Origin of the sequence: Rubrobacter calidifluminis (genome assembly GCF_028617075.1) — a bacterium.
In the GTDB taxonomy this organism is placed as follows: Bacteria; Actinomycetota; Rubrobacteria; order Rubrobacterales; family Rubrobacteraceae; genus Rubrobacter_E; species Rubrobacter_E calidifluminis.
This window is the reverse complement of record NZ_JAQKGV010000020.1, coordinates 1-42,096: the sequence shown is the minus strand read 5'-3', so window position 1 is coordinate 42,096 and position 42,096 is coordinate 1. Positions and strand designations below refer to the sequence as shown.

General features: G+C 65.1%; 44 protein-coding genes and 2 pseudogenes. 30 read left to right on the top strand and 16 right to left on the bottom strand.

Annotation, left to right across the window (positions count from 1 at the left end):
* The 5 genes from PJB24_RS14005 to PJB24_RS13985 all read left to right on the top strand — a co-directional run.
* A partial coding sequence (locus tag PJB24_RS14005; protein WP_273846918.1) for a sulfurtransferase occupies window positions 1-287 on the top strand: 287 nt, incomplete at its 5' end.
* 18 nt (window positions 288-305) lie between these two features.
* Complete coding sequence (locus tag PJB24_RS14000; RefSeq protein ID WP_273846915.1) at window positions 306-1,670, top strand: selenium-binding family protein; 1,365 nt, start codon at window positions 306-308, stop codon at window positions 1,668-1,670.
* Between the two features lie 88 nt (window positions 1,671-1,758).
* Window positions 1,759-2,271, top strand: coding sequence for an OsmC family protein (locus PJB24_RS13995; RefSeq protein ID WP_273846913.1), 513 nt, complete (start codon window positions 1,759-1,761; stop codon window positions 2,269-2,271).
* Between the two features lie 86 nt (window positions 2,272-2,357).
* Complete coding sequence (locus PJB24_RS13990; RefSeq protein ID WP_273846910.1) at window positions 2,358-2,849, top strand: beta-class carbonic anhydrase; 492 nt, start codon at window positions 2,358-2,360, stop codon at window positions 2,847-2,849.
* Between the two features lies 1 nt (window position 2,850).
* Window positions 2,851-3,591 (top strand): ZIP family metal transporter, encoded by a 741-nt coding sequence (locus PJB24_RS13985; RefSeq protein ID WP_273846907.1) that lies wholly within the window; start codon window positions 2,851-2,853, stop codon window positions 3,589-3,591.
* Here the strand turns inward: PJB24_RS13985 and PJB24_RS13980 are convergent.
* A complete protein-coding gene (locus PJB24_RS13980; protein ID WP_273846904.1) occupies window positions 3,572-4,462 on the bottom strand; it encodes a 2-hydroxy-3-oxopropionate reductase in 891 nt (296 codons plus the stop codon). The two genes, PJB24_RS13985 and PJB24_RS13980, sit on opposite strands and share 20 nt — an antisense overlap.
* On the bottom strand, window positions 4,459-4,899 hold the full coding sequence (locus tag PJB24_RS13975) for a PaaI family thioesterase (RefSeq protein ID WP_273846902.1): 441 nt from the start codon (window positions 4,897-4,899) through the stop codon (window positions 4,459-4,461). Before PJB24_RS13975 ends, PJB24_RS13980 begins: the two co-directional genes overlap by 4 nt.
* Window positions 4,900-5,022: 123 nt before the next feature.
* On the opposite strand from PJB24_RS13975, the gene PJB24_RS13970 reads away from it, so the two are divergent.
* The 20 genes from PJB24_RS13970 to PJB24_RS13880 all read left to right on the top strand — a co-directional run bounded on the left by PJB24_RS13970 (window position 5,023) and on the right by PJB24_RS13880 (window position 22,946).
* A complete protein-coding gene (locus PJB24_RS13970) occupies window positions 5,023-6,456 on the top strand; it encodes an aldehyde dehydrogenase family protein (RefSeq protein ID WP_273846899.1) in 1,434 nt (477 codons plus the stop codon).
* Window positions 6,457-6,475: 19 nt separating this feature from the next.
* Window positions 6,476-8,053 (top strand): benzoate-CoA ligase family protein, encoded by a 1,578-nt coding sequence (locus tag PJB24_RS13965; protein WP_273846896.1) that lies wholly within the window; start codon window positions 6,476-6,478, stop codon window positions 8,051-8,053.
* Between the two features lie 54 nt (window positions 8,054-8,107).
* Window positions 8,108-9,202 (top strand): NAD(P)-dependent alcohol dehydrogenase, encoded by a 1,095-nt coding sequence (locus PJB24_RS13960; RefSeq protein ID WP_273846893.1) that lies wholly within the window; start codon window positions 8,108-8,110, stop codon window positions 9,200-9,202.
* Window positions 9,203-9,219: 17 nt separating this feature from the next.
* Window positions 9,220-10,077 carry an amidohydrolase family protein gene (locus tag PJB24_RS13955; protein WP_273846891.1) on the top strand — a complete coding sequence of 286 codons (858 nt, stop codon included), beginning with the start codon at window positions 9,220-9,222 and terminating at the stop codon, window positions 10,075-10,077.
* A gap of 62 nt (window positions 10,078-10,139) precedes the next feature.
* On the top strand, window positions 10,140-11,087 hold the full coding sequence (locus PJB24_RS13950; protein ID WP_273846888.1) for a Phenylacetic acid catabolic protein: 948 nt from the start codon (window positions 10,140-10,142) through the stop codon (window positions 11,085-11,087).
* A gap of 3 nt (window positions 11,088-11,090) precedes the next feature.
* Complete coding sequence (locus tag PJB24_RS13945; protein WP_273846885.1) at window positions 11,091-11,396, top strand: metal-sulfur cluster assembly factor; 306 nt, start codon at window positions 11,091-11,093, stop codon at window positions 11,394-11,396.
* A complete protein-coding gene (locus PJB24_RS13940; protein ID WP_273846883.1) occupies window positions 11,396-11,587 on the top strand; it encodes a hypothetical protein in 192 nt (63 codons plus the stop codon). Before PJB24_RS13945 ends, PJB24_RS13940 begins: the two co-directional genes overlap by 1 nt.
* A gap of 10 nt (window positions 11,588-11,597) precedes the next feature.
* Window positions 11,598-11,795 carry a hypothetical protein gene (locus tag PJB24_RS13935; RefSeq protein WP_273846882.1) on the top strand — a complete coding sequence of 66 codons (198 nt, stop codon included), beginning with the start codon at window positions 11,598-11,600 and terminating at the stop codon, window positions 11,793-11,795.
* Window positions 11,792-12,619 carry a Phenylacetic acid catabolic protein gene (locus PJB24_RS13930; RefSeq protein WP_273846879.1) on the top strand — a complete coding sequence of 276 codons (828 nt, stop codon included), beginning with the start codon at window positions 11,792-11,794 and terminating at the stop codon, window positions 12,617-12,619. Before PJB24_RS13935 ends, PJB24_RS13930 begins: the two co-directional genes overlap by 4 nt.
* A complete protein-coding gene (locus tag PJB24_RS15970) occupies window positions 12,541-12,738 on the top strand; it encodes a PaaD-like zinc ribbon domain-containing protein (protein ID WP_420541957.1) in 198 nt (65 codons plus the stop codon). The genes PJB24_RS13930 and PJB24_RS15970 overlap by 79 nt, the downstream gene beginning before the upstream one ends.
* The gene (locus PJB24_RS13925; protein WP_273846874.1) at window positions 12,735-13,511 is read left to right on the top strand and encodes an enoyl-CoA hydratase/isomerase family protein; all 777 of its coding nucleotides are present in this window, start codon (window positions 12,735-12,737) and stop codon (window positions 13,509-13,511) included. Before PJB24_RS15970 ends, PJB24_RS13925 begins: the two co-directional genes overlap by 4 nt.
* Before the next feature lie 6 nt (window positions 13,512-13,517).
* Complete coding sequence (locus PJB24_RS13920; protein ID WP_273846871.1) at window positions 13,518-14,027, top strand: gamma carbonic anhydrase family protein; 510 nt, start codon at window positions 13,518-13,520, stop codon at window positions 14,025-14,027.
* A gap of 11 nt (window positions 14,028-14,038) precedes the next feature.
* A complete protein-coding gene (locus PJB24_RS13915; protein WP_273846868.1) occupies window positions 14,039-15,481 on the top strand; it encodes an aldehyde dehydrogenase family protein in 1,443 nt (480 codons plus the stop codon).
* A 17-nt stretch (window positions 15,482-15,498) separates the two neighbouring features.
* Window positions 15,499-16,269, top strand: coding sequence for an enoyl-CoA hydratase/isomerase family protein (locus PJB24_RS13910; RefSeq protein ID WP_273846865.1), 771 nt, complete (start codon window positions 15,499-15,501; stop codon window positions 16,267-16,269).
* Window positions 16,270-16,360: 91 nt separating this feature from the next.
* Entirely contained in the window at window positions 16,361-16,993 is a 633-nt protein-coding gene (locus PJB24_RS13905) for a TetR/AcrR family transcriptional regulator (RefSeq protein WP_273846863.1), read from the top strand.
* A 1-nt stretch (window position 16,994) separates the two neighbouring features.
* On the top strand, window positions 16,995-17,993 hold the full coding sequence (locus PJB24_RS13900) for an MBL fold metallo-hydrolase (protein ID WP_273846861.1): 999 nt from the start codon (window positions 16,995-16,997) through the stop codon (window positions 17,991-17,993).
* Window positions 17,980-18,384 (top strand): PaaI family thioesterase, encoded by a 405-nt coding sequence (locus PJB24_RS13895; RefSeq protein ID WP_273846859.1) that lies wholly within the window; start codon window positions 17,980-17,982, stop codon window positions 18,382-18,384. Before PJB24_RS13900 ends, PJB24_RS13895 begins: the two co-directional genes overlap by 14 nt.
* Before the next feature lie 81 nt (window positions 18,385-18,465).
* Window positions 18,466-20,076, top strand: coding sequence for an HAL/PAL/TAL family ammonia-lyase (locus PJB24_RS13890; RefSeq protein ID WP_273846857.1), 1,611 nt, complete (start codon window positions 18,466-18,468; stop codon window positions 20,074-20,076).
* Between the two features lie 51 nt (window positions 20,077-20,127).
* The gene (locus PJB24_RS13885; protein ID WP_273846854.1) at window positions 20,128-21,756 is read left to right on the top strand and encodes a long-chain-fatty-acid--CoA ligase; all 1,629 of its coding nucleotides are present in this window, start codon (window positions 20,128-20,130) and stop codon (window positions 21,754-21,756) included.
* Complete coding sequence (locus PJB24_RS13880) at window positions 21,753-22,946, top strand: thiolase family protein (RefSeq protein WP_273846851.1); 1,194 nt, start codon at window positions 21,753-21,755, stop codon at window positions 22,944-22,946. The genes PJB24_RS13885 and PJB24_RS13880 overlap by 4 nt, the downstream gene beginning before the upstream one ends.
* Here PJB24_RS13880 and PJB24_RS13875 read toward each other — a convergent pair.
* The 7 genes and pseudogenes from PJB24_RS13875 to PJB24_RS13845 form a co-directional block, all read right to left on the bottom strand.
* Entirely contained in the window at window positions 22,943-23,218 is a 276-nt protein-coding gene (locus tag PJB24_RS13875) for a hypothetical protein (RefSeq protein ID WP_273846849.1), read from the bottom strand. The two genes, PJB24_RS13880 and PJB24_RS13875, sit on opposite strands and share 4 nt — an antisense overlap.
* A gap of 12 nt (window positions 23,219-23,230) precedes the next feature.
* Window positions 23,231-24,649 (bottom strand): nitrogenase component 1, encoded by a 1,419-nt coding sequence (locus PJB24_RS13870; RefSeq protein WP_273846846.1) that lies wholly within the window; start codon window positions 24,647-24,649, stop codon window positions 23,231-23,233.
* A complete protein-coding gene (locus PJB24_RS13865) occupies window positions 24,646-25,965 on the bottom strand; it encodes a nitrogenase component 1 (protein ID WP_273846844.1) in 1,320 nt (439 codons plus the stop codon). The genes PJB24_RS13870 and PJB24_RS13865 overlap by 4 nt, the downstream gene beginning before the upstream one ends.
* A gap of 26 nt (window positions 25,966-25,991) precedes the next feature.
* A complete protein-coding gene (locus PJB24_RS13860) occupies window positions 25,992-26,723 on the bottom strand; it encodes a DeoD-type purine-nucleoside phosphorylase (RefSeq protein ID WP_273846841.1) in 732 nt (243 codons plus the stop codon).
* A 29-nt stretch (window positions 26,724-26,752) separates the two neighbouring features.
* The gene (locus PJB24_RS13855; RefSeq protein ID WP_273846839.1) at window positions 26,753-28,036 is read right to left on the bottom strand and encodes a thymidine phosphorylase; all 1,284 of its coding nucleotides are present in this window, start codon (window positions 28,034-28,036) and stop codon (window positions 26,753-26,755) included.
* Between the two features lie 350 nt (window positions 28,037-28,386).
* Window positions 28,387-29,837: pseudogene (locus PJB24_RS13850) on the bottom strand (aldehyde dehydrogenase).
* Between the two features lie 140 nt (window positions 29,838-29,977).
* The gene (locus PJB24_RS13845; protein ID WP_273846837.1) at window positions 29,978-31,465 is read right to left on the bottom strand and encodes an aldehyde dehydrogenase family protein; all 1,488 of its coding nucleotides are present in this window, start codon (window positions 31,463-31,465) and stop codon (window positions 29,978-29,980) included.
* 360 nt (window positions 31,466-31,825) lie between these two features.
* Between PJB24_RS13845 and PJB24_RS13840 the strand changes: the two genes are divergently transcribed.
* From PJB24_RS13840 to PJB24_RS13825, 4 genes are all read left to right on the top strand, one after another.
* Window positions 31,826-32,101, top strand: a complete 276-nt coding sequence (locus PJB24_RS13840) for a GlsB/YeaQ/YmgE family stress response membrane protein (protein WP_273846835.1) — start codon at window positions 31,826-31,828, stop codon at window positions 32,099-32,101.
* A 235-nt stretch (window positions 32,102-32,336) separates the two neighbouring features.
* Window positions 32,337-32,981 (top strand): hypothetical protein, encoded by a 645-nt coding sequence (locus PJB24_RS13835; protein ID WP_273846833.1) that lies wholly within the window; start codon window positions 32,337-32,339, stop codon window positions 32,979-32,981.
* 105 nt (window positions 32,982-33,086) lie between these two features.
* Entirely contained in the window at window positions 33,087-33,269 is a 183-nt protein-coding gene (locus tag PJB24_RS13830) for a CsbD family protein (protein WP_273844077.1), read from the top strand.
* A gap of 412 nt (window positions 33,270-33,681) precedes the next feature.
* A complete protein-coding gene (locus tag PJB24_RS13825) occupies window positions 33,682-34,125 on the top strand; it encodes an Asp23/Gls24 family envelope stress response protein (RefSeq protein ID WP_273846830.1) in 444 nt (147 codons plus the stop codon).
* Between the two features lie 80 nt (window positions 34,126-34,205).
* Here the strand turns inward: PJB24_RS13825 and hpaD are convergent, their stop codons facing one another.
* The 4 genes from hpaD to PJB24_RS13805 are packed head-to-tail and all read right to left on the bottom strand — an operon-like array spanning window position 34,206 to window position 37,658.
* The gene (gene hpaD / locus PJB24_RS13820; RefSeq protein ID WP_273846828.1) at window positions 34,206-35,204 is read right to left on the bottom strand and encodes a 3,4-dihydroxyphenylacetate 2,3-dioxygenase; all 999 of its coding nucleotides are present in this window, start codon (window positions 35,202-35,204) and stop codon (window positions 34,206-34,208) included.
* 52 nt (window positions 35,205-35,256) lie between these two features.
* Window positions 35,257-36,210 carry a 4-hydroxy-tetrahydrodipicolinate synthase gene (dapA, locus tag PJB24_RS13815; protein ID WP_273846827.1) on the bottom strand — a complete coding sequence of 318 codons (954 nt, stop codon included), beginning with the start codon at window positions 36,208-36,210 and terminating at the stop codon, window positions 35,257-35,259.
* Window positions 36,207-36,932, bottom strand: a complete 726-nt coding sequence (locus tag PJB24_RS13810) for an RraA family protein (protein ID WP_273846825.1) — start codon at window positions 36,930-36,932, stop codon at window positions 36,207-36,209. Before PJB24_RS13810 ends, dapA begins: the two co-directional genes overlap by 4 nt.
* Window positions 36,933-37,658 carry a dienelactone hydrolase family protein gene (locus PJB24_RS13805; protein WP_273846823.1) on the bottom strand — a complete coding sequence of 242 codons (726 nt, stop codon included), beginning with the start codon at window positions 37,656-37,658 and terminating at the stop codon, window positions 36,933-36,935.
* A gap of 252 nt (window positions 37,659-37,910) precedes the next feature.
* Between PJB24_RS13805 and PJB24_RS13800 the strand changes: the two are divergent.
* Window positions 37,911-38,756: pseudogene (locus PJB24_RS13800) on the top strand (IS110 family RNA-guided transposase); the annotation flags it as partial.
* A gap of 48 nt (window positions 38,757-38,804) precedes the next feature.
* Here PJB24_RS13800 and PJB24_RS13795 read toward each other — a convergent pair.
* From PJB24_RS13795 to PJB24_RS13785, 3 genes are all read right to left on the bottom strand, one after another.
* On the bottom strand, window positions 38,805-40,415 hold the full coding sequence (locus PJB24_RS13795) for a sugar ABC transporter ATP-binding protein (protein ID WP_273846822.1): 1,611 nt from the start codon (window positions 40,413-40,415) through the stop codon (window positions 38,805-38,807).
* Entirely contained in the window at window positions 40,412-41,437 is a 1,026-nt protein-coding gene (locus tag PJB24_RS13790) for a sugar ABC transporter substrate-binding protein (RefSeq protein ID WP_273846820.1), read from the bottom strand. Before PJB24_RS13790 ends, PJB24_RS13795 begins: the two co-directional genes overlap by 4 nt.
* 234 nt (window positions 41,438-41,671) lie before the next feature.
* On the bottom strand, window positions 41,672-42,096 hold a 425-nt coding region (locus tag PJB24_RS13785), incomplete at its 5' end, for an ABC transporter permease (protein WP_420541938.1).

Here is a 42,096-nt window from a genome sequence, read left to right as displayed (position 1 = left end):
AGGGAGCGTTGAGGGGAGGACACATCCCCGGAGCGGCGAACGTACCGTGGGCGAGGGCCGTGCGGGACGATGGCACCTTCAAGAGTGCTGAGGAGCTCAGGGAGATCTACGAGGGAGAGGCTCACCTTGGTGCAGGAGAGGAGGTGATAGCGTACTGCAGGATAGGGGAGCGCTCTTCTCACACGTGGTTTGTGCTCAGGTATCTGCTTGGCTATGAGCGGGTGAGGAACTACGATGGGTCGTGGACAGAGTGGGGCAACTCCGTCCGGGCTCCCATCGAGCGTTAGGGGAAAGGAGAGGCGAAGATGACGGAAGAGCACGAGCACCACGCCTGCTGCGGGCCGGGATACGCGAGCCCCGAGGAGGCGATGAAGGCCGAGCCGGAGAAGATCCTCTACACGGTCGCGCTGCACGTCGGCACCGGGGTCGAGGCGCCGGACTACCTGGCGACGATAGACGTCGACCCCGAATCCCCGACCTACTCGCAGGTCATCCACCGCACGCCGATGCCCAACATCGGGGACGAGCTGCACCACTTCGGGTGGAACGCGTGCAGCTCCTGCCACGGTGACGAGAGCAAGGAGCGACGCTACCTCATCGTCGGCGGGCAGCGCTCGAGCCGCATCCACATCATAGACACCGCGGACGAGCGGGCGCCCAAGATCCACAAGGTCATAGAGCCCGAAGAGATCGTCGCGAAGACCAACCTCACCGCGCCGCACACCGTACACTGCCTGCCGGATCGGGTGATGATCAGCATGCTCGGCGACGCCGAGGGCAACGGGCCTGGGGGATTCTTGCTGCTGGACGAGAACTTCGAGATCGCCGGGCGCTGGGAGCGCGGTACCGACGGGATGGACTTCAACTACGACTTCTGGTACCAGCCGCGCCACAACGTCATGATCTCCACCGAGTGGGCCGCACCCAGGACCTACTACCCGGGCTTCGAGCTCTCCGACGTCGAGGCCGGGAAGTACGGGCGCAAGCTCCACTTCTGGGACTGGGAGAAGCGCGAGCTGGCGCAGACGATAGACCTCGGCGAAGAGGGGCTCATCCCGCTCGAGACCCGCTTCCACCACAACCCCGACAGCGCCCACGGCTTCGTCGGGGCGGCGCTCTCGTCCAACATGTTCCACTTCTACAAGGACAACGGCTCCTGGAAGGCGGAGAAGGTCATAGACGTACCGACCGAGGACGTGGAGAACTTCCCGATCCCGCTGCCGGGGCTCATAACCGACCTGCTGATCTCGATGGACGACCGCTACCTGTACTTCTCGAACTGGCTGCACGGAGACCTCAGGCAGTACGACATCTCCGACCCCTCGCACCCCCGGCTTACCGGGCAGGTGTGGCTCGGAGGACTTCTGGGCAAGGGGCAGGAGGTCGCCGGGCGCAGGCTCGAGGGCGGGCCGCAGATGCTCCAGCTCAGCCTGGACGGCAGGAGACTCTACGTCACCAACTCGCTCTACAGCTCGTGGGACAACCAGTTCTACCCGAGGCTCGCCGAGACCGGATCTTACCTGCTCAAGGTCAACTGCGATCCCGAGAACGGCGGCATGGAGGTGGACGAGAACTTCTACGTGGACTTCGGCGCCGAGCCCGCAGGGCCCGCCCGGGCGCACGAGATGCGCTACCCCGGCGGGGACTGCACCTCGGACATCTGGCTCTGATCCGGAGCGGGCCGCCCCGTGTCGGGTTGCCCGAAGGGGTGGCCAGGACGGTCACAGGTTTTGGGTTAGCGAAAGGAGGATGGAAACCTTGACCGACCTGTTGCAGAAAGTAGAGGAGCTGCGGAGCCAGCTCGCATCTCTGGAGAGCGCTTCGCAGACGTTCTCCGTACAGAGCAGGCTGGCGGAGGGCGTCAGAACAGAGACGAAGATACGAGGTTTCGACCTCACGGTCGACGAGCCGAAGGATCTCGGCGGCACCGACGCCGGTCCGAACCCCGTAGAGCTCGTGCTCGCCGCGCTCGCCACCTGCCAGGAGATCGTCTACTCCGTCTACGCGGCGCGCGCCGGTGTGGAGCTCGAGAGGGTCGAGGTGGATGCAGAGGGGGATCTCGACCCGCGGGGTTTCCTCGGGGTCTCGGAGGAGGTCCGTCCCGGGTTCGAGAACGTGCGCTACCGCGTCCGGATCGAGAGCCCCTCCGAACCGGAGAAGGTGAGGGAGCTCTCGCGTCTCGTCGACGAGCATTGCCCCGTCTTCGACATCCTGACACGCCCGGTCGAGGTCTCGGGTGCGGTGGAGCTCAACGGGTCTCCGCTCGCCTGAGCGGGGGCCCCGAGAAGAGCAGGCTCTGGGAGGGGTGGGACTGGCTCCCGCCCCTCTCCCGTTCAGAATGGAGGTTGCCAGGCAGGATGAGCGTGATAGACGAGCTCTTGCAGAACAACGAGCGCTACGCCAGCGAGTTCGATAAAGGGGATCTGCCCTCACCCCCATCACGCAGGGTGGCCATCGTCGCCTGCATGGACGCCCGGATCGACGTGCACAGGATCCTCGGGCTCGAGGAGGGGGAGGCGCACGTGATCCGCAACGCCGGCGGTGTGATCACGGAGGATGTGATCCGCTCATTGCTCATCTCCCAGCGGATGCTCGGCACCGAAGAGGTCATGCTGATCCACCACACGGGATGCGGGATGACCACCTTCGGAGACGACGAGGTGAGGGCAGAGATCGAGAGGGAGACCGGCATAAGGCCGCCCTTCGTGCTGGAAGCCTTCAGTGACCCGGAGGATGATGTCCGGCAGTCGATCCGGCGCCTTGAGGCGAGCCCGTTCATCCCGCGCAAAGACTCCATCCGGGGATTCGTCTACCAGGTGGAGACCGGGAGACTGCGCGAGGTATCCTGAGGTGGATGCCGTACTTGCTGCGTCTCTTGCCGGGGCTGGCTTCTGTGCATCGAGCTTGCTCGGGCTCTTCGGCACCCGCCTTACCCCCACCCTGCAGTCCTGGCTCCTCGCCGGAGCCGCAGGGATCATCCTCGCCCTCTCTTTCGCCGACCTCCTGCCCGAGAGCATCGAGGCAGCGGGCCCAAAAGCCATAGCCTGCTTCGCCACAGCGTTCGCGCTCATGGCGCTCCTCGAAGGACTGCCCAGAGCTCACCATCACCACGATGAGGACGATGCCACCCGGCCGATAGGCTCAGAAGGAGCCACCTTGCTCCTCCCCTTCGTGATCGGCTTTGCACTTCACAACCTGGCCGAAGGGTTCGTCGTGGCGGCAGGAGCGGGGGCCTCGGCCGTTGCGGTGGGAGGGATAGGGATAGGGGTGATGGTACACAAGATCCCCGAGGGAGGCTCTCTTGGTGCGGTCCTTGCAGGATCCAAGACAGCGAAAGCGAAAGTTGTCGGGACGGCGGTGCTGCTGGGGCTGGTCCTGCCGGTAGCGACGGGGCTGACGCTGGTTTTCTCCTCTCCCGGAGAGCAGACAGTGGGGCTGATGAGTGGGGCAGCGGGAGGGGTGCTCTGCTACCTGGGATCGGTACATCTGCTGCCGGAAGCGAAGGAGCGTGATGGAAAGGGCGCGGTCGCCGTGTTCGCGGTTGCCTTGCTCGGGACCGTAACGCTCCTTCTTACCATTCTCGCCGGCTGATCCCGCTCATCTCCTCGACGAGAGCGAGGAGCGCCGAGTGGTCGAGGTCGCCCCTGCCCTGCGCCTCGAGCGCGGCGAAGAGCTGGTCCGCCAGCGCGGCCGCCGGGAGCACGACCCCGAGCTCACGGGCGGTATCGAGCGCTATACCGAGGTCTTTGTGATGGTAGCGGGCCTTGCCACCGGGCTCGAAGGCGTGAGAGAGAAACTTCTCCCGCTTGACCTCCATCACCCTGTTGCCAGCAAGACCCCCCGATAGAACATCCAGGATCTTCTCCGCAGAGACCCCACCTCTGGAGCCGAGCACCAGCGCCTCAGAGACCGCCTCTATGGTGAGCGCTACCACGATCTGGTTCGCAGCCTTCACGACCTGCCCGGCTCCCGAGGGACCAACATGGGTTATGGTCCTGCCCATCACCTCGAAGAGAGACTTTGCCCGCTCGAAGTCCTCCTGTTCTCCTCCGACCATGATCGAGAGGGTCCCCTCCTTCGCTCCCACGTCCCCTCCCGAGACCGGGGCGTCGAGCGCGGAGGCTCCCTGCCCGCGCGCGACTTCGGCTATCTTCCGGGCGAGAAGGGGCGAGGAGGTGGACATGTCCACCAGCAGGGCCCCCGTGCCCGCGCCTTCGATCAGGCCGTCCTCACCCAGAAAGACTTCCTCCACCTCGGGCGGGCCCGGGAGCATGGTGATGACGACGTCGCTGCTTTCAGCGACCTCCTTTGGGCTCTCTGCGAGCTGTGCACCGGTCTTCTCGGCGAACTCTTCGGCCTTCTTCTTGGTGCGGTTGTGGACGGTGAGGTCGCAGCCGGCCTGCACCAGGTTTTCGGCCATGAGCCAACCCATGATCCCGAGCCCTACGAAGCCGACCCTCATCTCTTATCCCCGTCGAGCGGGACGTTGTGCAGCCTGAGCTGCCCTCGGGCCACCTCCTTGCCGTCCTCCGAGCGCGTGATCACGACCTGCCAGAGCTGCTGCGTCCTGCCCTGCAGGATCGGCTCCGCCACCACCTCGACCCGCCCCTCCCGCATCGGACGCAGAAAATCCGTGGCGTTGTGCACCCCGACGGCGAACATCCCGTCCTCCTCGACCGCCGCCGAGGCCCCCACGCTCGCCGCGCTCTCGACCGCCGTCGTGTACACCCCGCCGTGTACCACCCCCCAAGGCGTGTGGTGCCGCTCGTCGAGCTCTATGTGACCGCGCACCCTCCTCCCGCTCACCTCATCGAGCTCCAGCCCCGCCGCCCCCAGAAACTCCGAGGCCCGATACTTGTCGGCTTCCAACTTCAGAACCTCCTCACGCTCGCGTGCCACGCAAGAGGATAACCTCCCACCCGGCTCGATTTTTGACTGATCGTTCAGTTGACAGCAGTTTGACCGATTGGTTAAACTGAAGAGCGGGTGATTTTGATCACAGCAGCATGGAGGATTCGTCGCATGGCCGAACCTTTCGTTGGTGGGGAGTACGTCGAGGTCACGGGGATGGGGAGGATGTCCGTCGTGGACCCGGCGAGTGGGGAGGAGGTGGACACGGTACCCCTCTGCGGGGACGAAGAGGTGGACCGGGCGGTGGAGAGCGCGCGGGAGGCGCTTGCCGGGTGGCAGGGTATGCCGGCTTCGCGGCGCGGTGAGATCCTGGCGGAAGCGGCGCGGGCGGTGATGGAGAGGCGGGGCGAGCTGGCGCCGCTTCTCACCGCCGAGCAGGGCAAGCCGCTGCGGGAGGCGAGGATCGAGATCCGGCGCTTCGTGCTCACGCTCGAGCACTACGCCGGGCTGGCCAAGAACATCCGGGGTGGGTACGTGCCGGACCTGGACGAGGGGGCCTACGGCATGATTCTAAGACGTCCGCTCGGGGTGGTCGGGGCGATCGTGCCGTGGAACTTCCCGACGACGCTCCTGGGGAACAAGCTCGGGCCGGCGCTCATCACCGGGAACGCCGTGGTCGCCAAGCCTGCGGAGACGACGCCGCTGACCACGCTCCGGATCGCCGGGATCATGCACGAGGCCGGGCTGCCGGCTGGGGTTTTCAACGTCGTCACCGGTGACGGGCCGACCACCGGGCAGGCGCTCGCGGAGCACCCGCTGGTACGCAAGGTCGCCTTCACCGGCTCGACCCCGGTCGGCAGGAAGCTCGCCGCGCTCGCGGCCGGGGAGCTGAAGCGCGCCACCCTCGAGCTCGGCGGCTCGGACCCCATGATCGTCTGCGACGACGCCGACCTCGACCGGGCGGCGAGTGCCGCGAGCGTCGGGCGTTTCTTCAACTGCGGGCAGGCTTGCCTGGCGGTGAAGCGCCTCTACGTCTTCGAGAGCGTCGCGGAAGAGCTGGTCGAGAAGCTCGTGGGGAAGGTGAAGAAGCTCAGGGTCGGTCCCGGAACCGAAGAGGGCGTGATGATAGGCCCCCTCCACACCCCGCGCCAGCGCGAGCTTGTCGAGGGGCAGGTCGAGGACGCCGTCTCCTCCGGAGCGAAGGTCCTCGCCGGGGGGAAGCGCCCCGACGGCCGCGAGAAGGGCAACTTCTACGAGCCGACCCTGCTCCTGGAGCCCTCCCACGACTCCCGGGTCGCGACGGAGGAGGTCTTCGGCCCCGCGCTTCCCATCTGGAAGGTTTCGGACCTCGACGAGGCCATCGAACGGGCCAACTCCTCCGTCTACGGCCTCGGCTCCTCCGTCTGGACCCGCGACCTCGACCGCGCCACCGAGGCCGCAGAGCGGATAGAGGCCGGGTACACCTGGATCAACTCACCTCAGATCGTCTACGACGAGCTCCCCTTCGGGGGATGGAAGCAGTCGGGTTACGGCAAGGAGCACGGCATAGAGGCGCTCGAGTACTACACAGAGACCAAGTCCGTCGTCGTCCGGCGCTCGTCCTGAGAGAGCGAGGTGGGATCGAATGATAGATATACCACGATGGTACAACGCGAGCGAGCTGGTGGACCGCAACCTGGAGGCCGGGCGGGAGCAGAAGGTCGCCATCAGCTGCGGCGAGGAGGAAGTGACCTACGGGGAGCTCGCCCGCCGCATAAACAGGTTCGGGCATGCCCTGAGGGAGCTCGGGGTGAGGCAGGAAGACCGGGTTTTGATGGTCCTCAACGACACGCCGGCCTTCCCGGTGGTCTTCTTCGGGGCGATGCGGATCGGCGCGGTCCCGATACCGGTTAACACACTGCTCGGGCCGGACGACTACCGTTTCTTCGTCGAGGACAGCCGCGCTCGCGCGGTGGTTGTGGACGAGGTGCTCTGCGAAAAGGTCAGGGAGGGCCTCGAAGGATACGGGGAACCGGTCGAGGTCATCGTGGCCAACGGCGATGCCGGGGGCAGAAAGACGCTCGATGAGCTGCTCGAGGGTGGTGAGGACGAGCTCTCTCCGGCGAGGACGCACAGGGACGATCCTGCGTTCTGGCTCTACAGCTCCGGTTCGACGGGAAGGCCCAAGGGGGCCGTCCACCTGCACCACGACATCCTCTACACCTGCGAGACCTACGCGAAAGAGGTTTTGAAGGTCACCGAGGAGGACGTGACCTTCTCCGCCTCCAAGCTCTTCCACGCCTACGGGCTGGGGAACAACATCTCCTTTCCCTACTGGGCCGGGGCTTCGACGGTGCTCTTCCCGGGGAAGACGACTCCTGAGGCTGTACTCTCGACGATCGAGCGCTACATGCCGACGCTCTTTTTCAGCGTGCCCACGTTGTATAACGCCATGTTGAACCATCCCGGAGCGGAGCGGTACGACCTCTCCTCGATAAGGCTGTGTGCCTCCGCGGCCGAGGCGCTCCCGGCCTCCGTGTGGCGTAGGTGGAAGGAGACGTTCGGTTCGGTGATACTCGATGGTATCGGTTCGACGGAGATGCTGCACATCTTCCTCTCCAACACGCCCGAGAAGCTCAAGCCGGGCTCGAGCGGGGTCCCGGTGCCGGGCTACGAGGTGAAGATACTCGACGAGGAGGAGCGTCCGGTGGAGCCCGGCGGGGCCGGGTACCTTTACGTAAAGGGAGATTCGGCAGCGGCATACTACTGGCGCAACCACGAGAAGACCAAGAAGACGATGAAGGGGGAGTGGCTGTTCGCCGGGGACTGGTACCGGCAGGACGAGGACGGATTCTTCTGGTACGAGGGGCGGGCGGACGACATGATCAAGGTAGGGGGTTTGTGGGTCTCGCCGGTCGAGATCGAGAGTGCCCTCGGTGAGCACCCGGCGGTGGTCGAGGCGGCGGCGGTCGGTGTGCCGGTCGGCGGGCTGATGCGGGTTAAGGCGTATGTGATCCTGCGAGAGGGGTATGAGCCCTCGGAGGTGCTCGTCGCAGAGCTGCAGGAGTGGTGCAAGGGGCGCCTCAAGCGCTACCAGTACCCGCACATGATCGAGTTCGTCGAAGACCTGCCGAAGACGGTCACGGGGAAGATACAGCGCTTCAAGCTGCGCGAACCCGAGCCGGAGGTCGAGTTTCCGCAACAGGAGGACGAGCTCGTGTAGCGGGGGGCGAGGGGAGGGGTAAGATGGCGTAGAACACGGGAAAGGAGGAGGCTCATGGAGATCACCGCCGCCGTGGTCCGGGAGAAGGAGAGGCCGTTCGGGGTGGAGGAGCTCGAACTGGAGGAGCCGCGGGAGGGAGAGGTGCTGGTGCGGGTCGTCGCGGCCGGGATGTGCCACACCGACCTCATCTGCCGCGACCAGTGGTACCCGGTGCCGCTGCCCTCGGTGCTCGGCCACGAGGGGGCCGGGGTCGTCGAGAGGGTGGGGGAGGGGGTGACGAAGGTCTCTCCCGGGGACCGGGTGGTCCTCACCTACGCCTCCTGCGGGCGTTGTACGAGCTGCCAGCGGGGCAAACCCTCCTACTGCAAAAACTTCTTCGATCTCAACTTCGGCGGAGCCCGGCTCGACAAGACGAACGCCATCGGGGGCGGGGTGCACGGGCACTTCTTCGGGCAATCTTCCTTCGCGACCTACGCGCTCGCGACCGAGCGTAACGTGGTGAAGGTGGATGCGGACGTGCCGCTCGAGATACTGGGGCCGCTCGGGTGCGGGATCCAGACGGGGGCCGGCGGGGTCCTGAACTCGCTGCACCCGGAGGCCGGTACGAGCATCGCGGTCTTCGGGACCGGTGCGGTGGGCCTGAGCGCGGTGATGGCCGCGCGGGTCGCCGGGTGCGCGACGATCGTCGGGGTGGACGTACGCCCGGAGAGGCTCGAGCTCGCCCGGGAGCTCGGCGCGACGCACATCGTGGACGCGAACGAGGCGAACCCGGTCGAGGAGATCAGACGCATCACCGGGGGTGGCGCGGACTACGCGATCGAGACGACGGCCGTGCCGGCGGTCTTCCGCCAGGCGGTCGACGCCCTCGGGACGCTCGGGGTCTGCGGTCTCATCGGGGCGGCACGTCTCGGGACGGAGGTGAGCCTGGACATGAACGACCTCCTGCTGCCGGGGAAGACGGTGCGGGGGATCGTCGAGGGGGACTCGGTCCCGGACGTCTTCATCCCGCGCCTGATAGAGCTCTACGCCCAGGAGCGTTTCCCGTTCGACCGCCTGATCGAATTCTACGAGCTCGACGAGATAAACCGGGCCGCCGAAGACGCCGAGGGCGGCAGCGTGATAAAGCCCGTGATCCGCATGCCGAACTAGAGAGGAGGGGGGAGGTTTTGCTCGAGGGTATCCCGCTCATAGACGCACACGTCCACGCGGCGCGTCTTCCGACGCTCAAGCTTTCCTGGAAGGAGTGGGCGCAGAAGTTTGGGAAGGACGTGCCCTTCTCCAAGATCTACGACGAGGAGGGCACTCTGATCCCGGAGCAGTTCGACGCCTACATGGCCTCCGAGGGGGTGGACCTGGCCGTGCTCTTCTGCGAGTACAGCCCGCGTTCGACCGGTATCCAGCCGGTCGAGGACCTGCTGCCGATCGTGGAGTACAACCCCTCCCGCTTCAAGATCATGGCCAACATAAACCCCCACCTGCACTACCCGCCGGTCGCCGAGGTGCGCAGGCAGCTCGACCTGGGCGCGGTCGGACTCAAGCTCCACCCGGTCCACGGCTCCTTCGCACCCAACGACCGGATGCTCTACCCGGTCTACGCCTTCTGCGAGAGCGAGGGCGTCTCGGTCGTCTTCCACTGCGGGACGAGCGTCTTCCCCGGAGCCACCAACCGCTACGCCAACCCCGAGCTCATCGAGGACGTCGCCCGCGACTTCCCCGACCTCACGATCATCCTCGCCCACGGCGGTCGCGGCTGGTGGTACGACGCCGCCGCCTTCATGACCCTCATGCGCGAGAACGTCTGGATCGAGATCTCCGGGCTGCCCCCCAGAAAACTCCCCGAATACTACAAGAACTACGACCTCGAACGCCTGGCGAAAAAAATGATCTTCGGTACCGACTGGCCCGGCGTCCCCGGCCCCAGGGCAAACGCCACCGCCCTCCTCGACCTCAAGCTCTCCAGAGAGACCATCGAACTAATCTTCCACCGGAACGCCCGCAGGGTCTACCGCCTGGAGGGAAAGTAGCACTTGTATTTGACTGTCCGGTCAGTTATATTCGGGTGGAACGGAAGAGACGAGGAGGAGAGATGGCTGCTGTAACGGAGGAGACGCTTCTGGAGAGGATCCGGGCGGGGCGTCTGATCGAGGATCCGGAGCAGGCGACCGAGCGGTACATCGAGGGGCTCAAGCGCACCCTGATCGTCTCGGCGGATACCGAGCTCATCAGTGCGCCGGCTTACATGAACGCGGCGAAGAACTTCGCGAGCCTGCCCAGCGTGAACAACTACATCACGATCATGGGGATCGTGCAGGACGAGCTCGGGCACGCGCACATCGCTTACCGGATGCTTAGAGACCTGGGGGTCGACACCGAGGAGCTCGTCTACCGCCGCGAGCCGAGGCAGTTCAAGTACCCCTACGCCTTCGACGTGCCGCTCGAGAGCTTCACCGAGCTCGTCGTCGCCAACGCCTTCTACGATCGGGCAGGGTTCGTGCTCCTCTCCGACATCCACCGCAACTGCTCTTACGGCCCCTGGAAGCGGGCCCTGGTCAAGGTGGACCGCGAGGAGAACTTCCACCTGCGCCACGGCGAGAAGTGGATGCGCACCCTCTGCCGGGAGCCCGGGAAGAAGGAGGAGGTCCAGCGCGCCGTCGACTGGATGTTCGTCCTCACCCTCGAGTGGTTCGGCCTGCCGGACAGCCAGAAGCGCCACAACGAGCAGATCGAATACGGTTACAAGGGCTCGACCAACGACCAGCTCCGCCAGACCTGGATGTCCTCGACCGTGCCCCTCTGTGAGAGCCTGGGCATCAATGTTCCTGCACATTACGACGAAGCGCGCGAGGAGTACGTCATAGACTGCCCGTTCCCGGCGGACTTCGTCGCGGAGGAGAAGCGCTGGGACTTCGAGAAGGGTGAGATCTCCTGGGAGGAGGTACTCAGGCGCTGGAAGAGACGCGGGCCGAAGAACGAGGAGTACGTGGCGCACCTGCAGCGCGGCTACAGGGAGCTCTACAACGGAGACAGGGGGTAAAAGATGGTTGCCACCGAAGAGGTGAGGGGGGCGCTCGAGGAGGTTCTGGACCCGGAGTACCCGATCAGCGTGGTCGACCTCGGGCTCATCCGGGGGATAGAGGTCGAGGGTAGGGTGGCGAAGGTGAAGCTCACCTACACCTGCATGGGGTGTCCGGCGATGGACATGATCCAGGACGACGTCAGGGAGCGACTGCTCGAGGTCGAGGGGATAGACGAGGTCGAGATCGAGGTCGTCTGGGACCTCTGGTCCCGGCGGGACATAACCGAGAAGGGGCGGAGGAAGCTCAGGGAGGTGGGGGTGGTCTGATGCGTCCGGTCGAGAACTACGAGGTGTTCACCGCGCGCCCGGGTGGCCCCTTGAGGCACAACGGCAACGTCCGGGCCGCCGAGCCCAGAGACGCCGCCGTCTACGCGCACCTGATGTACGACGAGTGGCGCTGGCGGGAGATGTTCGTCGTGCCGAGCCGGTCCCTCATACGGGTCATAAAGCCGCGGTAGGGGGTTGAGCATGGAGAGCTACATGGTCTTCGCCAGGACCGGCTACGACGAGCCGGTGGAGTACAAAGGGCGCCTGGAGGCCGCCGGGGACGAGGCGGCGAGCAAAGAGGCGGTCGAGCGTTTCGGGGAGGAGTGGCTCGAGCTCGTCCTGGTACCCGAGCGCGAGGTCTACTGGGTGCAGAGACAGGAAGAGGAGGTCGAGGTATGAGCTTCGGGCGCGAGGGTACCGACGAGGTCGCTCCCGGGCGTGGCAGCTTCGAGGAGTTCATCGTCGAGGACGACGAGGCGCTCGCGGCGCTCGTCAACCTGATCGCGGTCCTCGCCGACAACGAGTACTTCATGGGGCGCCGGATTTCGGAGTGGGCCGACGCCGGACCGCTGCTCGAGTCCACCGCGGCCTGCGCCGCTATAACCCAGGACAAGCTCGGGGAGTCGCGCATCCTCTATCCGCTCTTGGAGGAGCTGCCCTGGCCCAACCCGCCCGCCACCCTGCAGGACGAGGCCGACCGCGCGCGTCGTTACTCGGTGAGCTTCCTGGACGAGCCGTTCGAGAGCTGGTCCGACGTGGTCGCCGCGCTCGCCCTCATCAACCCGGCGCTCAACGTCGTGCTTGAGGCCGTCTCGAACTCGAAGTACGAGAACCTGGCCAAACGCGCCACCCGCATCCTGGACGAGGAACGCCTCACCTCCGCCTACGCGGAGAGCCTGGTGCGTCAGCTCGCCTACGAGGAGCGCGGCAGGAAGCTCCTGCAGGAGCGGGTCGAGCGGCTCCTGCCCGAGATGCTCTGCTGGTTCGGCCCCGAGGGCGAGGAAGGGCTCGAACGCCTCGAGCGTGAGGGGCTCGCGAGCATGACCAACGAGCAGATGCGCCAGCGCTACCTGGACAGGGTCGTGCCGCTGCTCGAGGAGGTTGGCATCGACGTGCCGGTAGAGCGAAACGAAAGCGAGAAGAGATGGGAATACGGAGAACTCCCGTGGAGCGAGTGGAACCAGCTTCAGCGCAGGCTCGAGAGGAAGAAGAGCGTGGTCTAGAGTGTCCCTGGTGCGGCTCGGATGACGTCGAGCGCGTCTCGGAGTACGGCCAGCACCTGATGGTCGCGCAGTACATCTGTCGTGCGTGCCACAGCCCGTTCGAGCGCATAAAGCGGTGAGCGGGCTGCGCATCGAACGCGAGGGCGGCGTCCTCCTGCTGACGCTCGACCGTCCCGGGCGGCGCAACGCGCTCGACGAGGGGATGCAGGACGCCCTGCTCGGCGCCCTCGCCGAGGCGGAGACCGACCGCAGCGTGCGCGGGGTGGTGATAACCGGCAGCGGGGAGGCGTTCTCCGCCGGAGGCGACCTCTCGCGCTTCGAGCGGGAGTGGAACCCGGCCGGGTTTCGGGCGCACAGCCACGAGCTCACCCGCCTCGTCTCGACGATAGAGCGGATTGAGAAGCCGGTCGTAGCCGCGATAAACGGGCTCGCCACCGGGGCCGGGACCCAGCTCGCGCTCTCCTGCGACCTCAGGGTTGCCTCCGAGCGGGCGCGGTTTCTGTTCCGGGAGGGGATGATCGGCCTGATCCCCAGTCACGGCGGGTGCGTCAGGCTCGTCAAGCTCGTCGGGCTCGCCCGCGCGCGGGACATCCTGCTCGGCGGGGAGGATCTCGACGCCGAAGCGGCCTTCCGCCACGGGCTCGTCACCTGCGTCGTGCCGCCCGAGAGGCTGCTGGAGGAGGCAAGAGAACGGCTCGGGCGCATCTTCCGGCGCGCCCCGCAGTCCTACGGGCTCGCCAAGCGGCTGCTGTACCTCTCGGCGAGCGTGGACATGGAGAGCGGGCTCTTCGCCGAGAGCCTCGCGCAGAGCCTCCTGGTGCAGACGGAGGATCACAGGGAAGGCGTCCGGGCGGCGCGCGAGAGGCGTGCCCCCGAGTTCGAGGGGAGGTAGGAGTACTTGGCGCATCTGCTGGCCTTCGGGGGCAGGGAACCACGGGTGGCGGAGGACGCCTTCGTGGCGCCGAACGCGACCCTCGTCGGGGACGTGGTCGTCGAGTCGGGGGCGAGCGTGTGGTTTGGTGCCATTCTGCGGGGGGACTTCAACCGCATCGTGATCGGTGAGGGGACCAGCGTGCAGGACAACTGCGTCATCCACACCAACGAGAGCCTTCCGACGCTCGTCGGCGCGAACGTCACCGTCGGGCACCTCTCGCTGCTCGAGGGCTGTACGATAGAGGACGGGGCTCTCGTCGGGATGGGGAGCATAGTCCTCAACCGCGCCCGCGTGGGGAGGCGGGCGATGCTCGCCGCGGGCACCGTGGTGCGCGAGGGGCAGGAGATACCGCCGGGGGTACTCGCCGCGGGCGTCCCGGCCGAGGTCAAGAAGGAGCTCGGTGGGAGCTCCTCGGAGTGGGTCGAGAGCGCGGCGCGCGAGTACCAGGCGCTGCGCCTCAGGTACATGACCTGAAGGGAGGAGAGATGGAGAAGATGCTAATAGGCGGCGAGAGGGTCGCCGCGCGCGGCGGAGAAGAGATGCCGGTCGTGAACCCGGCGACCGAGGAGGAGTTCGACTCGGTCCCAAACGGCGGGAAAGAAGACGTCGATGCCGCGGTCGAGGCCGCCTCACGGGCGTTCGATGAGTGGTCGAAGAAAGACCCGGACGAGCGGGCGGCGGTGCTCAGGGCCGGCATCGCCGCGGTCGAAGAGAACGGTCGGGAGATAGCGCAGCTGCTGGTCCGCGAGCAGGGCAAGCCCCTCTCCGAGGCGATGGGGGAGCTGCATCACCTGCTGCACGGGCTGAACTTCTACGCGGATCTGGCGAGCAAGATCCGGGGCTCCCACGCCCCGCTGCCGTCCAACCTGGGCAGGAGCTACGGGATGGTAATAAGGCGCCCGGTCGGCGTGTGCGGCGCGATAGTCCCCTTCAACTTCCCGCTCACCCTGATGGGGACCAAGGTCGGACCGGCGCTCGCGGCGGGGAACACCGTCGTCGTGAAGCCCTCCGAGAGCACCCCGCTCGCCACGCTCAGGGTCGCGCAGCTCCTGCAGGACGCGGGGCTCCCCGCCGGGGCGATAAACGTCGTGACCGGCGGGGCCGAGGCCGGTGAGGCGCTCGCCGCGCATCCCCGGGTGAGGCGACTGGCGTTCACCGGGAGCACGAAGACGGGCAGCAGGATCATGCAGATCGCGGGTTCCGCCTTCAAGCGGGTCACCTGCGAGCTCGGGGGGTCCGACCCGACGATAGTCTGCCCCGACGCCGACGTGGAGGCGGCGGTCAAGGGTGTCGTCATCGGTCGCTACTTCAACGCCGGGCAGCAGTGCCTGGCCACCAAACGGGTCTACGTCTTCGACGAGGTATACGACGAGTTCATGCAGAGCCTGATCAGGCGCGTCTCACGCTACGAGCTCGGGGACGGGATGGAGAAGGCCGAGCGGCCGAAGGTCAGGATGGGGCCGATGAACGCCGCCCGCTACCGCGACGCGATAGCCGACCAGCTCCAGCGGGCCGTCGACGGCGGTGCGAAGGTCGTCCACGAGGGCGAGGGCAGGGACGGCAAAGGCTACTTCTTCGCCCCGGTCGTCGTCGAGGGCGGCCCGCACGAGGGACCGCTGGTGCGCGAGGAGGTTTTCGGTCCGGTCCTCCCGGTCTGGAGGGTGCACGACATGGACGAGGCGATAAGGCTCGCCAACGACACCCCCTACGGGCTCGGTTCTTCGATCTGGACGTACGACGCCCGCCTCATCAACCGGGCCGCGGAGGAGATAGAGGCCGGGATGACGTGGGTCAACCAGCTCCACTACGGTTACGACGAGCTGCCCTTCGGCGGCTGGAAGAACTCCGGCATAGGGCACGAGCACGGCCTGGAGGCGATGGATTACTACCTGGAGACCAAGTCGGTCGTAATCGGCGGGCTCGACTAGGAGGGGAGGAGAAAGAGATGGCGGTGAGCTACACCAGAGAGGGAAATATCGGGTACATCACGCTCGACAACCCTCCGGCGAACAGCTACGAGTACACCTTCATGGAGGAGCTCGGGCGGGCGATACAGTCCTCCGCCAACGACGAGGATGCCCGGGTGGTCATCCTGCGCAGCGCGAGCGAGAGGTTCTTCTCCGCCGGGGCGGACATCAAGGCGTTCAACGAGAACTCCGCCAGGGACAACATGCGCATGATCGAGCTTGCGCACGAGAACCTGGCCTACATCGCGGAGATCCCCAAGGTCTTCATCGCCCAGGTCAACGCGACCGCCCTGGGGGGCGGGCTGGAGATGGCGCTCGCCTGCGATCTGCGCTTCGGGGCCGAGGGAGACTACCCGGTCGGCCTGCCGGAGGCGACGCTCGGACTTTTGCCCGGAAACGGCGGCACCCAGCGGCTGCCCCGGCTCATCGGGGCGAGCCGGGCGCTGGAGCTGATGGTCACCGGGCGCAGGATCTCCCCGCGGGAGGCGTACGAGATCGGCATCTTCAACCGCCTCTTCCCGGCCGAAAAGCTCGCCGGGAAGACCCGCGAGTACGCCGAGACGCTCGCCGCCGGAGCCACCCGGGCGATAGGCGCCATCAAGCTCGCCGTGCACCGGGGTATGGAACGCCCGCTCCAGCAGGGGCTCGAGATAGAACGCGAGCTCGTCGAGCCCCTCTTCGAGGGCGAGGAGGCCAGGGAGGGGATCTCGGCGTTCATGCAGAAGCGCAAGCCGCAGTTTAGTAGGTAAGCTGCTACCATTAGATACACTCATGTAGAATAAAGCAATGGTTCTCGGGGCCGGCGGGTCCCGGCGGGTCCATGGCTAGAGTGGAGGGAGCGTGGCACGGTCTGACACCCTTATAGACGCCTCCGGCGACGAGGCTCTTGCCCCCAAGCAAGCTCACCTGATAAGGAGCGCTTACAAGGTGATGGGCGAGAAGGGGCTGACGCGTCTCTCGCTACAGGACGTCGCCGACGAGGCGGGGGTGAGCAAGGCCATCCTCCCCTACTACTTCGACTCCAAGGAGAACCTGACGCTGCTGACGATGCGCTGGGTCCTCGCGCGGGTGGCCCGGCGCATCCACGAGGCGATAGACGAGGTCGAGGATGCCGAGGAGAAGGTCTCGGCGATGGTCGACGCGATCTTCGTCGGGCCCGAATCGAACCGCAACTTCTACCTGACCTTCTTCGACTTCCTCGGCTACGCGGCGCGCAACGACCGCTTCGCCGACGTGGGGACGACCTTTCACGAGATCTGCAACGGCCTCTACGCCGAGGTGGTGAAAAGCGGGCAGGAGCAGGGCATCTTCGCGCCGCGCGACCCCCGCGAGGCGGCGACCGTGGTGCGGGCGCTGGTGGACGGGCTCTTCACCCAGTGGGTGCAGGAGAGGGACTGGGAGAAGACGCACGCCGCCTACCGCGACCTGTGCAAGCGTTCGATCCTCACCTACCTGAAGAGCGCCGACGATTAGCGTGAGCGTTCCTCCCTCCACCCTGGGTACCCAGCCGATAGGGGCGGCCTCGCGCGTCGCCGGGGGTGTCTTCCAGCTCAAGCTGCCGGTGCCCTTCCCGCTGCGCTTCATCTCTTCCTACCTGATCCGGGAGGAGGACGGCTGGACGGTCATAGACCCCGGTTTCGACTACCCACCGGCGCGTAGGGTGTGGGAGGAGGCGGCGGGGGATCTCGGGATCGACCTCGACCGTGACCTCTCCCGCATCATCGTCACCCACCTCCACCCGGACCACCTCGGGCTCGCCGGCTGGCTCGAGGCGCTCTCCGGAGCGCCGGTCTGGATGCTCGAGGGTGAGATCGAGAACGCCGGCCGGGTCTGGACCTCGGGGGATGCGGCTGGCCTGGAGGGGTTTCTGCGGCGCAACGGTATGGACCACGATACCGCCCGGGGTGTCGCCTCGTTGACCGGGCGTGAGGTGAGGATGCCGCAGGAGATCTTCGCTCTCCGTCCCGGGGACGAGGTGTCCCTGGGAGAGGGATCTGCCCGCGTGATCCACACGCCGGGACACTCCGACTACCACTTCATGCTCTTCGACGAGGGAAGTGGGCTTCTTCTCGCCGGGGATCATCTCCTGCTCAGGATAACGCCGAACATCGGGCTCTGGCCCTACACGGCCGCGAAGCCGCTCGGGCGCTACCTCGCCTCCCTGCGCTCGTTGCGCGGGCTCGGGGCGAAGACCGTCCTGCCGGGACACGGCCCGCTCTTCCACGACCTCGACGGCAGGATAGACGAGCTGCTCGCCCACCACGCCGAACGGCTGGACGTGATATACGCGGCCTTCGAAGGCCGGCCGGCGACCCCGTTCGAGATCTCACGCCGCGTCTTCCGTAAGGACCTCACCGCCCACGAGATGCGCTTCGCGCTCGCCGAGACCCTCGCCCACCTGGAGTACCTGGAGGACGAGGGGCGGGCCGTGCGCCTGGCGGAGGACGATGTTGTGAGGTATGCCCCCCTCTGATCTCCCGGACCCCGGCGGCGCCGCCCGCGCGCTCGGCATAGAGCTGCAGGAGGCCTCGCGGGAGCGGGCCATAGCCTCGATGGACATCGGGGAGCGTCACCTCGGACCCGACGGCGCACTCGACTGGGGTGCCCTGGTCTCGCTCTCCTGGGCCGCCGCCCGCGCCGGTGCCTGCTTCAACCGCTCCCCGAGCCGCGCCACACGTCCATCCGGACTCGACGCCCGCCACCCCCGTCCGGCCCGCGCCGGGCAGACCCTCACCGCCACCGCCACCCCGCGCTACGTCGGGCTCGATCGCCAGCTCTGGGAGGTCGAGGTGAGAGACGAGGGAGGCTCCCTGGTCTGTGCCTGCCGCTGCGACTTCGGCCCCGAGCCCGGGCAGACGCGTTAGAATGTAATCGTTGACCTTCCGGTCAGACAGGAATGCTGACCGGGACGCCTGAGGGGAAACGTTTGGGGAAGGGGTGATCCCATGAGAGACGTCGTGCACGGCAGCGGTCTCAGGCTGGAGCTGGACGGCCGTTCGCTCACGATAGACGATGTGGTGGCCTTCGCCCGCCGCGAGGGTGAGGCGGTATGCACCCTATCCGACGATGCGTGGGAGAGGGTAGAGGCTTCGTGTGCGCTGAAGCGGGAGTTGATCGGGCGCGAGGTGCCCATCTACGGCGTGACGACCGGCTTCGGAGACAGCGCGCACCGGCAGATCTCGCCGCAGAAAGCCGCCCGGCTGCAGCAGAACATGCTCCGGTTCCTCGGCTGCGGGACGGGGCCCATCGCGCCCACCGAGGTGACGCGGGCGATGATGCTCCTCCGGGCCAACTGTCTGGCCCGGGGCAACTCCGGGGTCAGGCCGGAGGTCGTCGAGCGGCTGCTCCTCTACCTCAACGAAGACATCCTGCCGCTCGTGCCCGAGAGGGGTTCCTGCGGGGCGAGCGGGGATCTCATCCCGCTCTCCTACCTCGGGGCCGCGCTCGTCGGGGAGGAAGACGTCCTCTACGAGGGAGAGGTCAGGCCCTCGCGCGAGGTGCTCGCGGATCTCGGCCTCGAGCCGCTCGAGCTCGAGGCCAAGGAGGGGCTCGCGCTCACCAACGGAACCTCCTTCATAACCGCCATCGCGGCGCTCGCCGTCCGGGACGCCGAAGAGCTCGCCCTCGTCTCCGACCTGTGCACCGCGATGGCCTCCGAGGCCCTGCTCGGCAACAGGGGACACTTCAACGCCTTCATCCACGAGAACAAGCCTCACCCCGGGCAGAAGGAGAGCGCCCACATCATAAGCTCCCTGCTCGCCGACTCCCACCTCGCGCTCGACTCCGAGGAGATCTTCGCCACGGACGGGCTCGGGGGAAGGGAGTTCCTCGAGCTCGAGCGCCAGGTGCAGGACCGCTACTCGATCCGCTGCGCACCCTACGTCTCGGGCGCGCTGCGCGACACCCTCGATTGGGTCAGGCGCTGGGTCGAGATCGAGATGAACTCCTCGGACGACAACCCGCTCTTCGACGCCGAAGGTGGCCGGGTGCAGAGCGGCGGCAACTTCTACGCCGGGCACATGGCTCAGGCGATGGACTCGCTCAAGGTCGCCCTCGCCAACCTCTGCGACCTGATGGACCGCCAGCTCGAACTGCTCGTCGACGAGAAGTTCAACGCGGGCCTCACCCCCAACCTCATCCCTTACTTCGACGAGGACAGCCCCGAGGCCGGACTCCACCACGGCTTCAAGGGCATGCAGCTGTGCTCCTCGGCGATGACCGCCGAAGCGATGAAGCTCTCCGCCCCCGCCAGTGTCCACTCCCGATCCACCGAGTGCCACAACCAGGACAAGGTGAGCATGGGCGCGATCGCCGCCCGCGACGCCCGCTCCATCGTGGAGTTGACGCAGAACATTGCGTCGATACACCTGATCGCCGCCTGCCAGGCCCTCGAGCTGCGCGGGGAGGAGAAGGCGAGCCCGAAGACCCGCCGCGCGCTCGAGCTGGTGCGCTCGCGGGTGCCTTTCCTGGAGGCCGACCGCAGGATGGACCAAGATATAGAGGAGGCCGCAGAGATCATCCGCTCCGGCGCGCTCTCTGAGGTGGTCTCCGGGTAAGGCGCGGGGTTCGGGGGGTGCTTAGAATGGGGAGAGGGGAAGGAGGAAACCATGCTGCAACGGGAGAGACCCTGGCTATCCGTCTACGGGGGTAAGCTCTCCGGGGAACCCCTGCAAGGTTCGCTCGTCGGGTTCCTCGAGGAGGCCGTCCGGAAGTACCCGCAGCACGTCGCGCTCACCGGCGGAGGGCGCAGGGTGAGCTACTCCGAGTTACTGGAGATGAGTCGTGCCCTCTCGCGGGCGCTGTGTGATCTCGGGGTGAAGAAGGGCGACCGGGTGGGTCTGATGCTCCCCAACTGCCCCGAGTACGCGATCGGGTTCTTCGGGTTGCTCGGGGCCGGGGCGGCCGCCACGCAGCTCAACCCGCTCTACGTCGGGCGCGAGCTCGAGCACATCCTCGGCGATTCCGGCACGGAGACGGCGATCGTACACCCGTCGGTGTACCGGAGGATCAAAGAGGTCCAGCCCAGGACCCCGCTGCGGCGGGTGATCTGCTCCGACGAACCAGAGGGTGGGCTCGAAGAGGGAGACCTCCTGCTGGAGGACATGCTCTCCTCGGCCTCGGGACCGCCACCCGAGGTGCGGATAGACCCCGGGGAGGATCTCGCCTCGCTGCAGTACACCAGCGGCACGACGGGCGTTTCCAAGGGCGCGATGCTCACCCACGCCAACCTGCTCGGCGGGATCAAGCAGACGATGGACCTCCTGATCGAAGACCCCGGTGTCTTCCCGGAGAACGGCAAGGTCGTCGCCGTGGCGCCCTTCTTCCACATCTTCGGGATGACGATGGTCCTGCTGTTCGGGATCAGGATGGGCTGGAACCTCCTCACGGTCGAGCGCTTCAAACCGGACGTGGTGATGGAGATGATCCGGGACGAGAAACCCGTCATGGTCCCCGGGGTGGCGACGGTCTTCATCGCGCTGCACAACTACCCCGGGATGGAGCACTACGGCCTCGATGAAGTCCTCCTCTACACCTCCGGAGGCGCCAGCGTCCCGACCGAGCTGCTCCGTTCCTTCGAGAGGAGAACGGGGCGTCCGATCTGGGAGGGCTACGGCCTCTCCGAGGGCGCTCCTGCCACCTTCAACACCTATCTGCGCGGTCCCGTCCCGGGGAGCATCGGCGTCCCCATCCCCGGCACCGACGCCAGGATCGTGGACGTGGAAAGCGGGGAGAGGGAGCTTTCCCCGGGAGAGCCTGGAGAGCTGCTCATAAAAGGCCCCCAGGTCATGAAGGGCTACTGGAAGATGCCCGGGGAGACCCGGAAGGTCCTCTCCGAAGATGGCTGGCTGCACACCGGGGACATCGTGCGCATGGACGAGGACGGCTACCTCTACGTGGTGGACCGCAAGAAGGAGCTGATAAACGCCTCGGGCTACAAGGTCTACCCGAGGGAGGTGGAGGAGGTGCTCTACGAGCACCCCGACGTGGTCGAGGCCGTCGTGATAGGCGTCCCCGACCCCTACAGGGGGGAGACGGTCAAAGCCTTCGTGGTCAGGAAGGAGGGTAGCACCCTTACGGAGGAAGCTTTGATCTCGCACAGCAGAAAGAGGCTTGCGGCGTACAAGGTCCCAAAGGAAGTGGAGTTTCGGGAGGAGCTGCCGAAGAGCGCGGTGGGCAAGCTCCTGAAGAGGGTTCTCGTGGAAGAGGAACGCCGGAAGGCGGAGGGTAGAGGGTGAGGTTCGAGAAGGCGTTCATCCCGGCGGGTTTCTGCTGGTCTTGCCCCTTCGCCCGCTGGCAGGGACCGCTCGCCGAGGTGAACAGTTTGGATCTCGCCGTTCGGGTCACGGAGAAGGCGCTCGCACAGAGAGATCTCGCGCCGCAGGAAATCGGCTCCATCGTTTTGGGCTGGACCATCCCCCAGAAGGAGATCTTCTACGGCGCGCCCACGCTCGCCGCCCGCATCGGAGCACCGGGCGTGACGGGCCCGATGATCTCGCAGGCCTGCGCGACCTCGGTCGCCTGCATCCACGCCGCCGCGTCCGAACTCGAAGCGGGGGTGGAGGATCTCACGCTCGTCGTCACGACCGATCGCACCTCCAACGGCCCGACCCTCTTCTACCCCCGACCCTCCGCCCCCGGCGGCTCCCCCGAGGTGGAGAACTGGGTGCTCGACTCCTTCGCCAGAGACCCCTGGGGTGGGGAGGCGATGTACCGGACGGCAGAGAACGTCGCCAGGGAGGAGGGTATCTCGCGCGAGGAGCTCGACGAGATAGCCGCCCTGCGTTACGAGCAGTACCGGCGCGCGCTCGAGAACGACCGCGCGTTCCAGCGGCGCTACATGGTGCCGGTCGCCGTCCCCGAAAAGCGCGGTGATCCCACCCTCGTGGAAGAAGACTTCGGAGTCCATCCGACCACGCGGGAGGGGCTGGCCAGACTCAAGCCCGTGGCCGAAGGCGGCGTCGTCACCTACGGTACCCAGACCCACCCCGCCGACGGGGCGGCCGGGGCCGTACTGACGACGGAGCGGAGGGCGCGGGAGCTGGGAAGAGGGGAGGGGCTCATAAGGCTCCTCTCCACCGGCTTCTGCCGGGTGGAGAAGGCGAGGATGCCCAAGGCCCCGGTTCCAGCGGCGAGAGCGGCGCTGAAAGATGCCGGGATCTCCCTCGCAGGAGTGGACGCGATAAAGACCCACAACCCCTTCGCGGTCAACGACGCGTACTTCGCCAGAGGGATGGGGGTCGGGGTGGAGGAGATGAACCGCTTCGGCTCCAGCCTCGTCTACGGGCATCCGCAGGGACCGACGGGGATGCGGCTCGTGGCCGAGCTGATCGAAGAGCTCAGGATGAGGGGAGGAGGCGTGGGGCTGTTCACGGGGTGCGCCGCCGGTGACACGGGGGCGGCGGTGGTCCTGCGGGTCGAGGATTAGCTCCCTTCTGAGAGCCTCTCCTTGACCCTCTCCTCCCTGTCCTTCAGGTACAGGAAGACGTCCTGGGCGAAGCGGAGCGCGTGCTCCTCGTTCAGGTTGACCCGGCGGTTCACCAGGACCGACTCCAGGTACTTCACTGCCTGGTCGGCCATCCCGACCATCAGCTCCGCCTGGTGCAGCGTCTCCCGTCGCTCCTCTGGCGAGAGCTCCGCGGCCCTCTGTGCCCTCTCCTCGTGCTCCTCCAGGTAACGGATGAAGTCCCGTATTCCCAAGACAGACCTCCTCTAGAACCTCGAATCCTCCAGGATCTCGCGGGTGATTCTGCGCTCGCCCAGCTCCCTAGCCCGCTTCTCGGCGAGCCTGCGCGCCCGTCCCCGCAGGAACGCCGGGATCTCCTCGAGGGCGGCGAGCGCCTCGCCGGTCCACACGGGCTCTTCCGGTGGTCCCGTTTCCGGGGAGGATCTGCGTGCGCGGCGCAGCGCCCCGTCCACCGCGTCGGCCAGCAGGGCCGCCCCCCGGTATCCCATGAGCGGCAGGCGGACGAAAGGATATACCGCGGCCGGAGGACAGAGCGGGAGGAAGGATGCGCCGGCGTGCCCGGCGGCCTCGCGTTCGAAGTGTGTCGCTATGAGCAGGTCCGGGCGGGTGCGCTCCACCCTCAGAGCTACCTCCCCCGGGTCTTCGGCGACGAAGGTCTTTTCGGTGAACGTGCCGGCATGGAACGCGAAGTCGTGCTCGAGGTGGGATAGGTAGGTCCCGCTCCAGGCGATCTCTGCCCCGACCTCGCGCGAGAGGGCGTAACCTAGCCCCACCGCGTAGGTGAAATCTCCGAAGATCGCGACTTTCTTCCCGCGCAGGACCCGGGGGCTGAGCAGCCGCGTATACCACGGGAGCTTCGCCGTCCGCGCCAGCTCACGGAAGACGAGCTTCCTGACGCGCTCCCCGTCTATCGAGCACATCTCCCCTACCGCCCGCAGCGCGGCCCCGGTGCCTGCGGAGCCGATCATGGGGGTGGTTATCCTCGGCATCCCGAAGCGCTCCTTGAGGAAGCGGGTGGCCGACTCGCTGACCTCCCTGTAGAGGACTACGTTCGCCCACGCCCGGGGCATGTTGCGTAGATCCTCCAGGCTCGCTCCGAGCGGCACCCGTGCGTTCACCTCTACGCCGAGGTCCTCGAGGAGCCGCTGCAGTTCGTCCATCTCGGCCTCCGCCCTCGGGTCCAGCACCGGGGCGCCGAAGAGGTTGACCGAAGGCTCGGGCGTCTTCTCCTGCGGAACCGCGTACTCCCGGACGAGTTCGGCGAGCATGAGATCAGCGGCCTCGTTCTCGCCGATCCCCGGCCCCTGCCAGGGGCACCTGAAGAGGCGGCGGGGACGATCTTCTCTTGCCGGCAGCCTCACCTCGGGCACTCCTTCTCCCGAGAGCAGCGCGGAATCCGAGCGGGCCACGATGACGGCGCCGACCTCGGGATGCCGCCGCACGGCCTCGAGTATGTCCTTCTCCAGATCTTCCGTCCCCCCGCCCGCCGGGCTGAGCGAGACGGGTGCGCGATCCTCGAAGCGCGCCCAGGGGCCCCAGAGGACCTGGAAGTACTCCTCGTGGGCGGAAGCCCGGAAGATTACCCACACGTCCTTCAGGCTCGCGGCCACCCTCAGGATGCCGTGAGCCGAAGGGCCCTCGTAGACGCCCGAGACCACTCTCACAGCTTTATCGAGTCCAGATCACCGGCCCGATCCAGGATGTCGCAGAAAAACCCGAGCACCCTTCGGGCTCCTGCGTAGCCGTAGACCCCGAGCTGCACGAGTTCGGTGCTCAGGCAGCACAGCCATCCCCGGGCGGTGAGGGGAACGTACAGACCGGCACTCGCGACGACGATGTCAGGATGACTCCTTTCGATACGCTCCATCTGTCCCTCAGGATCCGGGGCCTCCACCACGTCCACCTCGCCTCCGAGCGCCTGTATCTCCGCAGAGAGCACCCGGCGGTCGAGGCGCGGTACGCCCACCTCCACGATGACCGCCCCGGCGTCCGCCAGGAAGCGCGCCAGCGGCAGCTCGAGCCCGGTGTCACCGGCGAAGAAGATCCTCTTGCCCCGGATACGGCTCCTGAGAGACTCGAGCTCCTCGTGGGCCGAGTTCGGCCTGGATGTCCGCTCCGCCTCAAGGCCTGCGGCCAGGGCCACGTCCTGCAGAAACCGCGAGGTGCCCCCGATCCCGATCGGGACCAAACTGCGCACCACCAGCACGCCGCGTTCGGCCGCAGCCCGGGCCGCAGTCGGCAGGTAGGGTGAGCAGACGGCCGCTACCACCCCTTCGCCCAGGGCGGGCAGGCTTGCCGCTCCGAGCCCCGGCAGCCCGCCTGCTACCTCGATCCCGAGCCGGTCGAACTCCGAGGCGAGCTCCTGCCAGGCACGGGGGGGAACGCCGGCCCCGAGGAGGACCACCCGACGGGGGCGTTCCCTGGCCTGCCTCTGCACCCTTCCGGTCACGAATAGGTTTCCGAACAGCCGCCCGGTGCTGCCCTTCGGTGGCGGGGGGGCGGGATTCTCGGCCGTGGCCGCCGGGCACAGGCTGACGAGCGCCGCCAGCACCCGGTCCTCCAGATCGGTCGACAGGACGCGTGGGCCTTCGGGCTCGAGTCCGACCGACCGGACCGGAACCCCCAGTCTTCTCTCCGCGAGCCGGGCTTCGAAGGCGGGGTCGACTCCCAGGTACCTGGCGGTACGCCCGCAGACCACGAACACCGCGGCGATCCCTCTCAGGCCGTCGGCCGCCTCGGCTACGCCGGAGGCCACGCTCCCCTGTCTCACCTTCGTCTCCGGGTCGAGCAGGATGAACCGAACCCGCTCTCCCGGTGAGTAGTCCGAGGTCAGGGCTCCCGGCAGCAGGCGGGACAGGTGTACTTCAGAGCGGGTTCCGACGAGGACGATGAGCACGTCGGGCAGTTGACCGGAGAGGCTCCTCAGACCGCAAAGCGGTGAGAGCACATCGGGTATGCCTGCTTCGTCGAGGATGGTCAACGTCTTGCCGGGTCCTCTCCAGGATGCTATCCCCCAGAGCGCCAGTCTAGCGCGCAGAGGGTCTCGAGTGCCAGTTCCACCATGCCATCCACCGCATCCCTCAGGGCCGCGTCCGAGATCCGCACGGCCTCCTGCTCGGTGAAGGTGTCGGATACGGTGAGGAGACAACCCGCCCTTGCCCCGTGCATCGCGGCCAGGGTGAAGATGGCCGCGGCCTCCATCTCGACGGCGAGAACACCGAACTTGCCCCACGTCTCTTTCGGATGCGGCATGGGATCATAGAAAAGATCGGAGCTGACGACCGGCCCGGTGAAGACCTTCCTGCCCGATCCCTGCGCGGCGTGGTGGGCGGCGTGGACGATGTCGAAGCTGGCCGCCGGGGCGTAGGGCAGCCCGCGGGTGAGCTTGGAGACGGTGCCGTCGAGCGGGGTCGCAGCGGTGGCGATGACGAGGTCCCCGAGTTGCATGTCCGGGTGGTACCCGCCGCAGGTCCCGACCCTGAGGAGGTTCCTGGCTCCGAGCTGCAGCAGCTCTTCCGTCACGATGGAGGCGCTCGGGCACCCCATCCCGGTCGTCTGCACCGAGACGGGACGGCCTTTGTAGGTGCCGGTGTAACCTAGCATCCCGCGCTCCTCGTTGACGAGCCGGGCCTCCTTGAAGAAGTTCTCTGCTACGTAGCGCGCCCGCCGGGGATCGCCCGGCAAGAGCACGTTCTCGGCGTAGTCTCCCGGCTCGGCGCGCAGGTGGACCGGGCTCAAGTCTCGCTACCTCCCTCCTCCATTCTCTTCTACAAAACCTCAAGGATAGCAGGGGGAGGGGAGGATGGCTCATCGGTCAGTTCGAGCGAGCGCGTGAGCAACCTCCTGGCCCCTTCGAGGCCCCTGCCCGACCTGTGGTAGAGGAGTGCTACCTCCTGCCCGCGCCCGACCCTGTCCCCAACCCGGACGAGTACCTCGACGCCAACGCCGGGGTCTACAGCCTCCCCTTTCTTCTGCCTCCCGGCGCCGAGCAGCAGCGCCGCCTCTCCGACGAGGCGGGCGTCGAACCGGGCGACGTAACCGTCGCGGGGGGCTCTCACGCTCTCGACCTCACCGGAGACGGGGAGGGCGTCGAGCGCCGAGGGGTCGCCCCCCTGGGCGGCGACGAGGCGGAGGAAGGTCTCGTAGGCCGCTCCCGAGGAGATGGCCCGCTCGACCTCCCGTCCGGGTTCCTCCCGCCCCGCGAGCGAGAGCAGGCGCGAGGCGACGGCTTTCGCGGTCTCGGAGAGGTCCTCCCGTACGGGCGCTTCCTGCAGGAACCGCACGGCCTCCCGCACCTCGAGCGCGTTGCCGACGGCGCTGCCCAGCGGCTCGTCCATCCCGGTGATGATCGCCGAGGCGGAGATGCCGAACTGACCGCTCAGCCGAACGAGCGTCCCGGCTAGCTCGCGGGCGTCCTCCACGCTCCTCATGAACGCTCCCGAGCCGCACTTCACGTCGTAGAGCAAAAACTCCGCGCCGGTGGCCACCTTCTTGGAGACGATCGAGGATGCGATGAGCGGCAGCGAGTCCACCGTCGCGGTCGCGTCCCTCAAGGCGTAGATCGCCCGATCCGCCGGAGCGACCTCCCCGGCCTCTCCGATCGCGATCCCCACCTCCTCGACCTGCCTCCGGAAGCGATCCTCCGTGAGCGCGCACGAAAAGCCGGGGATGGACTCGAGCTTGTCCACCGTCCCACCCGTCGTCCCCAGCCCCCGGCCGGAGAGCTTGGCGACCGGGAGCCCGCAGGCGGCGGCGACGGGGAGAGCGGTGAGCGAGACCTTGTCTCCGACCCCGCCCGTGGAGTGCTTGTCGGCGCATCCCGGAAACGAATAGTGCTTCCCGGAGTACGCCATCGCCCGGGTCATCGCGAGCGTCTCCCCGTAGTTCATGCCCTTCAGCAGGATCGCCATGAGTAGGGCGGACATCTGGTAGTCGGGGATTTCACCCGCCGTGTACCCGTCGACGACTTCCTCTATCGTCGCCTGCGAGAGCTCACCTCCCCGCTTCTTGACTTCTATGGCCTCGAGTATTCCCCGGCTACCGGCCACCATTCCTCCCTCTCCTCTTGCCCGGTGACGTGTTGCAACCGGCATGTCATCAAGCTCTTCACCGGAACCACATCATACCCGAGGTCTGCACCCTGCATGTGTAGCCGGCGGGGCTGCTCATCGTCGGGGGCGAACCGTGGTCGAGGGCGACACCCCGGGAAGGGGGATTTCCTTCCAGGATGCCGTGAGAGCGTGGTGGAGCGAATCTTGAACGTATTGGTGTGGATGATTTTCCCCGACATCATGAAACAGATCTGAGAGAGGAGGCCGTTATACGGCGGAGAACTTTTCTCCCGCCGGATGATTGCATCCTGGACCGTATGTTTTGGTATGTGCTCTGTATTTTGCCGGGCTCAAAAGGGATATTCACGCTCGCCAGACTGCACTGTTATCCAGCGCAGCTCGGTGAACTCGTCGATCGCAGCCTTGCCGCCGAAGCGGCCCCAGCCCGAGGCCTTGACACCACCAAAAGGCATTTGGGCTTCGTCGTGCACCGTAGGGCCGTTAACGTGGCAGATGCCCGATTCTATGCGACTAGCCACCGCCAGCGCGCGGTTCACGTCACGCCCGAACACGGCGGCCGAGAGGCCGTATTCTGTGTCGTTGGCCACCCGCACGGCTTCGTCCACCCCACGCACCCGCACCACACCGACCACGGGTCCGAAGGACTCTTCCCGGTAGATGTGCATGCCCGTTGTGACGTGGTCCAGCACGTGCGCACCCATCAAGGTATCCTGGCTCTTGCCGCCGGCAACAAGACGTGCACCTTTGGCGAGCGCGTCGTCGATGAGTGCCTGCACACGTTCGGCGACGCTGAGGTCCACCACGGATCCCAGCGCTGCATGGCCCTGGCGAGGATCGCCCACCGTGAGGCTGTCCGCCTTGGCAGTCAGGCGCTGCACGAAGTCGTCGGCGATGGCTTCGTCCACGATGATACGCTCGGTGGACATGCAGATCTGACCCTGGTTCATGAAGGCGCCGAAGGAGCACGCGGCAACGGCGGCGTCAAGATCTGCATCGTCCAACACAACTACCGGGGCTTTGCCACCCAGTTCCAGCAGCACGCGTTTGAAGTGCTCGGCCGCCTTGATCGCGACGACACGCCCGACCTTCGAGCTGCCGGTGAAGTTGATGCGACGCACGGCCGGGTGTGCGATGAGCCCCTCGACGATGGCCGGGGCATCTTCGGGCGCGTGGGTGACGACGTTTACGACGCCCGGCGGCAGGCCCGCCTCTCGCAGGGCCTCGCCGATCAGGCGGTGCGTGCCCGGGCACAGCTCGCTGGCTTTGAGCACCACGGTGTTGCCACACGCCAGCGGCATGGCCAGCGCCCGGGTGCCGAGGATCACGGGGGCGTTCCACGGTGCTACGCCCAGCACGACACCGACAGGCTGGCGATGGGACATGGCGAGCAGACCAGGCACATCGGAGGGAATGATCTCGCCGGTGATCTGCGTCGTCATCGAGGCGGCCTCGCGCAGCATGTTGGCGGCGAGCTTGCAATTGAAACCGATCCAGCCGGCGGTGGCGCCGGTTTCGGCCACGGCGCGGGCGATGAACTCGGTGTGCGCGCCTCGAGATCGTCGCCCGCCTTGAGCAGCATCGCACGGCGGGCGCCCGGACCGAGCTGAGACCAGTCCGGGAAGGCATGCGCCGCGGCATCGGCCGCCGCAAGTGAGTCCTCCACGGTCGCTGCAGCCGCGCGGGTGGCGATCTCACCGGTGATCGGGTTGCGCCGCACGAAGGTGGCGCCGCCGCTGGCAGGGCGGTCGTCATGGTCGATCAACAGGTCGATCTGAAACATTGAGTCCTCCATACTGGTGTTGGGGATTTTGCTTGCGGGCTTGTTGCTCGCCCAGGTAATAATGGGCCCGACCGGCGGTTGGCCGCCGTGGCAAAAATAATGCGGGAGGGTCAGGATGACACCCTCCCGCAGATGTTGATTTATATGGCCGTGACAACGGACTTGGTCTCGAGGTAGTTCTCGAGCACGTCGTGGCCCATCTCCCTCCCCCAGCCGCTCTCCTTGTAGCCGCCGAAGGGCAGCGCAGCGTCGAAGACGTGGTAGCAGTTTATCCACACTGTGCCGGCCCGCAGGCGCTTGGCGGTCCTGTAGGCCTTGGAGATGTCGCGGGTGAAGACCCCGGCGGCGAGCCCGTAACGGGTGTCGTTGGCCTCCGCGACGAGCTCCTCGGGGTCCGAGAACGGTATCGCCACGACCACCGGACCGAAGATCTCCTCCCTGACCACGGACATCTCCGGCGAGGTGTTCGTGAGGATCGTCGGCTCGACGAAGTAGCCGCGGCTCCCGGCCCGTCCCCCGCCGACGTACGTCTCGGCTCCGGCCTCGCGGCCCTGCTCGATGTAGCCGAGAACCTTCTCGAACTGCTCGTCGGAGATCAGGGGCCCCATCTCGGTTTCGGGGTCGAGGCCGCTGCCGAGCCTGATGTTTTTGGCTCTCTCCGCCACGCCCTCGACGACCTCGTCGTAGACCTCCCGCTCGACGAAGAGCCTGGAGCCCGCGTTGCAGCACTGGCCGTGGTTGAAGAAGATGCCGTTCGCCGCACCGGAGATGGCCACCTCCAGGTCGGCGTCCTTGAACACCACGTTGGGCGACTTGCCGCCGAGCTCCAGGGTGACCTTCTTGAGGTTCCCCGCGGCTGCCTTGACGATGAGCTTCCCGACCTCCGTCGAGCCGGTGAAGGCCACCTTGTCGACGTCGTCGTGAGCGGCGAGGGCCGCTCCCGCATCGCCGAAGCCGGTGACGATGTTGACCACCCCGTCGGGTAGCCCGGCTTCCAGAAGGAGCTCTCCCAGGCGCAGCGCCGAGAGCGGGGTCTGCTCGGCGGGCTTGAGAACGACGGTGCAGCCAGCGGCCAGCACCGGGCCGAGCTTCCAGGCCGCCATGAGGAGCGGGAAGTTCCACGGTATGATCTGGCCCACCACCCCGACGGGCTCCTTGAGGGTCATCCCGAGAAACTCCCCGCCGGTCGCAACGGCCGAGACGGGGATGGTGTTGCCCTCGATCTTCGTCGGCCAGCCGGCCATGTAGCGGAAGAGGTCGGCTGCGAGAGCGACGTCCGCCGCCTTCGCCACCGCGAACGGCTTGCCGTTGTCGAGCGTCTCGAGCATGGCGAACTCGTCGGCGTGCTCCTCGATGAGCTCGCTGATCCTGTAGATGAGGCGCCCGCGGTCGGAGAGGCTCATCCTCCGCCACGGCGAGTCGTCGGCGAAGGCCCTCCTCGCGGCCCTCACGGCCCGATCGACGTCCTCGGCCTCACCCCAGGCAACATTCGCCAGATGCTCCTCAGTAGCCGGGTTTATTGTCTCGAAAGTCCTGCCCGAGGCGGCCTCGACCCACTCGCCGTCTATGAGCAGCCTGTGCTCCTTCCTGATGAACTCTTCTACTCCGGGTTCTACCTGCAGCTCCATACTTCTCCTCTTGATCCTCGGCCGGACCTTGCGCGGCGTCATGACCGTTCCCCAGTGCACACCCGCTCGTCTTCTTCCTCCGTACCCACCCCCCTCTGCATCCGGCGGTTCTGGTTCCCCCTGTGAGGATGGTTGCATCCGCGTATTTGCCCTATCAACGTCGATTTGCACAAAGAGTGTTTCTCCCGGAACCGGAGATGGTCGCATCGGGCACTCGTTCTCGGTGGTGGTTGGAATGAGAGAGCGCGGTGTGTACACACCGGAGAGGCTGCGCGAGAGTGTTTCGGTCGGTGTAACGGATCGGATGGGGGCGCTGTCTACATGGGTGTAGTTCGAAAAAACCTGAGGAGGTTGCTTTAGTTGGGCATCATATCCTGGATAGTGCTGGGGTTCATAGCCGGCGCCATAGCGAAGTGGATCATGCCCGGCAGGGATCCCGGCGGGCTGGTGGTCACTGTCGTGATCGGCATCGTCGGGGCGATCGTAGGAGGGGCGATAGTCGGTGCTCTGGGCGGTCCCGGGGTGAGCGGGGTGAACGTGGCCTCGGTGATCGTCTCGGTGATAGGAGCGGTGGTACTGCTCGTGATCTACCGGCTGGTGGCCGGCAACAGGGGCTATTCCAGCCGCAGGCGCTAGTACCTGGAAAGGAGTGTCATCAGTGGGAACCCTGTTGAGGAGGGTCCTCGTCACCCTCTTACCTTTTCTCTGGCGCAGATATCGGGAGAGAAGATCGCGCCGGGGAAGGTGAGTCGTATCGTGCAGATGATAGTGAAAGGAGTCTCGGGAAATGCCTGATAGAGAACACGACAGATCTTTCCGAGAGGGGTCGGGTGAGTCTTACACGCCTCCCGGCACCGCCAGGGAAAGACGTATGACAACCGGTAGAGGCGGCGAATCCGCCCGGATCACCAACGGACCAGGAGAGGCGGAGCGTCTGGCGGAGACCGAAAGGCAGCGCGAGGACCACCTGCGCTCGGAGATGGAACGGGGGACGAGCTGGATAAGTATTGTGCTCGGCTGGCTGTCCGCACTGGGCGCCGCACTCGTACTCTCAGGAGTAGTGAGCGCCATCGTGGGTGCCGTCGTCAAAGGTGGCGGAAACGACGTTTCGTCCGGCGGACTCTCCGGCCTGATAGGGCTCCTCGTAACCCTTTTCATCGCCTACTTGGTAGGTGGGTACGCGGCAGGTCGCATGGCGAGCCGGGGCGGAGCGAAACACGGCCTGCTGGTTGCCCTGCTTGGCCTGATCGTAACGGTAGTGGCCCTGGCGGCAGCAACCGTCGTCGGAGCCGGGTTCGCAGATCAGCTCAACAACATCACCCTCCCGTCTTCCCCTTCCACAGGAGCATCCGGGCATGATATCTCCTCGATAGCAACCGCTTCGGGCATACTCGCCCTGCTCCTCCCATTCGCCGGAGGCGTGATAGGGGGACTCTGGGGAGCGCGTACCGGGCGTAGAAGGGGCGTGCCACCCTGGGAGAGCCGCTCTTTGAGAACCGAAGGAGGTGAAGACTAGAGGCGAGAGATTAAACCTTCGTTAAAACGCTAATAATAGATCGACAAAATGGGGTATAACCACGCTGTTGGTGAGATCGATCCCGATCAACGAAAGGAGAGACTGATGGCCAGCGACAGTCAGCGCGACAAGGTGGAGGGTCTTGTGGACAAGGCCAAGGGCAAGCTCAAGGAGGCGGCCGGGGCCGTGACGGGCGACGAGGCCAAGAAGAGCGAGGGCAAGGCCGAGCAGAAGGAAGGTGAGCTCAAGGAGAAGAAGGGCGACGTAAAGGAGAAGTTCGGGAAGTAGCAGGCGAAGGGATAAATGGTTACGGGGCCGCCGCTGATGTGGTGGCCCCGGCATGTTTTACGGGGTCTTTATCTTCGGTGAGGACGGGTGCTTTGGAGCAGGGTCTGAGATACACATGGGTTTTGGATGATTGGGCTCGGATGTTGGTGTAGGAGGGGGGGAGAGGGTGTTGGAATATTGCGCGAGGCATCTTCGCGCTTCGCCTTCCCGGTCCTGTCTGGAGGAGGCAGTCTGTGTTGCGCTCGCTTTCGTGGCTGGACTCGGAACTGGCCTGCTGACGGGTTTGTTTGGATACGGTGGGGCTGGCCGGATCCGGGAGGCTGGTGGCGGGGCGGGGAGTGATCGGAAGGTTGCGCGGAGGCTGAAGGAGTCGGAACAGCTGGAGCGCGAGATTCATGTAGAAGGAGGGAAAATGACCGAGCAGCGAGAGAGGAACAGGCAGAGCCAGCAGCAGTCGGGTGGGCTGCAGAGCGGCCGGGGCTCGACCAGGATAGAGGACAACGTGGTAGCCAGGATAGCCGGCATCGCTGCCCAGGAGATAGACGGCGTGAGGATGGGCAGTGGTGGTGCTGCAGGAGCCGTTGGCAACCTCATCGGCAACGTCCCTGGAGTCAGCGGTCAGACGCGGGGGGTTTCCGTTGAGGTGGGCCAGGAGGAGACGGCGGTGGATCTGAAGATGACCACCGAGTATGGCAAGCCGATACCGCAGCTTGCCGAGGCTGTGAGAAGGAACGTCATAAGCCGCATAGAGAGCCTTGTTGGGCTTAAGGTCAAGGAGGTCAACATAGAGGTTGACGACATCTACTTCCCGGGTGAGGACGAAGGCGAGGAGGATCGCCGTCAGGTAGAAAGATGACGGAGGTGGGGTCCCTCGGGCCGATCGTTGTGGTTCCGAGGGATCTTGCCATATAGGTCGCGGTTCCTTTGGGGGGCTGCTCAGTGGATGGAAAGAGAGTCTTCCAGTGTTTCCGGCTTAGCCTGCAGCAGTGGCTTCCTGACGGGCTCTCCCGGGAACTTGCTGGCCTCGAAGAACCACCTCCTGGACGCAGGCATGCCCCACAACTGGGCGCGGCGAGGATTGCTGAGGTCCCAGCGCATTGGCCGGTCTTCGAGATCGATGAACTGGTAGTGGCTGGTGAACAGCTCGATCCGGTGCTGGTCTGGGTCTCTCAGGTACAGAAACAGGGCGTTGCTGATGCCGTGACGTCCAGGTCCGCGGTCGATCTCATCACCGAAACCGAGGCTCCCGGCCACGTCGGCCGCATGGATCAGTGAGGTTGTGTCCGGGACGGTGTAGGCGAAGTGATGCAGGCGGGGGCCGTGTCCGTTGGTGAATACCAGATCGTGGGTGTTGCCCTTGACCTCCAGCCACGTGCCCCATAATTCGTCGGTACCGTCGCGTGCGGTGTATTCGGACATACGCATGCCGAGGGTGGACCAGAATTCGGTGGCTGTCTGCACGTCGTGGCTGACGACCTGGAAGTGGTCCAGGCGCTGTGGAGATCCAGCCCGAAACTCGTTGTAAGACTGCATCCGCCGGTCGACCACGTCCATCGAGGCTGTCAGCTCTATATGCGTGCCGACCGGATCTCTAAAGCGCAGCGTCGGCCCCTGGTGGGGGATCTCCACGCGCTCACACCGGATACCCGTGCTGGCAAGGTAACGCTCGGCGGCGTCGATATCCTCCGCCATCCGGACGCGGAAACCGACATACAGGGCCAGAGGTTCTGATTCGACGTTGCGCAGCACCAGGCTGTGGTGGGCGGCCTCCTCCAGGCCGCGCAGGTATACGGTATCGTCGGTCTCGGCGGTGACGATCAGCCCTATAACATCGCGATAGAAGTCACGGCTGCGCGCGAGATCGGTGACCGCCAGGCAGACGTGGCTTGCCCGGGTAATGTTAAAAGGCGGGTTCAAGTTCGCGGTCGGCAGCATCTTCTGACCTCCAGTTGCTTTATGGCACAGGGTTTTGAGAATTATGATTGCTTCATGATCGTGTATGCAGCGGTGCCATTTCCAATCCCTCGTATGCGATTATGTCACTTGCCTTTGCCAGGAGCGCGCCTGCCCTATCCTGACCACCTTCGGTGAGTTCTATGAGCGGCGGTCGGACCTTTGCTGAGGAGAGCTTGCCGGCCCGGTGGAGCACCCATTTGGCGGGCGCCGGGTTGGTTTCGACGAACAGCAGATCGGCCAATGGGTGCAGGGCATAGTGAATTCGCTGGGCCTCCACAACGTCGCCCCGCTGCCAGGCTAGGTACATATCGGCGAGAGAGCGAGGGGTGATGTTCGCCAGGGCGCTGATATATCCGACCCCACCCAGGGCCAACAGCGGCAGGCACAGCAGCTCAATCCCGGACCATACCAGAAAATCCCGGCCGCAGAGTGCGATGACCCGGGAGAAGTGTTCGAAATCCCGAGTCGTTTCCTTAATTCCGACGACGTTTTCGCAGCTGCGGCGGATCTCCAGCACGGTTTCGGGATTGACGTCGACGGCGGTTCTGGTCGGGACATTGTAGATGATGACCGGGACGTCTGGGAATTCTCGAGAGACAACCTTGTACCACTCTACCAGCGCCCGCTGGGTCGGCCTGGCATAGTAAGGGGTGATCAGTAAAACGGCATCGGCGCCGAGTTCGATGGCTTTGCGGGTTAGCTCCAGCGTCTCATCGAGCCTGCTGGATCCGGTCGCTGGGATGAATGGGATCTGATCGGCCGTCACCTCGGCGACGACCTCCATCGCCGCGATCCGCTCGTCGAGTGTCTGACTCGAAGGTTCACCCGTGGATCCACCGATCGACAGGCCAGTCAGGCCGCCGTCGCGCTGGAAACGTGCGAGCTTGCGCAGGCTGTCTAGATCTACCTCCCCCTCTTCCGTAAAAGGTGTGATTACCGCTCCGAAAGGCCCTTTTAGGGCTTCCAGATTACCTCGAAACCTCATTTGCTTGCACCTCTACCTTTCGCCCACTGTTCGTATCGCCGCCGCTGCTCTGAGCCGAGTGGATAAAGTCCTTCAAGGGATTCTCCTGCCGCCACCCGTTCGGAGATATACTGTTCCTCATGCTCCTGCTGCAAGGCGGCTGCGGCAACCTCATCAGCTAGGGCGGCGGGGATCAGGATTACACCATCACTGTCCCCGACGATTACGTCGCCGGGCATAACTAGCACGCCGGCGCAGGTGATCGGCAGGTCTGAGTCCATTGGCACGTGGCGGCGACCGAGCACCGCGGCGTTCACGGCACCTCGGTAGTAGGGTAGATCCAGCGCCCGCATCGCGGTGTCATCGCGGACCGCACCGTCGGTCACCACTCCAGCCCCGCCCCGGACCTTAAGGCGCAGCGCCAGAATGTCACCTATTGTGCCGGCGTGACGGTCCTCCCGGGCCTCGATCACGAGCACCTCTCCCGGCCCGATCGTGTCAATGAGGCGTTTCTGGGCGTTCATGCCACCACCACGTTGCTTGAAGACGTCTTCCCGCAGCGCCGTGTAGCGCAGCGTGCGTGCGACGCCGACCATGCGCAGATCGGGCCTTGCTGGGGTCAGCCCATCGAAGTAAGTGCTGTTGAGGCCTCTGCTGCGCAACTGCTGGCTGAGCGTGGCTGTGGAGACCGATGCCAGGACGCTGGCGGTCTCTGGCTTGAGCGTGTTGGAGGGGGCGGGCATTTACGCCAGCTCCTCCAGGAACAGTCTGAATGATTCCCAGGAACGCCGGTCGGCACGGACGTCATAGGCCATCACGTCAGGATTACCAGACTTGTCGGCCTGCGGGTTCGTAAAGGCGTGTTTAGTATGTCCGTAAGAAGTGACCTCCCACCTCACGCCGGCCGTGGTCATCGCCTTCTCGAGCTCGAAGACCACCTGTGGTGGCGACATCGGATCTTCTGCACCGGTTAGAATCAGCACCGAAGCATCCTTGTTGGCCGCAGACCAGTCGGTGCCGACGAGATCGAGACCACCGTGGAAGCTGACGGCCCCGGCGACGGTACCACCGACGCGCACGTACTCGAGTGCGGAGGATCCCCCGAAGCAGTAACCTACCGCGACCACCGGACCTTCTGTCACCTGTTCTTGGGCAAGCAGTTGCCGGTGGGCTGCATCCACCCGGCCGGTCCACGTCGCCCGGTCGTTAGCCATGGCGCCGATCAGTGGCCCGATTTCCTCTTCACCCTTCGGTATCCTGCCGTCTCCCCACATGTCGGCGAGTAAGACCGTGTAACCGAGTGTGGCTATCCTGCGCGCAGTCGCCTTCATCGGATCCGAAACGCCGAAGGCGTCGTGGATCAGCAACACTCCAGGCCGTTTGGCTCCATCCGCACGGGCCACCAGATGTCCGACCAATCTGGTCCCATCATGTGAGTACTCGACGCTGGCCTCCGTGAGGTCACTCATGTTCTCCTGCTCCTTGTGTTTTGGTTTTTGTCTACAAGCGGTCAGTGTGGGCGCGGTAGATCGAATACTCCTTGGTCCCGAGCTTCGCTTGGAGACCGCGGGGAAACCGTGATCGCCGCGCCCTTCTAAAGCTCCTGCCGGAGGAGCCCGAACAGTTGCCTGGGCCGAGGAACTTCCCGAGCCCGTACCCGCAAGGTTGGGTGTCGCAGGAGGGAAAGGAGAGCCATTTTGAGCGCCAGTGGAAGAAGAGAGGTGGGGATAGATGTCTCCAAGGTTACCCTGGATGTCGTCATCCTCCCTGCCCCCCAACACTTCGTCGTTTCCAACGACGAGGCTGGCATCGACGCGCTTATCGGCAAGTTCGCCAATCTCCCAGAGGCTCTGGTGGTGTTGGAGGTCACGGGAAGCTTCGAGCGTCCCGTCGTTGCGGCCCTGGCCGTCTCGGGAGCAGCACTCTTTGTGGTCAATCCCCGCCAGGCGAGTGACTTTGCCAAAGTCACCGGGCAACTGGCCAAGACCGACGCTCTGGATGCTCTCGTTCTTGCCTGCTTCACACAGGCCATCCGTCCCACCCCCAGGACCATACCCGACGAAGAAGCCAGGGAGTTTGGGGAGATCCTTGCCAGGAGAAGGCAGAGCGTGCGCATGTTGACCGCCGGGAAAAATCGCCTCGGGGCGAGCACCTCCAGGGCCGTGCACTCTCGCATCGAAGCTCACATAAGGTGGCTCAAAAAAGAGCTTGCTCGCACCGACCGGGATCTTGATGAGACCATCGAACAGAGCTCCACCTTCAGGGCGAACGAGACTCTTCTTCGAAGCGTTTCCGGAGTAGGTCCTGTGCTTTGCAGGACGCTCCTTGCGGAACTGCCGGAGCTCGGCTCCTTTTCTCCCAAAGAGCGCTCGGCCCTCGTAGATGTCGCTTCCCTTAACCGAAACTCGGGTACTTTGAGAGGCGGGCACACGATGTGGGGCGGTAGGGCGAGGGTTAGAGAAGCGCTCTACATGGAAGCCCTTAGCACTTGTAGGAGAAAGCTGCTCACCATCCACAACGCTGTGATGAGAGACTGTACTCTCTGGAAGTACTCTCATGTTCTAACCCATGACTCCTCAAAACGGTTGCTTTCCTGTCTCGCTTCCTTTCTCAGGTCAGGTTTTGAGAGACCTCTGCCGCATGGCGACGAACGTTGCCTCGATTATTTCATCTTGGCTGAGCTCTCCGGTCAGCTCCTGGGTGACGGACCCGTCGCCAAAGACCAGCACGCGATCTGCGATCATTGCTAGCTCATCTGCGTAGGTGGAGGCGATCACGACCGCACAACCGCCGCCAGCAGCCTCGCTGATCGCGCCGAGAATATCTTGGCGAGCCCCGACGTCGACAGCTTGGGTCGGCTCGTGCAGCAGCAAGACCAGCGGGTTGCCAGCCAGCCATTTCCCGAGCAGGACCTTCTGCTGGTTACCGCCACTCAATGAACTGACCGTAATATCCGGTTCCGGCGGTTTGATGCTGAGCCTGGCGATCATCTGTCGGACTTCTTCGTACTGCCAGTCTTTGCCGACCCACAGCCGGTGGCCCTTCCGACGGACGAGTGGGAGCGTGATATTCTCCCTGATCGACTGGTCCATCATCAGGCCGAATTTCTCGCGGTCGTCGGGTACTAGGGCAACGCCGGCTTCCAGAAGTGTCCGGCAGGGGTTGCTCTCTTGCACCAGGTCGATCGTCCTGTTACCAACGGTGATGGTGCCGCCGGAGGCCCGTCTGGCACCACCGAGCAGGTAGGGGACTTGGTCGAATCCTGACCCGACCAAGCCGGTGAGGCCGACGACCTCCCCGGGACGCACCTCCATGTCCAAGGGTTTGACCACGTCGTTGGTTACCCTGCTGGCGATCAGGCCCACACCACGGTCGCCTTCCTCGCGGGGGCTGGCCGGCGGGACTTCGGTGTCGGTCGAAGTGAGCCGTCTTTCGCGCAGCTTCTTGGTGGTATCAAGGGTGCGACCGAGCATGTGATTGGTGAGCTCGACCTCCGATAGAGATCTGGTCTTCAGGCTGCTAGCGGCTACCCGTCCATCACGAAGCACCGTCACGCGGTCGGTATGCTCCAGAACCTCCTCCAGGCGATGACAGATCAACAGTACCGCTACCCCCTCTGCCCGGACGGAGTCGACTAGTTTATAGAAATGGTTCAGAGCGTCTCGGCTGAGCGCCCGGGTCGATTCGTCGAAGATGATCAATCCCTTGCCTGGCTGGTGATCCGTCAGCGCTCGGGCTATGGCGATAGTCGCCCGGGTTTCCGCGGGGAGCGTACCGGTCGGGGCGTCCAGGTCTACCTCACAATCCAGACGCTTTAAAACCGGTATCACGGCTGCCTTCTCAGATTCCCAATCGATGCGCCGGGAGAACCGGCGGCGGCCGTAGCGACCGAGCCGCAGGTTCTCTATAACGCTGAGCTCGTCTAGTAAGCCGAGCGACTGGTGTACGATCGCCACTCCGTAGCGCCGATTCAGTTCGGCCGGTGGCACCGGCAGGTCCAGCCGCTCGCCGTCAACCTTGACCTCCGCTCCTGGATCAGGAGCGTAGTATCCCGACAGAATCTTGGCAAGAGTCGATTTTCCAGCCCCGTTTTGCCCCACCAGACCATGCACCTCTCCGGCCTTGACCTCTATGTGGACGTCGCTGAGCGCCCGGTATTGGCCGAAGGTTTTGCTGAGGTGCTCGACACTCAGGCGGAGCGGAGCACCGTGCGAATGTTCCGTCATGAGACTCCCCACAGCTTCTCAAACTTCGTCGGGAAGTTCGTCGGGCCGAACCATGAGCCATTGTTCTGTGCCTCCTGGCTCAGCTGTAGAGACCCGACGTTCTGGCGAGTGAACAGCCGCATCGGGATATGCTCGGCCGGAACCGGCTGTCCCAGGATCATGCGATAGATTACATCCGCCTCCGCATAAGCGGTGTAGGGATAATCCTGACCGGCGTCTGCGTACAGATAATCTTTGTTTTTCAGCTTCTGTAGCCCCGCAAGCAATGCAGTGGTTGATACCCCCTTGACCTTGTTCAAGTAACCGGTCTGCTGAACTCCCTGTTGGGTAACCTGCAGGAACTGGTCGAATTCGGAGTAGACATAGTTGGTGTCCGGATGGCGGGTCAGCGCAGCGCTGGTCGAGCTGGGAACCATCGAGAAGTTCGAGGTGGAAACCTTGTTGATCGTTATGGTGCAATCTGGGCAGTACTTCCTGAACTGCGGCAGCGCACCCTCGCGTATGAACCCTATCGGGGAGGGGCCGTCGGTGACCTCGTTGATCAGCACTTTGGCCTTGCCACCTGAGTCTTTTATGATCCAGTCACTGACGGCCTTCTGCATTATCACCGATACGCCCGGCACGAACGTGATCTTGTCTTTGTTCGCTACTTTGCTGGCGAATGTTGGATCGGGCAGCTGATCGGCGACCTCGACCGCGATTCCTTTCTTTATGGCGGTGTCTATCTGGTTCTCGGCAAACTGCGGTGGGATCGCATCGAGGATGATGCCAGATGCTCCGTTGTTGATCGCCCGCTGCACGCAAGCGGCGGTCGCTGGCGGAGCGGCCTTGCCATCACACACCTGCAGATTCGCACCGACCGCCGCCACCGCTTTTTGCAGGTTCGCTATTGTGATCGCGAACTCGGGTACGGCCTGGGACACCGGGATGTAATAAATTGTCTTGCCCTTCAACCTCTCGTCGTTCTTCAACGGTGTGTCGGGAAGCTGATATTCCTTGACCGGCGCCTCGTAATTGGCCACCGCCTTTGCAACCGGGCTACTTGAGCCGGTGCTCTTGCTTGAACTATCGCTCGACCCGGCGGATGAACCACATGCGGCAACCACTGCGGCTACGCACAGAAGGGATGTGACCGTAATGGCAAGCCGCGTGATCCCTACAGTTTTACGCCTTCTGGTCTTCTTATGGCTGGATCTCACTGTATTTGCTCCTCTCCCTTTTCTCGCACACTTGATTTCCGAGCCCCCACCTCATCATCAACCCAACTTGCGCCGCCCGATCAGCGTAGAGATCGTCACCGCTACCACAAGCACCGCCCCATAAAACACATCGCTTATCCACCCAGAAGCCCCAAGCAACTGCAACCCCACTATCCCCGTCTCCAAAAAGTAAATCGCTACAAAACTGCCAACCGGGTTGAACCTCCCAGGCTCAATCACAGCCGTCCCGAGAAACACCGAAGCAAAGGTCGGCAACAGATAAGTCTGCGAAGAGTTGGGATCGAACCCGCCACTGCTTGCCACGCTCAGAACACCCCCCACTCCGGCAAAAAGCCCCGCCATCACAAACGCACCAAACCTCAGCCGGTTGACCCTCACCCCTGCAAGCCGGCTCACCTCCTGATTCGAACCAACCGCCCTCAGATACCTCCCAAGCGGCGTGAAGCTCACCACATAAGCCA

Bases quoted from the DNA above. Each gene is read 5' to 3' on its own strand.
- PJB24_RS13960 (WP_273846893.1), top strand. From the start codon at position 8,108: ATGGAGATCACCGCCGCCGTGGTCCGGGAGAAGGAGAGGCCGTTCGGG.
- PJB24_RS13855 (WP_273846839.1), bottom strand. From the start codon at position 28,036: ATGGTGGCCGGTAGCCGGGGAATACTCGAGGCCATAGAAGTCAAGAAG.
- PJB24_RS13825 (WP_273846830.1), top strand. From the start codon at position 33,682: ATGACCGAGCAGCGAGAGAGGAACAGGCAGAGCCAGCAGCAGTCGGGT.
- PJB24_RS13950 (WP_273846888.1), top strand. From the start codon at position 10,140: ATGGCTGCTGTAACGGAGGAGACGCTTCTGGAGAGGATCCGGGCGGGG.
- PJB24_RS13805 (WP_273846823.1), bottom strand. From the start codon at position 37,658: ATGAGTGACCTCACGGAGGCCAGCGTCGAGTACTCACATGATGGGACC.
- PJB24_RS13970 (WP_273846899.1), top strand. From the start codon at position 5,023: ATGGCCGAACCTTTCGTTGGTGGGGAGTACGTCGAGGTCACGGGGATG.
- dapA (WP_273846827.1), bottom strand. From the start codon at position 36,210: ATGAGGTTTCGAGGTAATCTGGAAGCCCTAAAAGGGCCTTTCGGAGCG.
- PJB24_RS15970 (WP_420541957.1), top strand. From the start codon at position 12,541: ATGGGAATACGGAGAACTCCCGTGGAGCGAGTGGAACCAGCTTCAGCG.
- PJB24_RS13890 (WP_273846857.1), top strand. From the start codon at position 18,466: ATGAGAGACGTCGTGCACGGCAGCGGTCTCAGGCTGGAGCTGGACGGC.
- PJB24_RS13930 (WP_273846879.1), top strand. From the start codon at position 11,792: ATGAGCTTCGGGCGCGAGGGTACCGACGAGGTCGCTCCCGGGCGTGGC.
- PJB24_RS13910 (WP_273846865.1), top strand. From the start codon at position 15,499: ATGGCGGTGAGCTACACCAGAGAGGGAAATATCGGGTACATCACGCTC.
- PJB24_RS13885 (WP_273846854.1), top strand. From the start codon at position 20,128: ATGCTGCAACGGGAGAGACCCTGGCTATCCGTCTACGGGGGTAAGCTC.
- PJB24_RS13990 (WP_273846910.1), top strand. From the start codon at position 2,358: ATGAGCGTGATAGACGAGCTCTTGCAGAACAACGAGCGCTACGCCAGC.
- PJB24_RS13965 (WP_273846896.1), top strand. From the start codon at position 6,476: ATGATAGATATACCACGATGGTACAACGCGAGCGAGCTGGTGGACCGC.
- PJB24_RS13945 (WP_273846885.1), top strand. From the start codon at position 11,091: ATGGTTGCCACCGAAGAGGTGAGGGGGGCGCTCGAGGAGGTTCTGGAC.
- PJB24_RS13915 (WP_273846868.1), top strand. From the start codon at position 14,039: ATGGAGAAGATGCTAATAGGCGGCGAGAGGGTCGCCGCGCGCGGCGGA.
- PJB24_RS13845 (WP_273846837.1), bottom strand. From the start codon at position 31,465: ATGGAGCTGCAGGTAGAACCCGGAGTAGAAGAGTTCATCAGGAAGGAG.
- PJB24_RS13940 (WP_273846883.1), top strand. From the start codon at position 11,396: ATGCGTCCGGTCGAGAACTACGAGGTGTTCACCGCGCGCCCGGGTGGC.
- PJB24_RS13980 (WP_273846904.1), bottom strand. From the start codon at position 4,462: ATGAGGGTCGGCTTCGTAGGGCTCGGGATCATGGGTTGGCTCATGGCC.
- PJB24_RS13830 (WP_273844077.1), top strand. From the start codon at position 33,087: ATGGCCAGCGACAGTCAGCGCGACAAGGTGGAGGGTCTTGTGGACAAG.
- PJB24_RS13895 (WP_273846859.1), top strand. From the start codon at position 17,980: ATGCCCCCCTCTGATCTCCCGGACCCCGGCGGCGCCGCCCGCGCGCTC.
- PJB24_RS13835 (WP_273846833.1), top strand. From the start codon at position 32,337: ATGACAACCGGTAGAGGCGGCGAATCCGCCCGGATCACCAACGGACCA.
- PJB24_RS13795 (WP_273846822.1), bottom strand. From the start codon at position 40,415: ATGACGGAACATTCGCACGGTGCTCCGCTCCGCCTGAGTGTCGAGCAC.
- PJB24_RS13935 (WP_273846882.1), top strand. From the start codon at position 11,598: ATGGAGAGCTACATGGTCTTCGCCAGGACCGGCTACGACGAGCCGGTG.
- PJB24_RS13810 (WP_273846825.1), bottom strand. From the start codon at position 36,932: ATGCCCGCCCCCTCCAACACGCTCAAGCCAGAGACCGCCAGCGTCCTG.
- hpaD (WP_273846828.1), bottom strand. From the start codon at position 35,204: ATGCTGCCGACCGCGAACTTGAACCCGCCTTTTAACATTACCCGGGCA.
- PJB24_RS14000 (WP_273846915.1), top strand. From the start codon at position 306: ATGACGGAAGAGCACGAGCACCACGCCTGCTGCGGGCCGGGATACGCG.